We start from the raw sequence: 57,671 nt of genomic DNA, 5'->3' as shown, positions 1-57,671 counted from the left end.
CTCATACCAGATCACCAGCATCAGCAGCAAGCCGTAGAGCATCATATCCGCCCCCAGAAGGCCCCCGGAGAATGAGCGGGCCAGCTCTTCGCTTGGCAACAGCAACAATGCGCCCAATACCGGACCCCACAGCGTACCCCGGCCGCCGATGATGCAAACCACCGCAATCACCACGCCCAGGTTCGCGCCGAACACCTTGTCCGGGCTGACGAACAGCACGAATTGGGCGTAGAATGTGCCGCCGATAGCGGTCATGGCTGCGCTGATCATCGCGGCATAAAGCTTATAGCGTGTGGTGGGCACGCCTAGCGCCAATGCCGCGTCCTGGTCGTTGCGCACGGCAGCCAGGTAGTAACCATAACGACTGCGCAGGATGCGCCAGTTGATAACTAAGGCCAGCACCACAAATACCAGCGCGATCACATAGTAGAACTCTTTGCTGGTCGATTGGAATTGCCACGGCGCATCGCGCAACAGTGTTACTTCCATTCCGCGTGGGCCGCCGAGCAGGTCATCGGCATTTTCCACCAGCGTTTTGATCACCATGGCCGAGGCAATGGTGGCAAGCGCAAAGTATGCGCCACGCAAATGCAAGCTCGACATTCCCACGATCACCGCCGCAACAATGGCCAATGCCGCACCAATCCACATGCCGATCCAGGGACTGATGCCCATATTGACGAAGAACCAGGTCGAGGCATACGCGCCAATGCCAAAGTACGCTGAATGTCCCAGTGAGAGCTGTCCGGCGATACCGCCCAGCACATTCCAGGACAACGCCAGATAGGCATACAGCAGTGTCATGACCGCGATCGACAGCACGTACTGGCTGCCGGTAAACAACGGCGCAATCGCCAGCACGGCAATGAGCGCGCCCCATAGCGATGAATGTTTTGAACCTTGCACTGTCATCATTCTTTCTCCACGCCAAACAATCCGCTCGGACGGAAATACATCACGCCCAGGAACAGCAGGAAAATCAGCGCTTCAGCATAGGTAACCGGAATTACCTGGCTGCCCACGGATTCAAGAATGCCCACGATAATCCCGCCCCAGAAAGCACCAGCGATCGAGCCGATCCCGCCCAGCACCACGATCACGAAGGCACGCATGCCAAAGATGTCGCCAACGAAGGGGTTGACCGGATACATGGGCAAAAGCAGCGCGCCTGCAATACCCAGTACGCCAAGGCCGATAGCAAAGGACAGCTGGTAGACACGCTTGCTGTCGATACCCAGCACGCTGGCTGCCTCGCGGTCCTGGCCCGTTGCTCGAATGGCGCGGCCCAGCGCCGTATAGCGCATAAAGGCAACCAGCCCGATGGTGACAAGCGCAGCAATCACAAAGCCGGCAATCTGCGGATACGTGAATATGAGGTCACCCATGATCACCACCTCGTTGGACCAGGGACTGTCAATCATCCGGCTGTCGGGTCCCAGCAGCGCGAGCGCGAAATAATCCAGAAAGATCCACAGACCGGTCGTGAAGATCAGCACGCCGATAGGCTCACGCGAAGATTCCTTGCGATAGATGCCATCGATGAAAAAGCGCTGACACGCCCATCCCACAAAAAACAGGACAACGGCCGCGATGGGCGCCGCCGCCAGCGGGTGCAGGCCGAAATTGGTACAGGTGTAGTAGGTCACGTACATCGCGACCATCAGGAACGAGCCGTGCGCGAAATTGATGATCTTCATCACGCCAAACTGCAGGCTCAGCCCAAGCGCGATCAGACCATATACTGCTCCGGTGGCAATGCCACCGAGCAATGCTTGAAGATAAATGCTCAAAGCGAATCCTCACGTATTTGAAAAAAGCGGACTGCCGGTGATGTCAAATCAGGCGGCAGCCGACAAAGCGATGACCAGAGTCCTGATCAGTAAGTGGCGGCAGGCCAGACCATTTTGTAGGTCTTGGACGCCAGATCTTCCGGCCAGATGGTGCGGTATTCTCCCTCGGGCGTGATCTGCTGCACCACGAATTTTTTGAGCGGGTTCTGACCCTTCTCATCAATCACAATGTCGTAGCCAAGCAGCTTGTTCAGATCGGTCCCCTTGATGCTGGTTGTGGCAAGCGCATCACGGATGGCTTGCGGCTCGGCCTTGCCGGCGCGCTCCAGCGCATCTTTGATCACCCACACCGCACCATAGGCGCTCACAGACAATTCATTGGGTTCGGCTTTGTACGTCCCGGTAAATTCATCCCAGAACTTCTTGGCAAAAGGCGTGGTAACGGCAGACTCGTATCCTGCCCAGCCGTTGGTCGTGAACACGCCCTTGGCAGGACCCTTGCCCACTTGCGGTAGAAAGCCGCTGTCGATCTGGCCGCCTGCGCTGCCGATGTATCCCATGGCCGACACGCGCATTTGCGCCAGCAGCTTGTGCAGTTGCACGGCGTCGGCAGCGTATGAAGTGACCGTGACAACGTCAGGCTTGCGACCCTTGATTTTCAGGACCAGCGGACGCAGGTCGGGGCTGTTGGGCGGATAGCCTTCGTCCAGTACGATTTCCACGCCTTGTTCCTTGAACTTCTTGCGCAGTGTATTGGCCATGTCCTGGCCCCAATCGGTGTTTTCATAGACCATGGCCACAGTTTTTGCCGGCTTGCCGGTCGCCTTGCTGGCGTAGGCAACAAAATCAGCCATACCTTCTGCATTGGCAGCGGCCGGCACCTGAGTGGCACGGAAAACGTATTTGAAGCCGCGTTCGGTAATTTCGCCCTTGCCTGCCAGGTCTACCACCCAAGGCACACTATACTTTTCAGCCACGGCTGTGGCCGGAAAGGTGGTACCGCTCTGGAACGCACCAAGCAAAACAGGCACTTTTTCACGCGTGATCAGTCTTTCGGTTTCAGTCAGCGCCACTTTCGGATCGCCCCTGGTGTCGGACTCCAGCAGCTTTAACTGGGCGCCGCCCAGCGATTTGATGCCGCCACTTTCATTGATATGCTTTACTGCCAGATGCGTCGCACGCGACATATCACGGCCGATCGACGCAGCAGCGCTGCCCGACAGCGGAATCAGATAGCCGATTTTGACCGGATCTGCCGCATGTGCAGCACTTACGCCAAGCATTGCAAGCGCGCCGGTAAGGCAGGCGCGAACGATAAAATTTTTACGAGTGGTCATGAACCATGTCTCCTGCTGATTTTTAAAAAAGAATGTCTACAAATTTATGACCGGGCCAATACGCCATACAAGGCTTGCGTCAGCCGATCGGCGCGCGCGTTAAGCAGCACGCCCGCTCCCATGTGATTCATTGTGTAGCCAAAGCCGATGCGATGTTGCTCACTGGCAAAACCCAGTGACCCACCCGCCCCGACGTGGCCAAAAGCATCACGTCCGAAACTGGCGCTGTCCAGCCCGCGTGCACGGTTATCCATACTGCGCATAAAGCCGGCTGCAAAGCGTGTCGGCACCAGCAGACACAAGTCTTCGTTGGTTGCCGATGAAACCTCGGCAGCACGTTCAAGCGTTGCATGCCCGATCACGCGCACGCCGTTGCGCTCGCCGCCCAGTGACAGCGCACTGTACATGCGGGCCAAAGAACGTGCGTTGGTGATGCCGCCGGCCGCACCAATTTCGGCGGCATGGCCCTGGCGCGAATTGAAACCGCTGGGCCGCCAGCCACCCGTATTGCGAAAATACAGATTGCTGATGCTCTCGGGCGCGGTCGCAATGGCCTGCTCAAACGCATTGCGCGGCTGCTCCGCTGGCCTGGCCGGCATAATTTTGGCCACTCTTGGCTCTTCGCTTTCGGGCAGGCCTATCCAGAAATCCAAGCCCAATGGCCTCGCAACACGCTCCTGGAAGAAGTGCCCTAGCGACTGTCCGGCAACGCGTCGCACCACTTCACCCACCAGCCAGCCAAACGTCAGGCCATGGTAGCCCACGCTGGTTCCCGGCTTCCAGTACGGCGCCTCGTTGGCAAGGCGCGTGCTCATCTCGGTCCAGTCAAATACCGCGCCGTCAGGCAGCATCTGCCGAAGCGCAGGCACGCCTGCCGAATGGTCCAACAACATGCGCACGGTAACGTCACCCTTGCCTTGTGCGGCAAATTCGGGCCAGTAGTGTGCAACGCGCTGGTCAATATCCAGTGCACCACCATCGGCCAGGATGTGCGCACACAAGGCCGTTGCCGCCTTCGTATTGGAGAACACCACGCCAACCGTATCCTGCTGCCACGGGCGTTGTGTCGGCAAGTCCGCAAAACCGCCCCAGACATCGATCACGGTCTGTCCGCCCTGTTCGACGGCCAGAGATGCGCCATGCTCGATGTCACCGTCAAAATTTTCGACGAATGCGTCCAGCACAGGCAAAAATTGCGGCGCGCAATAGCCATGGACTTGCCCGCCCGCGAGGTCGGGGCGTTTCAGATCAATACTGACGTTGTATTTCTGCATGAGTAGGCAATCAACGAATTTTCGGAGCACAAGCACCAAAACCCAGCAGGTACTTGGCACGCTCTGACAGCGTAGGAATCACTTCTGGCGGCAGCGTGGACGTAAAGTCCGCGAAAAAGCGCAACCAGGACACGTTGTAGTTGCACAGGATGGCGCGACGCTTGGCATCGGTATGATTCGAGCCTGAACGGTGCCAGGTGTTCGATAGCCATATTGCGACGGAACCGGCTGGCGCGGTCAGCGTGACTTCGCCTTCCAGCGGATCGCTGCCCCACGGCGGCGACTTGCGCAACTTGTGACTGCCTGGCATCACGCGTGTCGCGCCATTATCGGCAGTAAAGTCATCCAGCATCCAGACGTTTTGCAGCGTCAGCGGAAACTCTGGCAGCGGCTCGGCAATCTGGCCCAGCGGCGCATCCACGTGCCATGCACCACCACCGGTTTGCGGGCCGATGCTGGTGGACTGGAAATCGTGCAGGTTACAGTCTTCACCCATCATATGCTGCACCATCGGCAACACAACCGGGTGCTCGATCAGGGGAATGAGTTCCGGCTCTTTAGTAAGCAGGTTCCAGACGCGCTGCGAATTGTCGTTATCGAACAACGTAGGCAGGTGCAGGAAATTTTTAGAAACCTTGCTGATCGGCATGGGCCAGCGCGCGCCGGCGTTGTCGCGACGGTACTGGTGAATACGCGCCACCATGCGCTCGGCTTCGGCGTCACTGACGGTATAGTGTTTTTTATAGTAAGCGCGAATTTCTTCGTCGTCTTCATGCTTCTCATCATCGAGTGGCAGCGGATTGGCCAGCTCATGCGCCATGCGCTTGGCGACAACTTCGCGAATGCGCTCCAACTGGTCCTGGTCAAGCACGTTTTCAACCACCGCATAGCCGTCTTCGGCGAGCTGGTGCTTGAGCTTGTCCATATCGATATTCTTCAGCATCTGTCTTCCTTTGTTATGTTGCAAAACGCGGCGCGATCATGGCGCGCCAACGGGTTTAAGTTCCTTGCGCGCAAGCTTGCCCACAGCCGTACGCGGAAGCGCGTCGGTAATGGCAATGCGTCTGGGTGTTTTGTAATGCGCAAGTTGCGACGCGCAATATGCGCGCAGCGCCTGTTCATTGGGCGCGCAACCTGGGGCAGGCGTAACCCAGGCGTGAACTACCTGACCAAGGCGCTCATCAGGTACGCCGAACGCTGCGCAGTCGCCCACGCTCGCGCACGCGCGCAGCGTCTGCTCAACTTCCAGCGGATACACCTTGAATCCGCCAACATTGATCGTTTCCTGGCAACGGCCTTGGATGAACACATAGCCGTCCTCATCCTGGCTTGCCAGATCACCGGTATAGAGCCACCCATCCCGCAATACCTGCTGTGTCAGATCGGGTCGATTGCGATAGCCGGCCATCACCTGTGGCCCTCGTACGCAAATTTCGCCCACCGCACCTATGGGTACATTATTGCCCTGTTCATCAACAATGCGCAGCTCGCAGCCAGGCACAGGCAGGCCGACGGAACCAGGCTTGCGCACACCTTGCACCGGATTGTAGGTAAGACAGGGGCCAGCTTCGCTTTGTCCATAGCCCTCATAAATCGGGCAACCGGTCAGCCGTTCAAATTCCCTCAGCGTGCGTTCAGGCAATGCCGCCGCACCGCTAAAGCAGGCGCGCAGCGTGCCTGCTTTAACCTGCTCGATATCAGGCTGGCGCAGAAGATCATGAAAAATGGCGGGCGCCCCCGACATCAAGGTCACCCCCTCATGCACCAGTGCATGTACGGCGGCCCTGGCGTCAAAGCGCCGCTGGATAAGCAGTTCGGACGCGGCAAAGGCACTTAAATGCAGACACATCGCCACGGCCGATACATGAAACAGCGGCATGGGGCATAGCACCACCTCCTGGCCCGGCCGCGTCGACAGACGGGCCTCGCGCTGCAGCAAATTAGCTGCAAGATGACCATGCGAAATATCTACGCCCTTGGGCTGGCCGGTGGTGCCACCGGTGTATTGCAACGTTGCCAGATCGGCGTGGCCAGGCAAATCCTGCGGCAACGGTCTTTGTGAATCGAGCAAGCGCAAAAAACTGTAACCGCTGCTGCCCGTCTGCAGGATGCGTTCAACAGGCAAGCTGCAAACCGTTGGCAGATCCACACGCACGCTGTCATCGACGATGAGCAGACACACATCGGCATCGGCCAGCATCGCCTGCAATTCACGTTCACCGTAGCCCGGATTGAGCGCAACAACCTGCGCCCTCAGGGCATGGACAGCAAAGGTGACGATCGCCAGATCAAGCGAGTTTTGCAGCAACAGTCCTACCCGCTCGCCGGGCGCCACCGTGGAACGCAGCTCCTGCGCCAGTGCGCCAACGATACCTGCATAGTCAGCGTAGCAAAGGCGTTGCCCCTCGAAGCGCAAGGCCCAATGCCGGGGATAATCTTGCGCGGCATCGCGCAGCAGATGTACGACCGACGCAGGAATCCCCTGCAGTGCGTTTGGAGCCGTCATGATCAGCTTTGTGCTTGGCGTCGTTGCAACTTGCGATCCGTCGCTTCCCACACCGTGGGGCGGCCTTCCTGGCCCAGCAGTTCGATCGGATCATTGTTTTCGATATGACCGTATTGGCCCTTGTATATCCCGTAGCCACATAACTCCTGCAGGCGGCGCGGAAATTTTGCGGCCGTTTCGCGGGGAATACCCAATAGCAGGTTCTCCTGCTGACGCATCCAGCCCGCACAGTAATAGCACGAGAGCGCATAGCGACGCTCATCGGTCGTATTGGCGCCGCCTTTATGCCACAAGGCGCTGTCAAACAGCATCACGCTGCCGGCAGGCATGGTCGCTGCAACGGTTTGCACTTCAATCCCGTACGCGGGCGCATGATCCAGCTTATGGCTGCCTGGCACGATACGGGTCGCACCATTGGCTTCGGTAAAATCACTCAACGCCCACATTGCATTGACTGCAAGCGGCGGGCGCGGACGCGGCAGCGCCAGTTGCTGTGTATCCTCGTGCAGCGGTTGTGCGGTCTGACCCGGCCCCATAGTCAGCGAGCACAGGGAAGAGAGCAGCAGCTCGCGATCAAGCAGCGACTCGGCAAGCGCCAGTACCGATGGCTGCAGGGGAACGTCCCAGAAAGCCTCGTCATAAGCCAGCAAATTATTAATGCGAACAGTCTTGAGCCCTTCAAACGAAGTTTTTGCGTATCCAAAACCGTGGTGCGCTTCAACGGACAGCAAGGCCTCTTTCAGCCGCTCGACATGGGCCGGTGCGATCAGGCTTTCAAGCACCACATAGCCATCGCGGTCAAAGCGTTGCTTGCATTCAATCAGTTGTTCAGGGGTTGGGGTCATCTGTGACGGTACAAATAGTTAAAACGAACACAAGTGTTTTCTATATTGATTTCTTATTTTCTATTATGTTCGTTTTTGTCCTTGATGTATATCAATTTTCATAATGGTTATCCCTATGGTTTATTCTTTTTTTTTCCTTTAGGCTATACATATTTTCCTTTAGGCATTATTCATGAGTGCAAATCCTCGCCAGGATCAGTTGATCGATGAAGTCCGACGACAAGGGTCTATGTCTGTCGAAGCGCTGGCTGATCGATTCGGAGTCACACTGCAAACTGTTCGCCGGGACGTCAAACAGCTGGCCGAAACAGGCGTGCTGACCCGCTATCACGGCGGAGTACGCATACCGGAATCGACCACTGAGAATATTGCCTATCTGCAACGCCGGCTGTTCAATGAAGAGCCAAAGCGAGCCATTGCACGTGAAGTGGCAAAGGCCATTCCCGAAGGGTGTTCGCTTATTCTGAACATCGGCACAACCACCGAGGCCATCGCACGGGAACTGTTGCGTCATCGCGCCTTGAGGGTCATCACCAACAACCTGAACGTAGCGGCCATTCTGGCCGATAATCCCGATTGCGAAGTCATTGTCTCCGGCGGCGTGGTTCGTTCCCTGGACCACGGTATCGTCGGTGAAACCGCCGTAGACTTCATGCGGCAGTTCCGGGTAGACATCGGCGTCATTGGCATCTCGGGAATCGAGCAGGATGGCACCTTGCGTGACTTCGATTTGCGCGAAGTTAAGGTGGCCCAGGCCATTATTGCCCAATCGCGCGAAGTCTGGCTTGCTGCCGACCACAGCAAGTTCCATCGCCAGGCCATGGTGGAGCTGGCGCGCATGGATCAGGTACACCGGCTATTTACCAATATGCCGCCGCCCGAGCCATTTCCTGCACTACTGCAAGAGGCCGGCGTGCAATGCATCGTAGCCCAATAAGTAGCCACTCGCCCTGATCAGTCCACGCCTTGTTGGTGTAGCCCAAATTCATACTTCATACCCAAAAAAACCAGAACCAATGTCGGAAGCTGCTCGCGCTCTATTTCAACGATTCGTATCGCTTAGATATCGGAGTCGGACACTGACGAGCGCAGCTGCTTCTTTTTCGTAGAGATCACCCATGACCTATTTACTTGCCCTGGACCAGGGCACCTCCAGCTCGCGCAGCATTCTCTTTGACGCCAAAGGCCATTGTGTCGCCCAGGCGCAAATGGAACTGTCGCAGATTTACCCGCGCCCCGGCTGGGTCGAACACGACCCGCGGGAGATCTGGCGCACCCAACTGGCCACCGCACGCGAGACACTGGCCAAGGCCGGCGTCGCCGCAGCCGATGTGCGTGCTGTAGGCATAACCAACCAGCGCGAAACCACGGTGCTATGGAATCGCGCTACCGGCGAACCCGTGCACCATGCGATTGTCTGGCAGGATCGTCGTGCCGAGCCGGCTTGCGCGCAACTGCGCGAACAGGGTTATGCAGCAACAATTCAGGCCAAGACCGGCCTGCTGGTGGATGCTTATTTTTCCGGCACCAAGCTGCAGTGGCTGCTTGACAATGTGCCCGGCGCGCGCGCTGCGGCCGAGCGGGGTGAATTGGCCTTTGGCACCGTAGACAGCTGGCTTATTTGGCAACTGACCGCAGGCCGCCGACATGTAACCGATGTGAGCAATGCGAGCCGCACCATGCTGTTTAACGTGCACACCAACCAGTGGGACGAGCAATTGTTGGCGCTATTGAATATCCCCCGCTCGCTGCTGCCCGAAGTGCAAGCGTCCAGTAGCGACTTTGGTCGTACCGATGCCCAGGTGCTCGGCAGCGCCATCGCCATCGGCGGCGTGGCCGGCGACCAGCAAAGCGCACTGTTCGGCCAGGCCTGCTTTTCAGCGGGCATGGCCAAGAACACCTATGGCACCGGTTGCTTCATGCTGATGCATACGGGAGACGTGTTCCAGGCCTCGCACAACGGCCTGCTGACCACCAGTGCGGCCCAACCCCATACAACACCCGAATATGCGCTCGAAGGCAGCGTCTTTGTCGGCGGTGCTGTAGTGCAGTGGTTGCGCGACGGCCTGCGCGCCATTGAACACAGCGGCCAAGTGCAGCAACTTGCCGAAAGCGTACCCGACTCGGGCGGCGTGATGATGGTGCCTGCCTTTACCGGCCTGGGCGCCCCCTACTGGCAGCCGGATGCGCGCGGCACCATCACCGGCATCACCCGCGGCACGACGCTGGCCCATATCGCCCGCGCAGCGCTGGAATCTATCGCCTATCAGAGCGCTGCGCTGCTTACGGCGATGAGCCGCGACGCGACCGATGCCGGTGGCCAGCCCGTAAGCGAGTTACGGGTTGATGGTGGCGCTTGCGTCAACGATCTGCTCATGCAGTTCCAGGCAGACCTGCTGGGCATTCCCGTGGTGCGCCCCGCCTGCGTCGAAACCACCGCGCTGGGCGCGGCCTATCTAGCCGGGCTTTCCAGCGGCGTCTATGCCGACACCGAGGAGATCTCCCATCTGTGGCGCGCCGAGAGGCGCTTTCATCCCACCCAGGGCCGTGAGCGGGCCCAGGCGCTGATGCAGCAGTGGGAGCATGCGGTGCAGCAAGCTACGATGCTTGAAACACAGTCGTGATGGCGCCGCTGCCGGTTCTCAAGAACGTAATTGGCTTCTGCCGTTGCTAAAGTGACGTGCCCAGCCGAATCGGGCTCCCATCGGTAAAACGGGAAAACCGAAAGCGATGCAGGTTATGCCCGACGTCGTTGCCCTGGATCATATCTGAAATAATGCGGCCCATGCCAGGCCCGATGCCAAATCCATGACCACTCATCCCTGTCGCAACAACAAGACCAGGATGAGTAGGCACCCAGTCAACAATGGGAACGGTATCGGGCATGAGATCAATCATCCCGGCCCAGCTCTTTTGGAAACGAACATGCTCCATCTGAGGGAAAAGCCGCTTGAATCCTCGCTCGATTGAACGAAGGTCAGAGGCATCGGGAGCTGGATTGAGCACGCGCATGCTCTCAAAAGGGCTGGGCATGTCGGGCGCCCAGTCACGAGGGGTCGTCCAGCCGTCGGGATATCCGACCGGCGCCCAGAGCGCATAACGGGTTCCCAGCGGGTCGGCTTTCAAGGCCGGAAAATATTTCGCGGCATGCCGCAAACTATCCGGTCCAAGATAAAGCCGGTGGCTGCCTGCGGGCGCCAGCGTATAGCCACCATCCATCCTGCATCGAAAAGCGATGTGTTTTTCTACTGCCGCGCCGGCATGGAACTCGGGCATCGGTAGCGTTGCCGCGACAGTTGCCTTGACCGAAAGCTGGGGAATAGAAATGCCATGTTTTTTCAAAAAGAGCGACGACCACGCGCCCCCCGCCAGCAGGACGGATGACGTAGCGATATACCCCTGCTCGCTCCATACCCCGGCGATGCTGCCAGCCGCTGTCTCAAGCGTCCTGGCCGCGCAGTTCTCGACAATCGTTACTCCCTTGCTACGTGCAAGTCTGGCCAGGGCCGGAACAGCCAGCGAGGGTTCGGCCCGCATATCCGAAGGCGTGATCATCGCGCCCTTGAATGCACCGGACATGCCTTTGATCAGCTCTGAGACATCGTCTGCGCCGAGCATCCGGGTATCCATGTCGTGTGCAGCAGCGATCTTGATGAACGCGTCGAACTCGGCCATTTCCTTGTCAGAGCTGGCCAGATAGGTCACGCCGGTTTGCCGAAGTCCGATATCTTCTCCACACTCCTGCACCAGTTGCGGCCATAGCCGTGCCGCCTCGATCATGATGGGCAGTTCGTCCTCATCCCTGCCCTGCTTTCGAATCCAGCCCCAGTTTCGCGACGACTGCTCGGCCGCGATGCGGCCCTTTTCCAGCACGGTTACCGCCACATTATGCTGGGCAAGGAAAATGGCAGTTGTAATGCCAATAATGCCGCCGCCGATGATCACGACATCCGACGCTTTCGGCGGCGGGCCTGCGTAGACAATGGGATCTGTTTCTGAGAAAGGGAAGGCGTTCATGTGTCGAGTTTCATATTAATGGAAAATGGCTGGCTAGATGCTGGCGGATTGCCGATCAATCGGCAAGTCCGGAGCAGTAGCAGTTACCCTGATTTTAGTCAGTCGCTGTTAACCAGACAAAACCATTGTACCTATCCTCCAGACACTTATCGTGCGAAGGCAGCGATCTCCCGTTTCGAGAGCATGGCTCAATAAATGGTTCCTGAGAAACCATCAGAAAACATCTGGGTCAACACTATACGTAAGGCGGCAGCGTGATGGGCACCTCGCGCTATAGATCAGTTTATATCGGGGCTCTCCCGCTAGGAATGCCGTCTCAAAATGAACTCAACGGCCAATCGCTCTTCTTTTTTTACTGATTTTTAAGTACTAGCCATTTCCAATTTACATGCGCACTGACTCATGGCCGAACTGCCGAGACGGTGCTTTCAACAGTACGTTATCATGATTTGCAATTTGAATGATGAAACAGGAAATGTCACAGATGCAGTGATATCCCCTGCCTTCATTGGCTATCTGGTAAATTCAGCACCACCCTTGGGCCGGATATATTTAGGAATAGGAATCCCCTGTTTTCGTGCAGTTTCGAGAATAGATTCCTCTATTGCCCCGGCGTCGCGAATGCCAATAAACTCGCCATCTATAAAATTGATGTTAGCCCCGTAAACGACCATGAAACCTTCGGCGGCTTCCTTCGCGTCCTTGGGCACACAGAAAGTATGGACCGAACCGCCCGGTTCATAAAGATAGCTTCCTGCCTTTTGAGGATCATCGGGATACTCCAGATAATGCCATTCACCCTTGGTTGTGTAAAAGTGAACCACGCCGGTATGAAAATGGGTAGGTAGTTGGGTGCCTGGGTTGAATTTTCCATACAATACCCACACTCCATTTTCACGATCAAGGAACAACGGAATAATGGTCGATCCCGGAGCAGACCCAGGCAGCTCCACGCCCTCATTGATGTTGAGCGTAAGTAAACGCTCCTGCTTTGTGACAACTTCTGGTAAAGACATGTGTATCTCCTCGTGTGTGGATATTTTCCAAGGGCTTGCAGTAGCACTCTCATACCCGAATTGGAACTTCATACAGAACTCGCGGCGTGTTGCACACCTATCGGCAAGTTCACTGCATTTAAATATTCAGTCAAATCAAGCCAAGCGAGCGCAGTTTTGCATCCTGTGATGTATAAGGTCGCTCGCAAACAATCTTGTCTGAGCCAGTTGCAAATTCAAATGTCGCGGCCATGCGAACATGCATTTTTCTACCTGTGGGTTCGTAGTTGCGACCATCGATTGTCAATACACCCAGATGGGTGCCCTTGAGGTAAAACTCCACAAGGACAGTATCGTCAGCTGCGGCTATCGTAATGATTTCATTGGTCAGATCCGGGAACGGAATCCGGGAAGATTCAAAATAGCCGCGTACGTCCTTCTCGCCGTCGTAGACCATGCCACTGCCATGCATTTCATAGCGTGGATGTTCAAAAGTAGCGATCACCGCATCCCAGTCATGTACACACTCCATCGCCATGTGATCTATTACGGTCTTGATACGGGTTTGCTGCAAGGCGTCTGATACTGAAGCGTCCAAAACTGATGCGTCCGACATGATGTACTTCTCCATTTTCTAAAAAGGGTGTTCAGCGGCCAGTGGATTGAAGCCGAACCGGTAGTTGTCACATTAAAAGTTGCGACATAAATTGCGATAGAGTAATAACGTTTCCACAAAATTATAAGATCGATATTTCGGGAATTTATATAAAGGTAATTACTATATTGAAATATATAATCAAACTTGTTATATTGAAATAAAAGAAACGTTTCTATTTTATTTGAAAACAATCAGGAGTGCAAGGAATGGCCAAGGTAATGGGTGATGTAAGGCAAATCGGTCTGGTAGTACGGGATATTGAGACAGCAATGGCGCATTGGAGCAAGATACTCGGTGTAGGTCCCTGGTTCTACAAAAAAAAGGTAAACACAACTGAATTTTCTTATTACGGTAAGCCATCTGCCCTTCCAGAATTGTCTATCGCCCTGGCAAATTCGGGCGGCATTCAATTGGAGTTGATCCAGCAACGCAACAATGCTCCTTCGTTGTATTTGGATTTCCTTGGCACCGGAGCCGAGGGTATCCAGCACGTGGCGTACTGGACCTTTGATCACTTTGATCAACACAGAAATAAATTACTTGCCCAGGGATACGAAGAAGGGCACGCCGGAAGGATGGGGGAAGGACGGGGAAGATTTGCGTATCTACTGCATCCGGACATGCCGGGTAACATTATTGAGTTGTCCGAAATGACCGGCGGCAAGGGTGAATACTTTGCGAAGATCGCCGAAGCGCATACAAATTGGGATGGCGAAGAATCCGTTATCCGAATCGACTAACCCTTCAGACTATATAAGTAAGATAATTGTGAAAACGACGAAAGATAAGGTGGTATTAATTACCGGGGGCAGCAACGGCATTGGCGCCGCGGCGTGCAAAAAATTTGTATCTGAAGGAGCAACAGTTATTATCGCGGACATGCAAGAACCAGCGAGCTATACGCCGTCAGATCAGGTACATTTCCATTGTCTGGACGTAACATCGGAATCACAATGGATTTCTCTGTTTCAGAAAATAGAGTCATCTTTTACATCTCTGGATGTGCTGGTCAACGCCGCCGGAATTGTGGGCGATGTGTTAAACGGTTCGCTCGAGAGCACTACGCTTGACGAGTGGCATCGTGTGCTTGCAGTCAATCTGGACGGGACTTTCCTCGGTTGCCGCGAAGCCGTTAAGCTGATGCGAAAACAAGGCAGTGGAGCAATTGTAAACTTGTCCTCAGTGGGCGCGTACTATCCAACAACGCAAAGCGTCGCCTATGGCGCCAGTAAAGGAGCCGTCACGCAACTGACCAAGTCTGTAGCGTTGTTTGCCAGCATGGGCAACAATACCGTTAGATGCAATTCGGTACACCCGGGACGCATCGAAACGAAAATGCTGGACGATATCCTGACGCAAAAATCAGCGCGAGCCAGGCAAAACAATACACAGAACATACCCACCACAGCCGACCGTACGCCCATGGGAGCAAAAGGCACCCCCGAAGATGTGGCCAATCTTATTTACTATCTGGCCTCGGACGAGGCCCGGTATATAACAGGCGCCGAGTTTGTCGTTGACGGCGGCTGGAAGCTGCTGCGCTAGAGCGATAGAGCAAAGGTGGCATTGACATAGAAAACCGTTACGCCATTATTCAGAATATATTGTCCGGTCTCATCATCACATTGACGAGACCGGATTAATTTTTCTATTGCGCTTCAATACCGGCTTGCTTGGCGATATCTTCCCACACCTTCGCATCTGCAACCATAGCCTTGGTGTGATTTTCACCCGAGACATATTTGGCGGTGATGCCCAGGCCCAGCAATTTCTTCTGGATAGCTGGCTGTGCAAGTGTTTGTTCGAGTGTTTTAGACAATTTGTCCACAATTGGCGCAGGTGTACCGGCTGGCACATACATTGCCCAGTTCAATTCCCGGTCAAAGTCCACTCCCTGTTCCTTGTAACTGGCAACATCCGGCAGGCTGGGAGAGCGTTGAGTACAGACCGCGAGGGCTTTGACTTTGCCGCCTTGTACATAGGGCGTCGCTGTAACCATATCGACAAATCCAACGGAGATATGGCCGCCCAGGATATCGTTCGCCAGTTGCGCCGTGCCCTTATATGGCACATGCGCCAACTTGATTCCCATTTTTTGAGCCAGCACTTCACCGCAAAAATGGCCGGTGGAACCTCGCCCCCAACTAGCATACTGTAAGGGTTCCTTGCTGGAATCGTTAAGTGATTTCACACCCGCAAGATTGCTTGCCGGAAAATCACTATTCGCAATCATCACAATCGAAGACGAGCCGATCACACCCAGGGAGGTGAAATCTTTGACAGGATCATAGGCAATCTTGGTGTAAACATGCGGAGACAGCACATGCGTAGTCATTCCGCCAATCGTAATGGTATAGCCATCTGGCTTTGCTCTGGCAACATCCGCGATACCAATCGTCCCCCCAGCGCCGGGCTTGTTTTCCACCACCACCGGCTTTCCAAGTTGTGCTGCAAATTGCTCGGCAATAATACGGCCGAGTATGTCGCCGCCGCCTCCTGCCGAGAATGGCAAAAGCATGCGTATGGGGCGGTCCGGGTACGTGTCAGCCTGAGCCGATGAAGTAACCATTAAGGCCGCTAAGCAGAATGCATATGGAAAAAGTCTCACTTGTCTCTCCTGTTATCTCAACACTTAAAAATTATTGTGCAGCCGGTGTGGTCGTTCATATTATTGCTCCGCTTGATGGAATGCATTCCAGAAATGACAGGCTGAATAATTGGTGCTGGCTGTTTTGTGATTTCACTACGCCCCCACAAAATGGAAACGTTTACATTTTATATTCTTTTTCCATTAGACGCAATTGTGTTACGCGGATATACCTCTAGGACACCGATTATTATCAAATTTTCGAATAGGGTAACAGATGATGATCTATGATTTGAGCCGGGATTACCACTAGATAACTGGCAATTTTATAATATAATGGAATCGTTTCCTTTTTTTATAATCAAAAAAACCAGACTGCATGGCAATGGCATTATCCATAGCGTATTGTGTTTAAGATACTCATCTGTTCAATAATCATGTGAATCCGCAAGGCCCATTGGCGCAAACATCACCGTTGTGCACGAGTCAGAAATCCTGAAGCCTACACTCGGGCAATGCAGACACCACTCATCATCCCCGAATTGGCATCTGAACAGGACCGCAGGATTCTCGTGGCATAAGGCGTGTAGTGATAACGATCCGTTCAGGCTCGCTTTTGGTTTCCCGGTCAAGTTGCTTGAGCAATAACTGCGCTGCAACAGTACCGACAATATTCAGATCCCAGTTCAGTGCCGTAATGGATGGAGTAAACAATTGTGATAAATCGGTATCACCAATGCTGATCACACTTGTCTCATGAGGGACCTGGTGTCCGCAATGACGCAATGCCTGAAGTACTCCGGCGAGAATGCGCGTCCCTAAACAAAGAAATGCGGTCGGCCGGTCTTTACCCGAGAGTAGTGATAGCGCGTCACTGAATGCGAACTCCATGGATGATTTTGCTGACCGGATCAGTTGTGATGCCGGCTCAAGCCCTCGTTCTTTAAAAGCGTCAGAGAAACCGGCAATACGTTCCCGACCTGGCCTCAGATCGCTGCCCGGCGTCATCAAGGCAATATTTCTATGTCCCAAATCCAACAGGTAACGAGTCGCCTCGAGTGCGCCGTTATAGTGATCGACATGGACACCCGTGGCCGAGTCGCCAAAATCCCGGTCAAGCGCCACTACGGGCATGTCGGACATGAGCCTGTTAATGACATCCATGGATTCGGTCTGGCACGGTCCCAGTATCAGGCCGTCTACGCGACGCGCCCGAAACAAATCAATGAGCGCTTTTTCCCTTTTTGTTTCGTTATGCGTGCTTGCCACCAAAAGAGAATAGCCCGCTGCCTGAAAGGCTGTCTCGGCCGCAGTAATCATGGCTGCATATAGCGGATTGGCCAAGTCAGAAACCAAAATACCTACTACACGGGTAGAACGAGTACGCATGCTGCGAGCAACAGCATCGGGCTCATAGCCAAGTTTGCGTGCCGCTTTCTCTACCGCAATAATTGCCTTTTCGCTGACCCGCCCGCTTCGATTTATAGCTCTGGAGGCGGTACCCAGCGAAACGTCGGCTTCCTTGGCAACTTCGCGAATAGTGACGCGGGCTTTCATCAAAACAACCTTTATTGAAGTAAACGTGTAGTGGCAGGGATCTGAAACAGGACATCAATAATGACGCATTATCATTATTGCCAGATACGCAACTGATCGCTTATGTTGTGAAAGCCAACACTTACCGAGACGTTTCACATTAAGCGAAGATGGCAAGCATGATTTTAATGGCTTTTTACATCAATTGTGAAATTGCAGGATTCGAAGTTTAAAGTAGACGTTTATCTGGCCGCGATTTTCGATTTTGACGCGTTCAATCTCGTTTACGATAAGTGGATAGATCCTGCCTATCCGCCAGCCCGGGTTTGCTCGGAAGCACGACTGGCAGACTCACGAATAAAGGTGGAAATCGCAGCGATTGCATCGGCATAAACTGCGTGGCTGACGTCCCCAGAAAAAAAGCGAACGCATTGTGCTCAGGGCTCAGGACCCAGGCCAATGTCCGCCCAGCAACTGCGTAGCTTCCGAGGCAGCAATAAGAGCCTGTTTGGTCATTTTGCTAATTGCCTTGTTCGTGAAACGCTCTTTCGGGCCCGACAGCGATATGGCGCCGACAATCTGATTGCCCGGGCCAAACACAGCGACAGCGACTGCAGCACAATTTGAATCGCGTTCGCCCAAAGATACTGCAGTGACATTGGACAGCTTTGGTGCCAGGCCGGTACTGCGAAACCGCGTAATCAGCTTGCCGGCCGCGCCACGATCCAGCGGGAGCAAGTCGCCCGCATCAATACGATCCAGCGTCGAATGATGAGAGTCGATTCGCAAAAGACAAAGCCGGGCATTGCTGCTGTCATACACATGGAAAGACGCACTCTCTGTGTCTTGCGCGACCAGCTCGGCCAAAATAGGCCGGAGAACTTCGACCAAATGATGGGTAGCCTCGTATGCCCGGCCCAATTGATAAGCATAAGGGCCAAGCACATAACTGCCATCGGCACGCCTGGCAATAAGCGAGGCTTTTTCAAGTGATGCGATCAGGCGCAATAACGTGCTTTTGTATAAACCGGTACTGCGCGCAAGGTCTGCCAGAGCCATAGGCGTTGCTTGAGTAGTCATCGCCTGCAAGATAGCGATTGCGCGATCGACGGCAGCAACTCCGTTTTCTGATGATTGATTGGCATCCATAATCTGTCTAACCGTATACCCCAATGATGAGTACAGTATTATGCCATAACAGAACGACCCGACGCCATGCCGCGATCGGCGATGCTATCTGTCTCATTTCATTGGAAATAATCAGTTCTTTTCCAGCACAAGGCTGATGGCTGGCGCATATTTGTCGCCATGGCCCTGCGCGATCGCAGCATCGAAACTGGCAATCACATTCCTGGCGCCACTTGCGTCGACGTTCACTGAGTCTGCCAGGGCAACCGCATATTGCAGATCCTTGCGCGCGTATGTCACCGGGAAGGCGCGTTCAGGGAATACTTGTGGCACGATGGACTTCATGCCGTGATTGCGTAAAGCGAAGCTATCGGCAGAGCCTGTAGACATGGCCTTAAATAGCGTCTCGGGATCTACACCGGCGCGAGCACCGATAGCCCGGGCTTCGGCAAGTGCCTGCACCGTTTCATACAGCACCATGTTGTTCAGGATCTTGATGACCTGTCCCGCCCCAACGTCACCACCATAGGTAATATCGGTTGCAAACATGTCGAGTAACGGCCGGATACGCTCAAACAGTGCACTGTCGGCGCCGACGGGCACTGCCAGCGATCCTGCCTCGGCGGCAGCTCGTGTGCGCATCACAGGCGCATCGGCAAAGTGGATTTTTCGTTTTGCAAACTTGTCTGCCAACTCACGTGTCAGCGGTACTGGCGAAGTGCTCAGATCAACCACCACTTGGTCAGGGCGGCACAAACTGAGCAATCCGCTACCGGCCTGGCCTTCGACCACGTCGCGAACGATCTCACCTGACGGCAATGACATGAAAATAATATCCGCAGAAGCAGCAATATCTGCTACCGATGCTTTGCGCACGCCAAATTGGGCAAGCCGTTCCAATGGTGCTTCATCACGGTCGTTCGCCAGCACGGGACGGCCCGACTTTTGCGCCAGATGGCGGCAAATCGGCTCTCCCATCACGCCGACTCCAATGAAGCCAATAGTTTTGAATGTAGACATGGTGTTCCTTCTTTATTGCAATTGTCAATGTTTTTGGATGGCGTTCAGGGCAAATTGCGCGGATCCATGCTCCAATAGATTCCCTTGCTTTGCTGATAGATACGTACGCCGTTTATACCTTTTTCGCGGCCGATACCGCTATTTTTGAATCCGCCGAAAGGCGTTGAAATCGAGAGCTGCTTGTAAGTATTGATCCACACCAGCCCGGTTTCCAATGCACGAGCCACCTGCCAGGCACGTTGGTAGTTGGACGTCCATATACCGGATGCCAGGCCATACATGCTGTCATTCGCTTGCCTGATCAAGTCCTTTTCATCTTCAAACGGCAGAACACACAGCACAGGCCCGAAGATTTCTTCACGCACACATGTGTTCTGATTGTTCAGTCCGGTAATGATCGTAGGCAGATAGAAAGCCCCTTGCGTTAGCTCAGGCTGCTCGGGGCGCTTGCCACCCAGAACTATATGACCTCCTTCTTGTCGCGCACTATCTACCATTTGTTCGATGCGCTCCCGGTGAGCAAAGGTGGCCAACGGACCCATTTCAACGCTTTCGTCTTCTGGAAAACCAACCTTGATGCGTTTAGTCCGTTCAATGAGTATTTCCAGCAGCTTGTCATATACCCCACGCTGAACGAACAGGCGCGAGCCTGCTACGCAGGATTGCCCGCTCCCTTCAAAAATACCGCCGACAACACCCTCGACCGCAGCCTCCAGATTCGCGTCATCAAATACGATATGCGGCGACTTACCGCCTAATTCCAGGGCAACAGGGATAATCCGATCAGCAGCGACCATGCCGATGGCACGCCCGCTGGCGGTACCCCCGGTAAACGACACCATACGTACACCGGGATGTTCGACCAGCGCCTTGCCCGTGATTGCCCCATGCCCGGTCAGTACGTTCAGAATGCCAGGCGGCAGGCCGGCAGCCAGACCCAGCTCACCCAACAGTAAAGCGGCAGAAGGCGTCACTTCGGATGGTTTCAGAATAACTGCGTTACCTGCTGCCAGAGCAGGCGCCACTTTTTGCGCCTCCATCGTCAGCGGCGAATTCCAGGGCGTAATTGCAGCCACGACACCATAAGGTTCGTAAGTGACCATGGAGAGATAGTTGCCACGCGAGGGCGTCACTTCGGCGCCGAGCGTTTCGCATACCCCGGCATAATAACGAAACGTGGCCGCTGCACTTGTGGCCTGGTTCTTGCATTCGGTCCAGACTTTGCCGTTCTCCAGCATCTGCAAGCGCGCAAAATCCTCAGCACGTTCAGTAATCAGAGCGGCCAGTCGATTAAGAATTTGCGCTCTTACGTGCGGCAGCATATCGCACCAGGAAGGCTGCTGGACGGCAACTTTGGCAGTATGCACAGCCAGGTCAACGTCCGCTTTATTTGCCGTTGACAGCCGGTAGTTCACCTGGCCTGTAGCAGGATTGATAGATTCAAAAGAATCCTGTTCATGGGAAACCCATTGACCATTTATCAGAAAGGCTTTGAGGATTAAATCCGTCTGCTGTGCCATCAACTCACTCCATTGTTTTAAAAACGTTCCGTTTAACAGAACGATCATTCTATTTTATTATCTTATCAGAGATACGTGCTTGTCAAGGATCAGCGATCAACTTCATCCTTTATTCATTACTTGCAAATAGTTTATCTACTCATCATAATGATAAAACAGAACACTAGTTCTATTTTATCATTATGATGTTTGCACATTTAAAACGCAACCGTAATTAACCAGGTTCGTGTTGACATAAACATAGGAGAGACAGGATGAACTTTAATACCTTACTAATTGCCACCAGCCTATCGATTTTGGCCATATCCCCTGCTTCATATGCGAGCGACTATCCCAATAAACCAATTGAAATGGTTATTCCCTATGCCGCAGGTGGAGCGACAGATGTTATTGCTCGCATGGTCATAAGTAAATTGCCCGAAGATCTTGGACAACCGGTGGTTGCGGTGAACCGACCTGGCGCAGGAACAACCCTGGCGGCCAGCAGTGTTGCCCGCGCTCCTGCGGATGGCTACACCCTTTATACAACTACTGCAGCTCACACCATTAGCGCAAGCTTATATAGCAAGCTGAGCTATGATCCTATAAAGGATTTCGCGCCTATCCATTTGATTGCCAGGATTCCTATCGTGCTTGTAACGAGCCCCAATTACAAAGTACAGTCTCTGGACGAGTACATCAGTAACGCAAAAAATAGCAAGAACGGGATTACGGTAGGTTCGCCTGGCAATGGTTCGCCGCAGCATCTGGCGCAAGCGATGTTTCAGAACAAGACCGGGGCCAACTTCGTACACGTGCCTTATCGCGGCGATGCTCCCCTTATTACCGATATGCTCGCAGGGCAAGTACAATCGGCTTTCATCACCTTATCTGCCGCACTGCCGCAAATTCAGTCCGGTAAACTACATGCAATCGCCATTGCCAACCCGACACGGATTGACGCCATCAAGGATGTGCCCACGATGGCTGAAGCCGGGTTAAAGGATTTCAATGCTGCAACCTGGTTCGGTATATTCGGTCCAGCCGGCATGGATGCCGATATCCAGAAGAAACTGCATGCCGCATCTGCCAAGGTTGCCTCCGATGCCACCTTCGCGAAGCGCATAGAAGACATGGGAGGCCAGATGATGGACTTAAGCGCCGAGCAATTCGGAGACTATGTAGTGTCGGAAGCCGACCAATGGGCCCAGGCCGTGAAGATCTCTGGCGCCCGCGTCGATTGAAGCCTGCTTGTTTTATTGACCAGCAAACAATGCGCCATGCCAGTTGAAATAGTGACAATAGCAAATGAAATTTTTGTGACTTTGGCTACTGGCTGGCTGCTTCATTTGACGTATGTCGATATATAGCCCGAACCGGGACCATGAGGACAATTCCTGACGTTTATGTCAGCGAAATTGTGCCATGCAAGGATGACACAAATCGACGTCTGGCTCTATACCGATCGTTTCTCTACGAATTGTCTTCTAAATCTTGAATAACGGCCAGCGTGCGGGGCATGATAGTGTCCCCGTGCGCTTTGATTCAACAGTTCGCAATGCGATCCATAGCGCTTACAGCGTAACAACATCTTTGGCCAATTGCAGCGGCGCCGCTGTTAAAGACTGCAAGTTCTCAAAAGTTAACCCTTGAACCATTGCAGACACCAGCAATCCATCGTTGGTGATATCTATAATGGCCAAATCTGTATATATCCTGTCTACAACCGACTTACCTGTTAACGGGTAATTGCAGTCGTGCACTATCTTCGGTTCGCCTTCTCGCGTTACATGCTCCATGGTTACATACACTTTCTTTGCACCCACTACTAAATCCATGGCTCCGCCAACTGCAGGAATAGCATCGGCGCGTCCTGTGTCCCAGTTGGCAAGGTCTCCAAGGGCAGAAACCTGAAAGGCGCCTAATACCGTCAAGTCGATATGGCCTCCACGCATCATCGCGAAGGAGGTTGCGTGGTCTGTGATCGACGAGCCCGGAATAATCGTAACGGGCTCCTTGCTGGCGTTGATCAAATCCAAATCCAGCGGCGCATCACTATCTCCCGGCCCCATCCCTACGATGCCGTTTTCCGTGTGCAGAATGACCTCTCTGTCATCTGGCAGATATTGGGCTATCAGGGTAGGAATACCGATGCCCAGGTTAACGTAACAGCCGTCGGGTATATCAGCGGCAACCAATCTGGCGATGTCAGCGCGCGATAATTTCTTATACATGATGATCTCTCTTGACTTCGATAATCCGCTTAACGAATATTCCCGGCGTTACTATTTGTTCTGGCGGAAGTTCTCCCAAGGGAAGAATACTGTCTACCTGTGCAATAGTAGTTGTTGCCGCCATGGCCATGATGGGGCCGAAATTGCGACCGGCATAGCGATAGGTCAAGTTCCCCCAACGATCGCCATATTGGGCCTTAATGAACGCAAAATCGCCTTTCAGCGGGTGTTCCAGCACATAACCTACACCATCTTCCACCCGGACTTCCTTGCCCTCTGCCAGGGCGGTGCCATACGACGTCGGTGTATAAAAAGGCCCCAATCCGGATCCTGCTGCGCGCATTCGCTCGGCCATCGTGCCTTGAGGGACACATTCAAGCGCGATACGCTTTGCACGATAGGCATCCGCGAATGCGCTGGCATTAGGCTGCAGTTTGTTGGACGAGCGTGCGAATGAACATATCATTTTACTCACTCGTCCAGCCTCGATTAACTGACTTAGACCTATTGGACCATTGCCCGCATTATTGTTCACGATAGTCAGGTCCCGTGCACCTTGATCCAGGAGAGCGCAAATAAGCTCCGTCGGAACACCCGAAGCGCCAAACCCGCCAATAAGTATGGTCGCGCCATCATGCACATCTGCCACTGCTGTTTCCAGGTCGGCGAAGGTTTTGTTAAGCATTTTTGTCCCTGATTGATGGGGTGTCGTATCGACCTGTATGGTGGTCAAGGCCGCACGCTCCCCAGGATAGCCGTCGATTGACTTGACAATGTTCCTCCATTGCCGTGAACAAGTGCAATGCTGGCCGATGGAATCTGACGCTCCCCGCCTTCGCCGCGAAGCTGACGCACCGCTTCGATAAGCGTAAAGATGCCATACATACCGGGATGAACACAAGAAAGCCCACCGCCATTGGTATTAACCGGAGTATGACCGCCCGGCGCTATGCCGCCATTCTCAACAAAATTGCCCCCTTCTCCTTTGGCACAAAAGCCCAGGTCTTCCAGAAACAGAAGCACATTGATCGTAAAGGCGTCATAAAGCTGGATCAAATCTATGTCTTTGTGATCAACACCCGCCATTTGCATTGCGCGAGGCCCTGATTCCGAAGCAGCCGTTACCGCAAGATCATGCATGGAAGAAACCTGTCGATTCCATACCGCGGTAGCGCTACCGAGCACATACACTGGTTTAACAGGAAGATCGCGAGCCCGGTCTGCCGCCATTAGCACGTAGGCCCCGGCGCCATCAGTGACCAGACAACAATCCCTGACGGACAATGGGTCAGAGATCATGCGTGCCGCCAGGACCTCGTCAATGCCCATTGGGTCGCGCATAAACGCTTCTGGATTGAGCTGAGCCCATTTTCTGGCGGCAACAGCCACTTCCGCCAACTGACGCCTGGTTGTTCCGTATTGGTACATATGTCGCTGAGCAGCAAGCGCGTATGAGGTAATGGGAGACAGTGGTTTGTACGGCTGCTCGTAAGGCTGAGGATCCAGCAGTGCCCGTGCTTTTACCCCTTCTTTGCGACCGAAGGTTGCTGTGCGCTGTGTGCTTCCATAACATACCAGTACTACGTTACATTGTCCGGAGGCAATGGCCTGCATCGCAGGCAGAAGATGTGCCAGGAAGCTGGATCCGCCTAACATGGTGCTTTCGATGAACTTCGGACGCAGCCCCAGATATTCAATAGTAGGCATTACCCACATGGTTGCAGAGGAACTGCAAGTTGCAATTCCATCTATGTCGGACATAGTGAGGCCGGCATTGGCGACCGCTTTGGTTGCTGCCTGAGCCAACAACTCCATTTCGGTGTAACCATGTGCCTCGCCCAGACCGGCTACGCCTACCCCTGCAATAGCTACCTTGCCACGTATCGAATCAAGCATGGGTGGCCTCCACAGCATCAAACACAACGACACCGGCACCATCGCGATGCACTATCCGGGCCTGCACTTTCTGTCCTATATGAATATCTGTTGCAACACGGTTGTCAATCGAACTCATAAGCCTTACCCCCTCTTCCAGATCAATCAGGACAACGTTGTAATCGCCGCCTGCTTCAGGCTTACGCCGCACGATGCTGTATGAATATACGGTCCCTGTACCTGAGGGCTTGTTCCAGATTAATTCGCTTCCACCACAATGGACACACAGGATTCTCGGATAGAATTGGTGTTTGCCGCAGCCGGCGCATTGCTGTATTTCAAATATTCCCTGTTCAAGCCGTTCGAAGTAGTAGGCTTCAGGGCCTTTGTTCTCAAACGCCATAGTTGCTCCTTATTGAATCTGCTCGTTATCTGCCATACTTCCGGTATGTGACTTACAGATCTGAAAATTTTCCACCGTTTTGTGCCAGCTGCGTCAGCAATGGCGCGGGCGACCAGTAATCGCCGAATCGTTCGTGAAACTCTTTAATGGTCTCAAGCACTGTCGGCAAGCCGATAGTATCCGCATAGAACATGGGCCCACCGCGAAAAATCGGGAAGCCATATCCAGCGACATAGACCACATCGATGTCAGAAGGCCGCTGCGCTATCTGGTCCTGCACAATTTTCGCGCCTTCATTGACCAGGGCGTAGATGGTGCGTGCGATAATCTCCTGATCTGAAATATCGCGCCGAATAATACCCGCTTCCTGTGCGCAGAGTGCAATCAACAAATCAATTTCGGGATCAGGCAAGGGCTTGCGACTACCCGGTTCGTAACGATAGAATCCTGAACCTGTTTTCTGGCCAAATCGTCCCATCTCGCAGATCCGGTCCGCAACGCAGGAGTAACGAAGATCAGGGGAACGGGTTCCAGCCTGACGTTTCCTTGCCGCCCAGCTGATGTCCAGCCCCGCCATGTCCTGCATCTGCAGAGGTCCCATCGCCATACCGAAACTGCGTAATGCACCGTCAATTTGAGCAGGGCTGGCTCCTTCCTCCAAAAGAAAATAGGCTTCACGCGTGTAATGGCTGATCATGCGATTGCCGACGAAGCCGTCGCAAACCCCCACAAGCACGGGCGTTTTGTCTATCTTTCCCGCCAATTCGAATACGGCATCGATGACCTGGTTGGAAGTATGAGCACCTTTGACAACCTCCAGCAATCTCATGACATTTGCAGGACTGAAAAAGTGCATGCCCAGGATTTTGTCTCTACGAGAAGTCACCGCGGCAATTTCGTCAATATCCAGTCTGGAGGTATTCGATGCCAGAATCGCGTCCGACTGGCATACCGAATCCAAACGAGTGAAAATTTCCTTTTTCACCGCCATATCCTCGAACGCCGCTTCGATAATCAGGTCTGAGTCTGACAGATCTTCATACCTTGTTGTCCGCCCAATCAACTGTAGCCGTTGCTGCACCTGACTCTCGGTGAAACGACCTCGTTTGACATTGCCTGCAAAATTGTGCTGGATCGTCTCCCAACCTTTCTTGATGGCAGCATCAGACTGCTCGAGCAACATAACCGGAATGCCGGCATTGGCCAGACTCATTGCGATGCCGCCACCCATGGTGCCAGCACCCACAACACCGACCTTGCGAATGGTAAGGGAAGGCCCGCCCATGGCAACTCGCTTGACCGCTTTCCTTTCAGCAAAAAAGATATGCCGCAACGCTTTGGATTGCTCACCATTGACGAGCCGGGCGAACTGCTCTGCCTCATAGGCCAGCCCCGATGAAAGATCCGCGGAAAGGCACTTTGCGACGCATTCTATACATGCCAAGGGCGCCGTGCACCCGCGATACTTTCGCTGTGCCTTTTGCCTGGCGTTATCAAAGATCGCTTCATCCACAGGCTCGTCAAGCGGCGCTGGGTCAATACGCGATCGAGCGCGCGTTCCCTGTACAATCGAGACAGCATAGGCGCACGCATCATCCTGTAGATTGCCCGTCGCTACCTGGTCGACCAGGCCACAGGCCTGCGCCTGATCGGCTGTCAATGGCTCCCCGCCCACAATGATATCCAAAGCCGCGGACACACCGACCAGCCGCGGCAGTCTCTGTGTCCCGCCCGCGCCGGGCAGCACCCCCAGTTTGACCTCCGGTAGGCCCAATTTCGCCTCTTTCGAAACAACGCGTCCATGACACCCCAGGGTCAGCTCCAAGCCGCCGCCCAAAGCGATGCCATTGATGGCTGCTACAACAGGCTTGGCTGCATTTTCGATGATTGAAATAATCTCTCTGAGTACAGGCCGCACTCCCGTCTTTGGCGTATTGAATTCGCGGATATCAGCACCACCAGAAAAAAATCGTCCTGTGCCGGTTAATACAATTGCCTGGACCAATGGATCAGCTATCGTTGACGTCAGTGCTTCACCTAGTTGCACTCTTAACTGACTGCCCAGGCTATTGACCGGCGGATTGTCAATGCTTATGACGGCAACAGCGGTGTCCTCGAAATGTCGTATTTCAGTTGTAATCATAGTCATTCTTCGATTTCTGCCAAAGCCTGTGCTTCGTCAACCTCGTCTCCCGTAGCTGCCAACACTCTGATCACCGTGCCGGAATGCTCCGCTTCGACAGGAAGTTCCATCTTCATCGATTCAATGATTGCTATTTCGTCTCCCTCCGTTACGCTTTGTCCGACTTGCAGTTGAATGCTGATTATTCGACCTGCTACTGACGATTCCAGATATTTCATATTAGTTTCCTCGACATTAGTGATTGCTGATAGGCCTTGCCAACTGCCCTATCTAGCTTGTAATTGTGGTTTGTTGAATTTGCCTCAGCATATCCGTAGATACCTGACCTCGCCTGAAGCCGTGATGTGAGAGGACATTTTGTATAAATGGGATATTATGTTTTACGCCTTCTATTCTGAAGTCTTCCAGCGCGGCAATTAAGTTGTCTATTGCAGCATCTCGATCATTGCCCCATGCAATGACCTTGGCCAACATGGGATCGTAGTGACTGGATACCCGAGTTCCGCTGCGGTATCCAGTTTCGACCCGTACCTGCGTATGCACGGGCGGCTCAAAGACTGTCAGAAGACCAGGCGACGGAAAAAATCGTATCGGATCCTCGGCATACACGCGAGCTTCAATGGCGTGCCCTTTCAGAACAGCTTGTTCAGGCAGTACATCTTTTAGCCTGGCCCCCGCTGCGAGCCGTATTTGTGCATGGACCAAATCGATCCCTGTAACCGCCTCAGTTACCGCATGTTCGACCTGTAGACGCGTATTTACCTCCAGGAATACAAAGCCCGACTGCGGTGTGTACAGCATTTCAACCGTACCGATCACATCATATTGGAGCGTGGAAAGTATCGTCTCCAGTCTGCTCGCCATCGCGTCGATGGTGCTTCGCGCCAGTGCTGGCGCCGGTGCTTCCTCTATTACTTTCTGATGGCGTCTTTGCGTTGAGCAGTCTCTTTCAAATATGCAACGGGCATTTCCGTAGCGATCGGCCAGGAATTGGAACTCGATGTGCCGCGGCGTTTCAATGAGCTGCTCCACAAACAGATCAGCCTGAGAAAAGAATCGCTGTGCCAGGGTGCTCGCTTGCTGCCACGATTTTTCAACGTCTTGCTCACGACGGATTGGGATCATACCGATTCCGCCACCCCCGCCCGCTGGCTTGAGCAATACGGGATAGCCAATATCCTTAATGGCAACAAGAGCCGCCTCCAGTGACGGCAAGACGCCGGAACTGCGAGCCATGGGCATGCCATGCCGGCTCATCAGCGCTCTGGCCTGAGACTTGTGGCCAAGCTCTCGAATAAATTTCGGACTTGGCCCGATGAATATCATGCCTTCTGCTTGTACTTGCTCCGCAAAATCGGCGTTTTCTGACAAGAAGCCGTAACCAGGGTGAATAGCATCCGCACCACTGCGTTTGGCGACATCCAAAATTGCCTTTGTATTCAGGTAACTTTCCTGTGCAGCAGCCGGTCCGATCAAGTGTGCCTCGTCTGCGTCTTTCCAGTAAGGCAGGTCGCGGTCTGCCTCTGAATAGACCGCCACCGATTTTATGCCCAGTTCACGCAGGGCACGTATGACTCGTTGCGCCACGGCTGCTCTGTTGGCCACTAGTACCTTGCGCAAATGCTGTTCGCTCATCTGTGCTTACCTCAAGGACGATAGCCAAACGATCTGGGACCGGGCTTCAATATTGGTGCCACGACATCCACAAACTCTTCCAGCAATGCGCGGGTGTTAATCGGATCGACCACGTTTTCAATAACAAATGCCTCTGCACTTCGGAATGGCGAAGTCAGTGCTCGTACACGCTCTTCTATTTCAATCAATTTCTCTTCGGGCTTATCGGCGGCTTCCAGTTCGCTTTTGTAAGCGACCTCTAATCCGCCCTCGACAGGCAGCGAACCCCATTGCGCTGATGGCCAGGCATACCTGAAATTGAAACGTCCGTCGCTCTGATGGCCGCCGGCTGCAACGCCAAACGCTTTGCGCACGATAAAGGTACACCAAGGTACGGTCGATTGTGCAACCGCCGTTAAAGCGCGTACTCCGTAGCGCATGGCGCCTTCTTTCTCGGCAGCCAACCCAATCTGAAAACCGGGCACATCAACAAAGTTAACGACGGGCAAATGAAATAATTCAGCCAAGTCAAGCATGCGCACGAATTTCTCGGAAGCTTGTTTGTCCCAGGCGCCGCCATAGTAATATGGGTCGCTGGCGATTATCACAATAGGCAACCCTTTAATCCGCGCTAGACCGGTAATTAATGGGCGTCCCCAGCGTGCTCCGATTTCCATGAACGACGCTTCGTCTACCAAAGCATTTACAATGGGCCGCATTTTGTACACGGAACGATTATCTTGAGGAACAACCGAACGGAGCCACTCGAAGTCCTCTGAGGCGGGAGGTATTTCTTCGGTGCGTGGTGGCAGTTCAAATACGGAACGCGGCATATAGGAAAGAAAACGGCGTGTTTTTTCAAACGCCTCTTCTTCGCTGTTCACTTCATCATCACAGACGCCATTACGGGTGTGAATGGCACTGCCGCCCAGTTCGTTTTTTTCCAGTTTCTGGCCGATTCTGGCGACCACGGGCGGCCCGGCAATGAACATTTGTGAGGTATTTTTCACCATAATCGAATAATGGCTTGTTGTTACCCTTGCGGCGCCTAAGCCGGCTACCGAACCCAGAGCCATTGAAACGACAGGAACTGTTGCCAGGTTCTGCGCCATCGCGGGCCACATACGTAGCTTTGGCAGTAATGCATGACCCTTATCTTCAATATTCTTTACCGAACCGCCGCCTCCAGTGCCGTCTACCAGGCGAATCAGAGGCAGTTGAAGATCTCGCGCCATAGTCTCTGACGCCATAAGCTTGTCACCTACAGATCCATCGTTTGCACCACCGCGCACGGTGAAATCATCTGCGGCCAACACCACGGGTCGGGAATCTATACGCGCTCTACCCGTTAAAAAATTTGACGGTACAAACCCAATGAGACGGCCATGTGAGTCGTATCGTCCTGTACCGGCCAAGTGCCCTACCTCCTGGAACGAGCCAGCATCAACCAGTTTTTTAATCCGCTCTCTGACAGGCAATCTACCGTTGGCTCTATGCCTGGCGACTTTATCTTCGCCCCCCATTTGCTCTGACAGCCTTGTTCTGAGCGCCAGTTCATCCAGCTCTTTATCCCAAACCATATACAACTCCACTCGCCCGTATGGGGCTATTATTTTTCAACTTTAATATTTGCTCGTTTAATCAAGTCGCTGTTTGTTCCGAGCTCCGCCTTGATTTTGCTGATGAACGCCTCAGAAGACTGGGTCAGGATATTCCCTTGAGGCATAAGGCGCTTTTTGATTTCAGGGTCCTGAACAACAGCGGCAATCTCGCGATTTAAGCGTTCGATGATTTCCGGCGGCGTTCCTGCCGGCGCAAATGTGCCAACCCAGAAGGAAATATCAAAGTCGGGAAAGCCTGCTTCGGCCACCGCCGGGACATCCGGCAAATCGCGCCAACGCTCCTTGGTGGATACGGCAAGAGGCTTGAGTTTTCCCGATTTCATAAGATGAACACCGCTTAATGTATCGAACCCAAAATCAATCTCCTGGCTAAGCAGCGCGGTTTCCATAGGCGCAGCACCGCGATAGGGAATATGCACCATTTGCGTGGAAGACATGGTTGCCAGCTGGGCCCCTGCCAGATGCATCAGGTTTCCGTTTCCAGCAGAACCATAGGTAACCTGGTCCGGCTCGGCCTTGGCCTTGCTCACGAGATCTTTCACACTATTGATATCCTTGGTGCGAGGATTCTCAGGATTGATTGCAAGCACAAATGGCACGGACAGAACCGTACTGATAGGCGCTAAATCTTCTAATGGCTGATAGCCAAGATTTTTGTACAGTAATGGATTGACAGTGATGGAACTGGAGTTGCTCACGAGCAAAGTGTATCCATCCGGCTTCGCCTGGGCCACTGCCGTCGCTGCAAGTATGCCATTTGCACCGGTCTTGTTTTCTACGACGAAGTTTGTCTTTAGCTTACGGGACAAACCTTCGGCAATGATTCTCGAAACGGTATCTATGGTACTACCGGGACTAAATCCTACGACCAAGCGTACTGGCTGGCTCGGATAATCTGCGGCGCGAGCCAAGGGTACTGCTGTCAAAGTAGAAATTGCAGTTATAGCTGCAATAACAAGCTTGCAATGCATACGTGTCTCCTTTTTTATTTATCAGTCGGGCTGAAAATTCCCGCTGTCATGCAGTTTCATACTGTTATGCCTGACGAAACATGCGTTCTATTCTATAGCCGAGCAAAATGAATTGTCAAGCTCGAACGATGAATAGAAGACCCGGCATGAAGCCGCACTTGCAAATTTATTAAAGGTTGGTCGTCAGGCTATGCGGTCGAAGACATTGAGACTGATTGAAAAATGGGAAGGCAATAGTTACGCTGATTCTGGCATCCGTCGATGCATATGGCGTACTAATAAATGACACGGATGCCTGCAGGACTTATTGGCGTTATTCTGTTCTGCAAGACAAGTAGCGAGCGCGTTCGATACGACCCGAGACGGCGATGCCGAGTCTTGAACATTGAATATCCAGTGACAGGTGTCTGCGTTCAGGTCCGGGATTTCATGGATTGATCCTAAATTGCCACTGAGCTGGCAATCACATTTGCCACTATTGCGATTGTTATTTCGCCCCGTGAGGAACGGGTGCGAAATTTGCCGCCGGAGCACAGTTACCGGGAAATCGTGCTCATCTGTCTACGGGTGTGGGTCCGCTCTCTATACCGCTGCGAACGGCCCACTTTGACGAGCTATCAGCCCGCATTGCGCGAGCTTGCTGCTTCCCGCTGACGCTTGGCCTCTTCCAATAGATAAACCTGGTAATCATCCAAGTCACCATCAAAGTCTGTCATGCCGCCGCGCGACACCAGCCAGAACTCGTCGCAGACCGAACGCAGCAGCGCGCGGTCGTGGCTGACCAGCATCGCCGAACCTTCGAACTCGTTCAGCGCAACGCTCAGGGCCTCACGTGTCGCCAGATCCAGGTGGTTGGTCGGTTCATCGAGCAGCAGAAAATTGGGGCGCTGCCAGACAATCATGCACAACACCAGGCGCGCTTTTTCACCGCCGCTCATGCTGCCGACAGACTGCTTGACCATATCACCACTGAAATTAAAGGTGCCCAGGAAATTGCGCAGCCCCTGTTCACGACAATCCATGGCGCTGGGGCGCATGCTGGCCGGCGTGTCGCGCACCAGGCGGATCATGTGTTCCAGCGGGGTGTCGGCAGGCCGTAAGACATCCAGTTCCTGCTGCGAAAAGTAGCCGATATTCAGGCCTTTTCCAGGGATAATCTCGCCCGCGATCGCCTCCAAAGCGCCGGCAATGGTTTTTACGAATGTAGACTTGCCTTGTCCGTTGGCGCCAAGAATGCCGATGCGCTGCCCCGCCAGGACAGAGCGGTTGATGTTCTGCACGATGACGGTCGGCTTGGCATCGTTCGGTGCATCTTCGGGCGGCGGATAGCCAAAGCTGGCATCGGTCATGGACAGCATGGGGTTGGGCATGCTGAGCGGCTCCTTGAATTCGAACTGAAACTCGGCATCGGCCAGCATGGGCGCGATCTTTTCCATGCGCTCGAGTGCCTTGACGCGGCTTTGCGCCTGCTTGGCCTTGCTGGCTTTCGCCTTGAAACGGTCAATGAATTTTTGCAGATGCGCAACCTTTTCCTGTTGCTTGGCGTGCGCCGCCTGTTGCAGCAACATTTGTTCGGCACGCATGTCTTCAAACTTGCTGTAATTGCCGCCGTAGCGCACCAGCGTGCCATTGTCGATATGCAGCGTCACGTTGGTGATCGCATCCAGGAACTCACGGTCATGGCTGATCACAACCATCGTGCCGGCATAGTTTTTGAGCCAGGCCTCCAGCCACACCAGGGCGTCCAGATCCAGGTGATTGGTAGGTTCATCAAGCAACAGCAGGTCCGATGGACACATGAGCGCCCGCGCCAATTGCAGGCGCATGCGCCAGCCGCCCGAAAAACTGTTTACCGGCCGGTCAAGTTCGGCCACGCTAAAGCCCAAACCCAGAATAAGCGCCTGCGCACGGGCAGCAGCATCGTGGGCGCCGGCGTCGTGCAAGGCCATATAGGCGTGCGCCATACGCATACCATCATCACTAGCCTCGGATGCAGCAACTTCGTTTTGCGCGGCCAGCAGGATGGTGTCACCCTCCACCACAAAGTCTGTTGCGCTCTGCTCGGTTTCCGGCATGTCCTGCGCCACTTGCGACATACGCCACTGCGATGGAATGGAAAACTCGCCGCCATCCTCATGTAGCGTGCCATTGAGCACCGCGAATAATGAAGACTTGCCCGCGCCATTGCGGCCGACCAGCCCCACCTTTTCACCAGGATTGAGCGTGACGGAAGTTTTGTCGAGCAATACTTTGCTGCCGCGACGCAAGGTCACGTTTTTGAGAATAATCATTGAGGGTAGATCTTCATTTTCGGAAACAAAAAACCCAGCCGAGACTGACCGGGAGTTGATCAAGGATGACGGGTCGAGGAGCCGGACGGGCAGCTCGCCTGATGGCAAGATGGCGGAAACGGCGGAAAGGAAGGGACAATTGTAGCAGCAGAGGCCCGCCATCAACGGGGTGAACGCGCTCCGGCATATGATTTCGGTCAAAATAGAAGGGATGCGGACCATATCGGAGTTAGCAAGATATCGAGCCTATACCGACTGGACAGCAGTTTTGGAAATCGTTAACACTCGCAAGAATGCCCCTGAGCCTCAAAAGCAAGCGTGCCTGATTGCCTGTATACCTCAGTTAAATGCAACTTCCTGTACGTTCACTCGTTACGGCTTCCCAGTTGCCTTCCAGGACCGGTCGTGTAAGTGTCAGTTTTTACCCTGTACTGATGTGATTTTCACCTGGTCTATCATGGGTATCGGTCTCGGATGTGCGTAAGAACAGGTCAACCCTGTTATCTTGACGGGTACTGGACTATATGCAAGACTACGACGCATACCAAAGCAGGCCAATCAAAGTAATTTGGTGAACGGGATACTATAAACAAAACCTGGCATCGCGGTTCATGAGCAATGCGTTTTGGCATCCAGGTTCCGCGAGCATTTGCGCGGCAGGCCGGCAAGATCATATGCCGCTCAGGCAGTGGAATGCTAAAACGAAAAATCATTTGATTTAAGGTTACAGATGAAATCAACCGAAGGCAGAAAAATGACACCCAATCATCCCATTTTCACGCGCTGGCCCGCGCAGCACCCCGATCGACTGCAGCTTTTTTCCGCCCCAACGCCCAATGGCGTGAAGGCCGGCATCATGCTTGAAGAAACAGGCCTTGCCTACGAGCCGCACCGGATCGATATTACGGCGAACGAAAGCCACGATCCTGCCTTTCTCGCACTAAACCCCAATGGCAAGATTCCCGCCATCTACGATCCCGACGGACCTGGCGGCAAACCGCTGGCGCTTTTCGAGTCGGGTGCAATCTTGCTCTATCTTGCCGACAAGACAGGACAGTTTATTTCCGCTGATCCGAGCGCCCGTTACGAAACCATCCAGTGGTTGATGTGGCAAATGGGCGGCGTGGGACCGATGTTCGGCCAACTCGGCTTTTTCCACAAATTTGCCGGCAAGGCCTATGAGGACAAACGCCCGCTTGAACGCTATGCCACCGAATCGGCGCGACTGCTGGGTGTTCTTGACAAGCAACTCTCGGGACGAGACTGGGTGATGGGTGCAGAGTACAGCATCGCCGACATATCTCTGCTCGGATGGGTGCGCAATCTTATCGGCTTTTACGAGGCGCGCGAGATTGTTGGCTTCGACCGTTTTACTCATGTCCAGGCCTGGCTTGACCGTGGCCTTGCTCGTCCGGCGGTGCAACGGGGTCTGGAAGTGACGGCAGCCTGAACGGTTTCTCTGAGGTGACATTGTGGTGACAAGCGATGATCCGCAGCACGCTGCGGATTATGCCAGCACTGCCGTGGTGTGCAATGCGTCTGCCGTCACTCGTAATCACTTTACATTTTTGTCCAGGAATGCGCGGACGACCGGAATAATTTCTTTGCCGTGGGTTTCCAGTGCGAAGTGACCGGTATCGTAAAAGCGAACGTCTGCTTCAGGGATGTCACGCTTCCATGCCTGGGCGCCCGCCGGCAGGAAAAACGGGTCGTTTTTGCCCCAGACTGCGAGCAACGGCGGCTGATATTGGCGAAAGTAGGCCTGGAACTCGGGATATTTCTCGACGTTGGATGCATAGTTCAACAGCAAGTCCAGCTGTATGTCTGCCATGCCTGGCCGACTGATGAACGCGCCTTCGAGCGTATAGCTGTCCGGCGCCACGACACTCACATCACTCACCCCTTCAACATATTGCCACTTGATTGACTCCGGGGTCGGAAAGTCGGCCAGGGCCTTCCGGTTTTCCTGGGTAGGCGCTTGCCAATACTTCCGGATCGGTTCCCAGCCCTTGGCAAGACCCTCTTCATAGGCATTTCCATTTTGCGAGATGATCGCCGTAATACGGGCAGGATGAGCCAGAGCCAGACGCCAGCCCACGGGTGCGCCATAGTCGTGCACCGCGAGGGCGTAGCGGTCAAGCTTTAGCTGCGTGGTGAACTGCTCAATCGTTTTCGTGATATTGGCAAACGAATACTCATACTTGCCACGTTCAGGAGATTCTGTGAATCCAAAGGCGGGCAAATCAGGCGCGATGACGTGATACCTGTCTGCGAGGGCCGCAATTAGGTCGCGCCACATATACGAAGACGCTGCGAAACCATGCAGCAGCAAGATGGCCGGCGCACCGGGATCGCCCGCTTCACGATAGAAAACCTTCACGTCGCCAACCTGCTCGTAACGGTAATGGACCTGTTGGTTTGCAGAAAGGGGGGCGTCTGCGGCCTGCGCTTGTCCTGTGAGCAAAGCCGCAGCGACACTGGCTGAGGCTGCAATCGATTTGGTGGATTTCATGACTGGCTCCTTAGTAACCTGTAAAAGTATAGATTGAAGGTTATCAGCGATTATAGTATCCTGTCAACATATAAATTACCGGTTACTCGAATCATGCCCTCTGTCATCAGCGGAACACCATTATTTATTGCAAACAATCCTGCGCTCGACTTCATTAACACCGAGTATGGTGTGGGACCACGGCATTGCGACTGCTTTGATAGCGACCACAGTGTGATCGAATGGCTCAGACTCGCCCAGTTGCTGCCGGATGACTGCAGCAGCGCGCCAACCGGCCTGCTTGAGCTCGCACGTGCGCTCAGGGACAATGCCAAAGCGGTGGTCCTGGCCGCCAGAACAGGCAGCTCGGCCGATGCCGCCGTCATTAATCAGGTATTGGAAGCGGGCCGCCCCAGGAAGGAACTTGCGTGGGACGCCGCCAGCAGAACATTCAAGATCGTCAGACACCGGCACAACATGAACGCAGCCAGTCTGCTTGAACCTGTTGCACAAGCGCTCGTACACTTGCTTTCGAATGAAGATCTGCAACTTGTACGAGAATGTGAGGCGCACGACTGCACATTATTCTTTCACGATTTGACCAAGTCGCATCGGCGACGCTGGTGCAGTATGGCCTCTTGCGGCAACAGAATGAAAGCGGCCGCCCACCGTGCCCGCAAGAACGGCCAATAGGCCAATGACAATTTTCCAGTAAATACCGGCCATCATTGGCAGAACCTGCCGGCTTGACACTGCCAGCCCGGCCGACATCCATTGTTTACAGCGCATCGGTCATGGTACGCGCCGCCCCTGCAACTCAGCCTTTAGTCTTGGGCACCGGCGTGTTGAGCAATTGCTGCTCCCACAACAACGCAATACCGCTACCACCCACATGCTGAATCAGCACCTCGCTCAGCTCGGCGGCGTGCTCGGTGCGGGCCCAATCGCGCTGCCATTCGGAGGCCACTGCCAGCCAGGTCATCATGTTCACGCCGCCGGCGATCATGCGCTGGATCGCGACCTCATGCGCTTCAACTGAAGTGCCGCCAGAAGCGTCAGTCACGGCCGTGACATCCCAGCCTTCGCCTGCGGCCTGGATCGCCGGCATCGCCACGCAGATTTCGGTCCACAGACCCGCGATAATCAGTTGCTTGCGGCCCGTATCCTTGACGGCGTCGACTACCTTTTTATCTTCCCAGGTGTTGATGAACGTGCGGTCAATCACCTCCTGACCGGGGAATACATTTGTGATTTGTGGGAAGATGAGGCCGCCACGATCAGCGATCACGCTGGTCAGGATGGTGGGAACGCCAAATGCTTTGGCGGTCTTTGCCAGCGCTGTCGCATTGTTGACCACCATCTGTGGTTCGTGGCTGTTCAGGTTCGCAAGCTGGTAAGGCTGATGGTCGATCAGAACGAGTACCGAGTCTTCGGGACGAAGCAAAGAGGCAAGGCCATTACGAAATGTCATGAATATATCCTTGTGTATGAGGGCAGTTTCAGGAGAAGGCTTGCGCCGATTGCGACGCTACCAGGATGGATTCTTGCATTCGCGATGCGGATTCGGTAGTCATCCCTTGTGCTACACTGTGTCGCGAGAAGAGGAACGCCAAATTGGACATCGAAGACCTGCGCACATTCATCGAAGTTGCTGATGCCGGGGGCGTTTCGCCCGCTGCGCGCCGGCTCGGTGTGTCCAAGTCAATCGTCAGCCGGCGGCTCTTGCGGCTTGAGGCAGACCTGAGCGTGCAGCTTCTTGCACGAACCACCCGCGGCGCGGCGCTTACGGAAGCCGGCGCCACCTTCCGAGACTATGCCGCCAGAGCGTGTGCCGAGATCGACGTAGCCAGGGAAACGATCCTGCCCACCGGTGAGCTTTGCGGCCGCTTGCGAGTTGCCGTGCCGGTTTCTTTCGGCCCGAATCACCTGGCCCCCGTTCTTGCGCGCATGGCGCAACTGCATCCGCAGCTTCACATCCATGCCTCCTACAGTGATCGCTTCGTTGATATGGTGGCTGAAGGCTTTGATTGTGCAATCCGGATTGGCTACCTTAAGGACTCTGACCTGATCGCAAGACGCATCGGTCCGATCTATGGAAAGATGGTTGCGAGTCCGGACTATATCAAAGCGCACGGTTCCCCCGAAACGCCGGATGAACTCATCGGCCACCAGGCCCTTATGCAGGGCACCGAAGCCTGGCAACTTATGGACGGCGACAAGATCATCACAGTTCGCCCGCAAGGGCGCTTCAAGGCCGACAACGCCACGGCGTTAGCCGCCGCCGCATTGGCAGGGCTGGGCATCGCCTGGATCCCCGATGCCGTCACCCAAGAACATGTGGCCAGCGGCGCGCTTGTGCCGGTGATGACAGGCTATCCACCCCCACCGGCGGCGGCATATGTCATCCGCCCGCCAGGCAGACATCCTGCAAGAAAGGTACGGGTGCTGACCGAGTTGCTGATTGAGTGCTTCGAACAGGCACCTGAGCCTGTGGGCGTCGGCTAGCAAAGCCGAATGGCATGAGGCATGCCAGCCATATGCGTTTGCACAATTTGGTAGGGCCGCGAATATTCCTGAAAATATGTCACTTGAATTAATTTAAGTGGGCCGGCCGATGAACGGATGACTGCCGTTCATAAGTATAGACTTGCTTATCAGCAAGCACATCATCGGATGATGGATCGCGCGCTGTGCGTGTAGCACGAGTATGAAAGTGCGTGGTTATTGAGGCAGCAGACAGTTTTTCATTAACTTTGCACCGATAGACAACAGCGCGCCCCGTCGATAGGCCAGTTCATAAGGCTCACTGCGTAACGTGAATTCAAACGGCAGTACCCTGACCAGATTATTGCGCACAAAAAACGAGGCAACGTCCGTCGAAGCCAGGGCGACAAAAGATGGATTTCTGTTCAATAACGCCAGGGTTGCAAATGGAGAGGTTGTTTCAAGCAAATTGGCAGGGAAACGAATCCCGGCATTATAAAATTCGCGCTCGAGCAACAGCCGCATGGGCATATTGGCACGGTACACGATCCATTTACATTGAGCCAGATCTTCAAGCGTCAGGCGATCACTACGCGCAAACGGATTATCACAGTTGGCAATGACGCTCAGTTCTTCCGGTTGCAGATGCTCGCTCTCATAAATTTCCGGTGTTTTACTGACCGATGTGCGGCATATCGCCATATCAAGCCGACCAGAATCTATCAGGCTCAGAAGTTCCGCGCTGGTGTCTTCAACGATTTCCACCGACATGCCAGGATGGGTCTGCATGAGATCGGCAACGGCATCGGTCAGCAACGGTATTGCACCCATGATGCATCCGACAGCAACCCTGCCACCATCTCCTTTCTGGATCGCATCCAGTTCGTTTCGCAAATGACCAAGATCGGTATAGATCATTCTTGCGTACTTCAACACGCATAAGCCTAAATCGTTGGCCTCCAGGCCACGGTTGGTTCTATTGAAAAGCGCAGCCCCAAATGTGATTTCAATTTCCTGAAGCGCCTTGCTTGCGCCTGGTTGGCTGATAGCCACCTCATTTGCCGCCCCCAACAGGGAGCCATGCTCTGAAATGGCGATCAACAAACGAAGGTGCCTGACATGCAGCCTGGACGCAATAGAGGTTAAATTGGGTGTCATGGATTAACTACAGGTTATACCTGTATGAACAGTTTTCAGTACATCGCATATCAACATCACACATACAATGACTGGAAAATATACATAAAACAATGAACAAACGGGGACATGATCAGGCAGATACCCATGCCCATGTTGATTTCAATTATAACTTTTTATTAATTCAGATGGCACTCATCCAATATCTCACTCATATTCAGTTCGACTTCGGCGCTGTGCGTTTATTACAAGCGGAATGCGATCGCATCGGGATCAAACGCCCCATGGTCGTCACAGATCAGGGCATCCGGGCTGCAGGCCTGCTAGAAGCCGCTATAGTTCATCTGAATGATCCGGACAACGTACCCGTCTTCGATGAAACCCCGCCCAATCCAAATGAAAAAGCCGTGCGCAAGGCTGTTGCGACTTTTATCGAGAATGAATGCGACGGAATCATAGCGATAGGAGGCGGATCCTCAATCGACCTGGCCAAGGGTGTTGCAGTATGCGCAACGCATGAAGGGCCGCTCAAGACCTTTGCCATTATTGAAGGCGGACTCAGTAAAATCACCTCGGCCGCAGCCCCTGTGATCGCGATCCCAACCACGGCGGGCACAGGTAGCGAAGTGGGCAGAGGCGCGATCCTGATTCTGGACGATGGCAGAAAAGTGGGCATCATTTCCCCTTTCATTGTTCCGAAAACGGCAATCTGCGACCCGGAGCTGACAATGAAACTGCCTGCACAATTGACAGCAGCCACTGGCATGGACGCCATCGCGCATTGCCTTGAAACGTTTATGTCTCCGCTATTTAATCCTCCTGCTGACGGTATTGCATTGGACGGATTAAACAGAGCGTGGCGCCACATTGAACAGGCAACCAGCAACCCTGCAGATCGGGACGCGCGACTGAACATGATGAGCGCAAGCATGCAAGGTGCGCTGGCGTTTCAAAAGGGCCTGGGCTGTGTACACAGCCTTAGTCACTCTCTTGGCGGTATCAACCCGCGGCTTCACCACGGGACACTGAACGCTATTTTCCTGCCCTCGGTCATTGAGTTCAATGCGCCCGCGACCACAATGGTGCAGGAAAGAAAACTGGATCGCATCGCCGCCGCAATAGGGCTTGCAAACGCAAGCTCGCTGGCCAATGAAGTTTTGAATCTGACCAAGCGACTTGGCTTGCCCACGACTTTAGCCCAACTTGGCGTGACGCGAGAGCTCTTTCCCAAGATCATTGACGGCGCACTTGCAGACCACAGCCATAAAACCAATCCGCGGGAAGCGACCGTGGAAGATTACATGGCGATGCTGAATGAGTCAATGTAGAAGGACGCAGACATATGCATCGACGCAATGCGCGGCAGCGCCATAAATAATAAATAAGGAGTTGGAAACATGAGGGACAAACCGGACTCAAGTGACGTTCCCCATAATCGGGTCGCCATTGTCACCGGAGCAGGAAGCGGCATAGGCAGGGCCACAGCATGCGCATTATTGGCGGATGGATGGCGCGTAGCCCTCGCCGGGCGTCATCTGGAGACTCTCGAAGCGACAATCCGCGACTGCGATACGTTTTTCTCGGCTCACGACATCCGGACTATTGCCATACCGACGGACGTCACTCAGCCGTCTTCCGTCGACCAGCTATTCGCTTCTGCGCAGCGTACCTTTGGTCGGCTCGACATGCTATTTAACAATGCCGGGCTCGGCGTTGCGGGAAAGTCTGTCGAAGAACTGGCATACGAACACTGGAAACAGATGCTTGACGTGAATGTCACCGGCACGTTTCTTTGCACGCAGGCAGCATTTCGGCAAATGAGTACGCAAACGCCGCGAGGCGGCCGCATTATCAATAACGGCTCGTTGTCGGCGCATGTGCCTAGATTGCAGTCAGCCGACTATACCGCCAGCAAGCACGCAGTTAGCGGCTTAACGAAAGCCTGCGCGCTCGATGGCCGGAAATACGATATCGCGGTATGCCAAGTGGATTTCGGCAACGCAGCGACCGAAATGGTGTCTCGCATGGAGACGGGCGCGCTGCAGGCAAGCCGCGAGCCCATTCCGGAGCCGACCATGGATGTTGTTCACGCGGCCAATGCCATTGTCCATATGGCCAGTCTCCCGCTTGAGGCCAATGTTCAGTTTATGACAGTCATGGCCACCAAAATGCCATTTGTGGGACGGGGGTAATACAAAAAAGCAAACCCATTTCATGCAGGTCGCCACGCGTTACTGGCGACACAAATTATTAAAATCAGGAGACAAAGATGGCGAATACGAGGGTAGATGCACCGCTTGAGCCGCAGGAGCAAGAAAAGGCAGATCTGCTGCGCAAAGTTGCGTGGCGAATCATACCGCTGATCATTGCCTGTTTTATCATGGCATATCTGGATCGCGTCAATATCAGCTTTGCAAAATTGCAAATGCAATCGCAGTTGGGCCTGAGCGAAGCTGCTTACGGGCTTGGCGCCAGTATATTTTTCATCGGTTACCTCCTTTTCGAAATCCCAAGCAATATTATTCTGGCACGAGTAGGCGCGCGCCGATGGATCGCGCGGATCATGATTACCTGGGGCCTCGCCTCGGCTGCCATGATGTTCGTTCAGAGCGAGACCTCGTTCTATGCGCTGCGCTTTCTGCTTGGAGTGCTTGAGGCAGGCTTCGTTCCAGGCGTACTCTACTTCTTTACACAATGGTTTCCCGCCAGTTACCGCGGACGCATGAACAATATGTTTTTCGGCTCCATTGCGTTGTGCGGCATCATCGGTGGCCCGATTTCCGGTGCCATTCTAAAGCTGCTCGATGGCGTCAACGGCATGCCTGGCTGGCAATGGCTGTTCCTGATCGAAGGAATCCCTTCGTGTATTCTGGGCTTCGTAGTGTTGTTCGCCTTCAATGATCGCATCGAAGATGCCAAATGGCTGTCCCCCAAGGAAAAAGCCCTGCTGGCACGCGAGATTGGCAAGGATCCCAAAGTCGACAACACACATTCTTTCCGCGAGGCGTTGAAACGACCAGTCATTTATCTATTTTCGCTGATTTATCTCGGCCTTTGCATGGGAATCTACGGCATACTTTTCTGGATGCCGCAGCTTATCAAGACGGCAGGTACGGCGGACCCGCTGATTATCGGCCTGATTACGACGCTGCCCTACATCGCCGCGATTATCGGAACGGTCCTGATCGGTAAAAGTTCCGACCATACCGGCGACCGCCGCTGGCACCTGGCGGGCTGTGCGCTGGCCGGTGCCGTCGGCTATGTGTTGTGTGCGATCTATTGGGACAATACCGTGGTGTTGGTGCTGGGCCTTAGTATTGCCGCGACGGGCATCATTGCCTCTTTCGGCATATTCTGGGTATTTCCGGTCCGCATAATGAGCGGTGTCGCTGCAGCCGGTAGCCTGGCCCTGATCAATTCCATCGGCCAAATCGGCGGCATTATCGCGCCCTACATGGTCGGCAAGGTCAAGGATGTGACGGGTAGCGCGTCGATGGGCTTATATGTGATTGCGCTGGCTTGCGTCGTCACTGCAATATTGATTATTTGCGCCATACCGCACAATATCCGTTTCCGAGATACGGTGGTGCGCCGCATTGCCGAGGAACGCGCCTAGCGGCACTGGACCATACGCCAGATCGGGTGAATGTCGGCGGCGATACCCTAGGGCCGAGACCGCCCAAACCAAGGCCATCGCATCTGGCCGCACGTTTGCCATGCTGCACGAAAACGATATAAAAACCATGATAATGGCAGACCTTCGGCGCCAACGCTCTGAACGACTGTGCCAGGCGGTGCAGTTGGCCGCCAATGGCCAGACCAATCAACGCAACGCAATGTCCACCTTGGAAGCATTCAGTGCCGCCTCAAAAAGTGCTTTTCCCGGGCCTGACAGCCATTGCTCCAGCGTGAGCATTGGACCGAATTCGCGCTCTAGCGCGGGGATGTCTGCAACCCCCGAAACCACACCATTATCGACGAGCACTGTAAGCTCTCTCAGGAAGGCATTGGTTGCCAGCAATTCCTCCGGGAACCGCTGATAGCGGATTGGACGGCCCGCTGCATGGGAGAAGGCGCTCTCCAAATCGTCGCCGACAATGGCCTGTCCAGATAGCTCCAAGGACTGCCCTGCATAGCGATCGGGCTGACAGAGAATCTGAGCATTGATACGTCCAAGATCATCCAGCGCAATCATTTGCATCGCCTGACGTGGATACATGAAGAACGTGAAGCGCCCTTCATTCAACCCCATGCCGGGCAGCATCATCATTTCCATGAAGCTGGCCGGACGCGTGATCGTAGCCGCCAGGGGCACGCTGCGGATGTGATCCTCGATTTGGGATTTACTGTCGAAATGCCCCATCCCGGTATGGCCTTTGCCGGCCGCCCCGCCTGAGGAATAGACAAAGTGCTCTACACCAGCCGCGACAGCGCTGTCGGCAACTGCCACACCCTGAAGAACTTCCTGTTCATCCGATACCAATCCTGACGGCGAACTGGTTTGCACACTGAACACACCTTTTACACCAACCATTGCCCGGTCAATAGAGGCACGGTCGAACAGATCGCCAACGGCCAGCGTAATGCCTTCCTGGGCAAGCGCCTTTGCCTTGTTGCTTTGCGGATCACGGACAAAGCCGCGAACTGTGCAACCTTTGGCCCGAAGCGCCCGCGCAACGGCCCCGCCTTGCTGCCCTGTAACCCCAAAAACAAGAAATTCTGCAGAGCTTTTCATATTAGTTATCCATAGTAACTGTTGTTAGTTCCTATTCTAAACTATAATCAATTTGCCACAAGACGGCACATTTTTGATCCTGAGTTACATAGAGGTAACGAATGCAAAACAGTCCCAAAAAGGAAGTCATGCCACGTGAGGTCAATGGCCGGCCCGTCATTGAGACCCCAAACGGGCCGGTGCTAACACCCTGTGCACCTGGAAGCGTACTCGCCCGGCTTGGCGACAAATGGACGATTCTTGTGATCTCGCTGCTATCGCTTTCGCCCGACACGCCAATGCGATTCGGCGCCCTCAGACGCGGTATTCCTGATATCTCTCAACGGATGCTGACACTCACTTTGCGTAATCTGGAGCGAGACGGCCTCGTAGCACGGCACTACTACACCGAGTTGCCACCCCGCGTGGAATACGAGCTCACCCAACGGGGGCACTCGATGCTGAAACCACTGGCCGGGTTCACGGACTGGATACGCGATACGTGGCAGGACATTGAAGCATCGCGGCGCGAATATGACGCAGCAGAGCAGGAGCGTAGCTAACCGGCAAAAGGCATTGAGCCCAGCTATGTGCAACGGATATGGGCGGAGTGTACTGCTTTGATCCAGGGAGCCTCGATAGGGGCCGGGTGCTCAATTTGAGCACCTATTCGGAAGCTGTCAGACAAGCTTTGATTTACTCTGATCTAGTTTTAAGAATTCGAAGGCATACCCATCAGCGGCCTGTTGCCATTCTCACGCCCAGACCAACCAAGACAGCGCCCATCAAGGCATCAACGGGACGGCGGATGCTGGCATAGATGGATCGAACGCGGCCGATTGAGAATACTGATGCCAACAGGCAAAGCCAAAGGCTGGTTATTACGCCCACCATGGCAACAACAGCAATATAGACCAGGGGCGGCGCACCGACCGGCAGCAAGGTTACGAACAAGGTAGCAAAAAAAGTAGCCGTTTTCGGGTTGGTAATGCCAACGACAAATCCTATGCGCCATGACTGTCCCACGCCCACCGTAGACACCCCCGCGAGGTTCTGTTGGTCGTACTTCCCTTTGAAAACGCCCATCAGCATACGGCTGCCGAGATAGACCAGATAGATGGCCCCTGCCAGGCGGATGGCTTCGTACAACCAGTACAACTCCTTGATGAGCAGGCCAAATCCGAGGATGGCCAACGTTGCCCAAACAACCACAGCACTGGCGATGCCCAAGCCAACGAAGACGCCGGAGCGCCGGTTATTCAAGGCATGCGAAGTTACCGCGACAAAGTCAGGCCCAGGACTGGCGCATCCCAGAAGAATGATTCCTGCGAGCGCGAGTAATTGCGAAAAATAGTCCATAAGTGTGTAATCCAGATAGCCGCAATGAAGAACAGATGATAGCTTCATTTAACCACCGTCTGCGTACTACAACGCGCATACAATGTATAAAAAATGACTGACGCATAGACACTGCTTTCGCAGTATACATAATGCCGAAGCCATTGGAAGCATGCCTTTTTCTGCTTATAGAGATTCTAAGACGGAATTGGCGCAATTTCTACAATTGAAGCCAAGATATATATGTACCTCATTGTCGTAGATATTTATTTAGTCTGTGTCAACGACGGTACCATACGCAAGCTATACGCAAACTCTGCCGTTGTTCGTACTACAACGGATATCCATTCTCTGCACGAATAATCTGGCCGGCCATTAATCTTCCGGCCAGCTAGTCAACGCAACGCGATGCCGGCCTTGGATGCATTCAGCGCCGCCTCAAAAAGTGCTTTTCCCGGGCCCGACAGCCATTGCTCCAGCGTGAGCATTGGACCGAATTCGCGCTCTAGCGCAACCACTGGCCGGGTTCACGGACTGGATACGCGATACGTGGTAGGACATAGAAGCATCGCGGCGCGAATATGACGCAGCAGAGCAGGAGCGTAGCTAACTGGCAAGAGGCAATGAGCCCAGCCATGTGCAACGGACATGGGCGGAGTGTACTGCTTTGATCCGTGGCGCTTCGATAAGGGCCGGGTGCTCAGCAGGCTGACTGTATAGTCCGAAAGTATAGACATCCCGACGAGCCAAAGCCCGCCGGACGGCAGACAGCGATCAGACTGTGTCTCCCTTGATCCATTGCGGCGTGATTGATCGAAGTTCCGAGGGGGCAGCCAGCAACGCGGCGGTCTCTCGCTGGTAATCCGCAAACCAGGGCTGTTTGACAAAATCCTCCGAAGTAGCCTCGCCGTCAGATAACTGATAGGCAATGATCACGTCGGGATCGGTATCGTCGAAGCCATAGACATAATAAATTTGCCCTTTCATGCCTTCCACATAGGCGCGGGCATATTTCTCCCAAATTAGCTTTACTTCTTCGCGCTTGCCGGGCTTTGCATGGTGTCGAACATAAAATGCTTTCTTGCTCATGATATTCTCCTGAAACGTTGCGGCAACTCGCCGCCGATATTGGGAACATTTCCCATACCCTTATGACGTTTGAACAGAGGAATTTGTGACGCCTCCTGGATTTTTTGCTTGCTTTCGAGCAAGATAGCACCACCTTCGTTCAAAACAAAAAATCCCGGTGCAAGACATGTCTTTACCGGGGTAAATTTTCACCAGAATAGTACCGCCAAGCGGACATCGTTACTGCGCGCCTTTGTCTTCAATGCAGCTTAACTGCATCAAAGCCTGCCAGCTTGTCTGGATTGCGTACAATGAAAATATCCGTGATGCGATCGGCATTATCGAAAGCAAAAGAGACAATGGCAATAATGCTGCCCTTCTCTCTCAGGATAAGCCCCTTCGATCCGTTCAGTTCGGCCACTTCCCACTGATAGTCAGACCACCACCCTACCAGATAGCTCGTGAGGAACCGCAGGACAGCGTCGCCCTCCAGAATCTCCATCACAGCAGCCACCTTCCCTCCGCCATCGGCAGTCAAGCGGACGTCGCTCGCAAGCGTGGCGGCCAGAGAGCCGAGATCTCCGGTCCGGATCGCATTCTCGAAAGCAGAAAGAAGCGCTTCCTGTCGTGCCGCCGCAGGCCGATATCGCACCTGATTTTCGCCAATTCGCGATTTGGCCCGCGAAACAAGCTTGCGGCACGCCGGCTCGTTCATCTCAAGTGACGCAGCTACGTCGACGTAGGACATCTCGAAGATCTCGTAGAGCAGGTATGCCGCCCGCTCCGTCGGGGTTAACCGTTCAAGCATCAGTAAAAAGGCAGTCGATAACGATGACGAGAGCTCCATTTGCGTCTCTACGCTATTGTCCGTGAGCGTATGAACCGGTTCGGGCAGCCAGTTGCCCACATAATCGACACGGCTGCGATATGAGGCGCGCAGAAGATCGATAGCGCGCCGCGTACAGGCGGTTGTCAACCAGGCGCCCGGAGACTCGATGCCATCGATGTCCAACGCCTGCCAGCGCAGAAAGGTGTCCTGCACCGCGTCTTCTGCTTCCGCGCGGGATCCTAGAATCCGGTATGCAATGCCAAGCAGCCGCGGGCGCTCCTGCTCAAAGTAGCGCACATACATCGCCTCAGTCCCCGATTCCGGGCCTAATCCGGAGTGCACTCGCTCTGACCGATACCAGGAAATCATGTTCCGCCCTCCCTTCACAATGGTAGCAATACCCCTATTGACGGTTCAGCACTTACTATTGTGACAACATCTCCCAAAGAAATGTCACCGGCCTGGCAGCCGCGGCTCACATCAGTTCATTGGCACCTGAAGATGAGCGGCCATATTGCGCTATCGATTCAGAGTTGCAAAACAATGCTTGTATCTCGTTTGATAGTAAACTTAGCTGGATGCGTGAATCGCATTTCGCTGATACGAAAGGTCCATATACTACGCACCATGCAGTCTAATTCGGCCAGGGTTTACCTACTTCATGCATTCCCAATGGCATAGCAATGTCGTAACTTAAAGCTATTTGCTGCGCTAGAGTGGTGATCGCCCGCTTCCGTCCATCAATGGTTTGCACGTCATGCAAGCTTAAACATACGATACCATTGCGATTTGCCGAGTTTACAGTCGCAGTGATCGCCCCAATGTGATCCAGCACGTTCAACAAGAATCGTGAAATTTCTTGATCCTGAAACTCATGATGAGCTTTGGACTTCTGCTTTCTGTTCACTGTACCCTTTCCGATGAGCTCCGAAATCTCTTTGAGGCCCTTTGTCATATCGTCGAAATTACCTTCGCACGACACGTAGTGTCGAACCGCATTCCGCCCTACATAGCCCAGTACGATTTTGAGGCACTCAATATCGCTATATGGGTGAAGGGAAGAATAATCAACATGACGACGGATTGAATCAACAATTGTCTGTATAGCTTCTTCATCATCAAGGTCGACAAGTTTGTTGACAAAAAAGCCTGGCCCCACCACTTTGCAATAGCTGGGAACTTCCACAGTGTCAGAAATTTTGCAGAATCCAAATATATATAGGGACGCATATTCATGCAATAAGGACTGCCCGGCCGAGTCCGTCTTCTCGAATGTAGTGATCGTTTTCTTAATCTTTCTCGCGTCGGCGACCGAGGTCACTTGCACAGCAATCCCACCATCTTTCTCGTCGTCTGCCGAATCGATTGCGGGAAAGTTTACTCGAATCTGATTCTTGCTCTCGAGATTCGCAATGCCTAAAGCTCTGAAAAACTGAATCGCCATCGTTTCCAGTAGTCGTGCCATGTCATTGAAGCCCGCGTCTTTGTCCCTCTGAATACGGAGCTGAAGAAGCGCGATGTCCTGATTCAGATTCTTGATAAGCGATTCAAGCAATATATTTTCCTTTCGTTATTTTCAATTTCTTGTTGAGGATCCACACTAATTAATCATCTTAGTTAGCGGATTTGGCATCACGGCTCAGCCATCTGATCGACGGCATAGCTTCGAATGCATCAACAAATCTGAACACCCATAGTTAGTCAACATCAGTACACATCTATATCGCGCGAGCGCGTATTCACATCAGGCTATGCAATTCTAGATATATCTACAGCTTGCAAACCTTTACCTGTCCGTTCGATACGGAATCTCACTTTGACACCCTCTAACGCCCATTCTTCACCTTGCACATCACGAAAATGGAAGAACAGATCTTTCCCGGCTTGTCTTGTGATAAAGCCAAAACCTTTTAACGGGAAATAACATTTAATAGTTCCAACTGTCTCCTCAGATAATGTCATGATAGAACAACCTCTCTTTGTCAGATGTAGGCTTACAGGTTTGTAATGTTGTAGCCAATTTTTTTGCTAATCCACCGTCTGTCCGTCCTAAGATGTTAAGGCGATAGCGGACTTGATGAAATTTCGCATAGTAGGCGTATTTTCCTCGATCTTTTATAGAAGACTTTTGTAAGGAAGTTACTAACTGTATAGTACGGTGAATTTCATTTTTTTCATAAATTGGCAAAATTTCTCGTAACCGAGATCGATAAGACAAAGCTTCTTTATGCTCGAGATAGGTGAGTTTCGCGACTCGTCCTGATAATCTATTATAGAAATCATGATATTCAGGTGAGGATTTACTTAACCGCGACATACTCTCGCATTTATGTAATTCAGCACGAATTATTCTTCGCTCATTCCGATGTACACGTGCCCGCCCCCTGTTTAGCCAAAGTCCAGTTACTTCCATCAAATTTTCCGGGTTTTTGCGAGAAGTTATCTTGGTTTTTTTATTCTGTAACTTTAGCCCCTGTTCATTCAGCATAGTACGAACTTTTCCAATAAGAGTTTGAACTTGCTTTTCCTCCAATTGCGTTTTTGACGAGATCGAGATATCGTCAAGAAGCCTCGTATACGTTAATCCTTTATTGTTTAGATGTTGTACTAAATGATATTCTGTGTCATGCAATACTAGGTTTGCTAAATGAGAGCTTGTACACGCGCCTTGAGGGACTTGTCCTCTCAAACATGTTAAATCCGCTAAAAGTGATGCTACATCATGTGAAAACTTAAAAAAGAACTTGAAAATATTCAATGTCTTATCACGTGTAATTGATGGATAGAAACCACGAACATCCAAGGCAATTAAAAGCTCGGCAGAGGCATGTGCGTTGGCATTCTTGACATAATCACGCTCTTTAATTCCCCCGAATAAATATCCTGGATAACTAATATTTTCGAAGATATTCCTATTGATTCGCTTTTGTATTTTTTTTAAATGAATACTAGGAATATAAATACTTCGCAGCGACCCATCCTTCTTTGGAACTGAATGTGGATGATAATGCCGTTCTATGTTTGATGCGGCATTTCTTAGAACGTCAATATCGACTCCCAGAGCCACAGATAGTACATTCAGCGATGCAATAGGTTTTGCTAGGTACTGAGGACGCATAGACAATAAAAAATATAAAGTTTAATACCTACTTCAGGTAAAAAAATGATCGTTAAAATCATTCCATAAAGATTTAGAAATCTGGGCAATCCTAATCAAGACGCTCCAGGTTTCGAGCCTGCGAAAAACGCTGTTATTCATGTTATTTGACTCACGTTCGATAACATTAGATTTTCTAGTAGCTTTTACACTACGTCGCTTTGATTTGCTTTTTGGCTTTTGGGCCATACGTCCTCCCGAGTTTCGTACTGGACAATTCCAGTACTTGCTCAACGTCAAGAGAACTAGTAGAAAACAAACAATCTTTCGCAGACTCAGGTATTAACTTTTAAGCTCAACAACCGACTCTTATATATCGCATAGCCCCGCCTTGCCCTCTGCCATGTTTTCAGCCAGGAGTTCAGCGCGGCATGCCGGTTAAGTCCTATTCAAAGGACGTTTTTCTTAATTTATAAGAAAAACCCTGAGTTTTCTACACATATCAAAGCATTCGAAAATCAACAGCTCAGACGAAACATCTGATTACATTATAGTAGCACAAATATACTATTTATTTTCATATTTTTTGATTTCGTATTGCTCGAAGTTCACTCTATTAACTGCCAACAAGTTCTTGATTAGGCCTCTAAGGAGGATTTTTCGGTATTCCCCGATTCGGGCTGTTTGAAAAAAGCAGGGATTTTATTTCTATTTAATTGTAACAAATCAATGTGTTATGATAATAAATGTGTATATCTAGTCCAATCCAATCTTCCTATGTTTATGTCATCCAATAACCGGATTTCCTGTGCTTACTAAATTTGAAGTGACTTTAGTACTCGGTGCTTATATCGTGGCCGGACAAATTTGGGGTGGGAGAACTGCCACTATCGTTTTTGTTTTGGCAGGTGTTTGCTATTTTGTAGCAAACGAATTAAGAACACGTAACGCTGTAAACAAAAAACTGCGAGAGCAGCAGACTCGTAATCTTCAAATTCGCGACAGTGTAGTGAGACACAAACGTGTCTTGCTTCGAAAACGTCGCCAAGGTTGCTTTACCGATGAGTATGGAATGCTTAACGATAAGAAGTGGCAAAATGACCTGCGCCACTTCATCGATAATGTGCTGCCGATGGAAGTTGATTACATGGATGATGAGGAAGATTTTGACTTGCAGGAATTCGTCCAAGAAATTTTGGAAGATCTGCAAGAACCGATGGACGAAGCAGATGTTGAGGATCTGCCTTTGCCTGCGATGCAATCCACACATTCGCTCGGTATGCAGTTTGAGCACAAATGCGCGCAAGTTTTACGTAGCGTTGGTTGGAATGCAAGAGTGACAGTCGCTTCCGGTGATCAGGGTGTAGACATTGAAGCAGAACGACAAGATGGTTATCGAATTGTTGTTCAGTGCAAATATTATTCTTCACCGGTTGGTAATTCTGCCGTGCAGGAGATTGCTGCAGGCGTACAGCATTATCAAGCGAACCGTGGCGTGGTCGTTAGTCAAGCTTCTTTCACGCCAGCAGCTCGCCGACTCGCTAAAACGACTAATGTATTATTGGTAGATCTCGACGATCTGGAATATATTGACAGCCTTCTTGATGGGATCGAGATTGAGGAAATGGCAGAAATCGAGCAAAGTGAATCTGTTGGGAAAAGTAAAAATGCGGGTTTAGAGATTAATCCGCAGTTAGCTCAATATTCCTTGAATCCGTCGCCTCCAGCGGATTCCGATGTATCGCGCATAGGCAGTCGGTTTAAGCGGACTCAACAGCAGCGAGTTAAATCAGGCCTATACGGTGATGAAAGTTAAATATGCGTTTCATCGATTTTGGTGAAAATACCATTACCAAAAACCCTAACAGACAAGAACTATTTTTTCACCAGCGATATTAACTCGATGTACATACATTTTCGTGGGGAACGAATGAATAATCCATTTGAGCTATCAAAAAAAAATTTCATGCTGCTGGTGGACGCTTCCAATAGCCCTCTTTGGGAGTTCATTGACTACAAAAAACTATTGCTTTCAGATTTATTTGACCAAGCACTTAAATATGCTTCAGATAAAGCAGAACAACATAATGATTACACACTTTTGGAGCGGATAATCAATAACCAACCAACGGTAGATATCAAATTGTTCGTAAGTGGCTATTCATGCGAGAGATTTGCCTTACATGCTCGTAGTGAAGATAAAAAAAACATTAGGCTCAGAAAAAACAAGCAATGCAAGCCAAACAGTGCTCTCCTATTTTCTCAATCTGTTTCTGAATTTTGCGCCAATCGCATGAACATTTTAAAGTATAAAAATGGCGCTCACGCTTCGCTAAAGGGGCTAAACGATGCGAGCACAGAGAAAAAAAATCACTCGCCAAAAAGTACAGATCTTTTAGACAGTTGGTTAGTTCTACCAGGAAGTTTTGAGAGCGGGAAACGTCGGTAACCAGTAATTACCGGTTCTCAGTAAAACAGCGGCGATATACGCCTTGCGCCTTGAAACCTTCAGAAACAGCGCTCCTCGTAAGCACCCGCCCAAGGCCGTCTTGAAAGGGTTGGCTGTAAGTGGAGAATAGATCCCCATCAAGTTGATAGATGGGGATCTATGAGCAGCACCACATTAATTGCCAGCCAGAGCTGTCGCTACCTGCCTCGGCTGCATTTCTCCAATCAAGAGAAGCATCAACTTGTGCGGGAACTCTTGCATTTGGGCATCCCGTTGGCACGGTTTGCCGGAGAGCGACCTGCATTACAACCAATTGAACCGCGGGCATAAAGATTACCTAGCGGGCAAATTTGGCCCGGTCAGCACGCTTCGATCAGGGTTTACTCTATCAGCTCGTTGTCTTCTTCACTAACCGACAGGTGGTGTTATCCATTCGATATTGAGTAATACTGCCGTCAATGATTTTTTTCACTACTTCTCTTGCTGTATCCAGAGGGACAGAAAACCATTCCCTGGGGTTATAGGCTTTGCCATCCTTTCCTGTCAGCGTCATTTTCAAGCGCTGTGCATGCAGGAACCCGTGGATTAGACTCTCGAATCTGTTGGGGTTTAGGTTGTAACACTCGATGGAGGCCAGGATCTTTACGGGGGACTCGAGAAACGCAATGTCACGCACAGCGTTTTTGGTCCGCTCTTCTACAGTTTGCTCAGTGTAGCCGATCTTGATCAGATTCGGGATAGCCTTCAGAGTGGGGTTTTCGCTAAGTGTCGTTACGAAATAGATCTGCCCAGCTCTTTTATCCTTGTGAGATATGTTGTTGAAGGTATCCACAATAGATTCTGCATCACGCACGATGCGACGCCCGGTTTCGTCCGCGAACAGCCGTTTTGCCAACGATTGCAGCAGGTGATTCGATTCCGTTCCATTTTCAAAAACAACCCTCAGCCTGGGATCATATCTGCCTGTGCTATCCAGGCGATGTTCGCCTATCTTATCGATCAGGCATAAAACACCCTCCATGATGAATGCATCACCTTCTTGCACTTGTGAAGACTGTTGAAAACGTATGGTTTTGACGTTTCCAGTCTTCAGCCCTTGATGCAGATCACGGAAAAGGTGCTCAAACTCGTAGAAATCTTGGCAGACTTTTCGCTGCGCAATTTCATCAGGTAACTCCCTATCGGCCACCGCAGGCACATGCTTTATGTCGAAAATACTCTGGTCACCCTGATTAATCTCGCTAAACTCCGCACTCGCAAAAATATCGTCGAGTGAAGTGGCATTTTCGGAATCGGTCACAGTGCCAACAGGACCAGCTGTGTTCTCGTAGGCGGATGGACTTGGCACTGCTAGGACAAAGGTCGAGTCACTGGCCTCCTCTGGCACGCTTTCCGCTACTCGAATTAAGCCATGCCGGTCGTAGGGCACCAGGGTTACATGAAGGTTACGGTTTCCCTGGTAGCTCGTCAGCCTTCTGGCCAGCAATTTTTCCGACAAATCGCCGTCATAACAAGGCAGTCGCCCGTGCTGATCCACGAAAGTGCTGATCTCCTCGAAGCTTGTGACTTCAAGCGGCGCATTTCTCCCGGCGCGCTTGGCCTGAACATCAAGCAAACCGAACTCGTCCAGGCCGTTGAAGATGTCATCCAGCGAAGGCCGATCTGCGGCCTTTCCCCTATCGTGACGAATGGGTGGCATACGTTCTCCTTATGATTCCTGCAACTGCGCTTTGCGTTCTTGCGCCTTGCGCTTGATGTATGCCAACGCATCGGCCAGTCGCCGCTCATAGGCGTCACCTGAAGTCACGGACGGTTCACGGCCTTTGTCCCTTCGAAACTCATTGATCCGAGGCCATAGAACAACGGCCTCTTCGTCGGACATTCGAGAACGCATGCCGACCACCACATCCTGAATGGATTTCAGGACAGCAGGGGTGACTGCCTTTGAAAGGATCTCATACGCTCCCTGGAAGGGGTTTATCTGGCGAATCAAGTCCACGTTCAAATGCTCGATGTTGACGAACTTGTTACCAATCAGGACAAACTTACGATTGGGTTTCGGGTTCCCGCCCTCTCCCTTTGATGCATGCTTGGGGTCAGAAGCGTCTGCCTTTTCAACGCCTGGAGGGATCATGATTTCAGCTCCATCCGGCAGTTCCGATTCGTCAAACAAACCGCCGGTAGACTGAATACCCATTGATGCATGGACCGCTTCAGAGACGGTTAGCACCTCGCTGGGCTCCAGATCTGGGTACATCTTCTCAATGATCTTCGGGATTTCCACCATTTCCAGCACCTGAGGGTCTGGATCACCGGTCACGGCAGGGGCGATAACCTCAGGCTTTTGGAGGATAGCCGCCTTAATATTATCCATGTTTTCCAACGCTTTAATCACTGTTTCGGAAACTGGCGCGGTCGTATCCTCAATGATCACCGTGCCAGGCGCTACCGTTTCACCGGGCAGCAAGCGAGAACGAGGCTTGAAACTTACAGCGGGGGCCAACACCTGCTCCATCAGTAGAGACACCGTGATGGCCTTGAGCATGTTATTAACCGACACCTTCACATCGTCATCTTCGGCATCTGGCTGCGCAATCAAGTTGGTGAACTGAGCGTGCGGTTTCCCCTCGCAATCGCGGGTTGCTCGTCCGATGATCTGAACAATTTCCGTCAACGAAGAGCGGTATCCAATAGTCAGAACGTGCTCGCACCACGGCCAGTCAAAGCCCTCCTTGGCCATGCCTAGGGCGATGATGATATCTATGTCCTCGGCTTTCGATACATTTCGCAGATAGTTCTGAACCTCAATCCGAAGTGGGTTGTCATCAACGAGGTCGGCCACCTTCAATAAGCGACCACTCTTGTCCTTAACTGTGATGATACCGGTCTTCATGTCTTTGGCGAGGACTTCACCAATGACATCGAGAATATGGTCAATCTCGGAATACTTGTCCTTGGTGGATTCAACCGAATTCACGTTTGGAATATGAACGATGGTCTTTTTCGAGGTGTCCAGCACTTCATGCAGAGCATCAAGATACCGCCCGGTGTAGAAATGGTAGCCAATGCCCAACGATTTCAGGTACTGGTAACCAGTCAACTGTTCGTAGTAGGAATATGTAACTTGGGTGAATTTTTCTTCATCTTCGGGAAGAAGAATCGGGACTGCATCGCCACGGAAGTAGGAGCCTGTCATCGCGATGATGTGCGCATTGGACCCGGCCATGACGCCATCAATCAAGCTGCCAAGTCGATTCTCACCATCTGCTGAAGTGTGGTGAAACTCGTCAATCGCCAGCAGCGTCCCGTTGAAGTCGGTTGGACTTATTTTCTCGTATGCGAAGCGCAACGTTGCATGGGTGCAGACTAACGTGTTGGCATCAGGATCTGATAGGAAGCGAATGAAGGTGTTGACCTTTCCGGCCTCGCCGCCCGGTATGCAAAGATTGTATCTTGGCTGTACCGCCCAATCCGCAAAAAAACCGCTATTGGTGAGCTTAACATCCTGGAAAGAACCACCGATCGTCATTTCTGGAACAGCGACAATCACTTTCTTCAGACCTTGGTTGTGGAGCTTGTCCAGGCCAAGAAACATCAGAGCTCGAGACTTGCCGGAGGCCGGCGGCGCTTTCAGCAGCAGGTATTGGGCATTTCGCGACTTATAGGCACGAGCCTGCATCTCACGCATGCCCATGTCATCCAGGTTCGCGCTTTTGCCG

53 protein-coding genes (2 of these 53 only partly in view) are annotated in these 57,671 nt (G+C 52.7%); 15 read left to right on the top strand and 38 right to left on the bottom strand.

The genetic code is table 11. The features are described 5' to 3' along the window. From INT32_RS06990 to INT32_RS06960, 7 genes are all read right to left on the bottom strand, one after another. Positions 1-915 carry the 5' portion of a branched-chain amino acid ABC transporter permease gene (locus INT32_RS06990; RefSeq protein ID WP_193088003.1) on the bottom strand. The gene continues 69 nt to the left of window position 1, outside the view, so only the first 915 of its 984 coding nucleotides appear in the window; it begins with the start codon at positions 913-915; its stop codon lies beyond the left edge, outside the window. Then, positions 912-1,790, bottom strand: coding sequence for a branched-chain amino acid ABC transporter permease (locus tag INT32_RS06985; protein WP_130303058.1), 879 nt, complete (start codon positions 1,788-1,790; stop codon positions 912-914). Before INT32_RS06985 ends, INT32_RS06990 begins: the two co-directional genes overlap by 4 nt. Before the next feature lie 86 nt (positions 1,791-1,876). After that, positions 1,877-3,127, bottom strand: a complete 1,251-nt coding sequence (locus INT32_RS06980; protein ID WP_193088002.1) for an ABC transporter substrate-binding protein — start codon at positions 3,125-3,127, stop codon at positions 1,877-1,879. 44 nt (positions 3,128-3,171) lie between these two features. Beyond that, positions 3,172-4,401 (bottom strand): serine hydrolase domain-containing protein, encoded by a 1,230-nt coding sequence (locus INT32_RS06975; protein WP_193088001.1) that lies wholly within the window; start codon positions 4,399-4,401, stop codon positions 3,172-3,174. 10 nt (positions 4,402-4,411) lie between these two features. After that, entirely contained in the window at positions 4,412-5,344 is a 933-nt protein-coding gene (locus INT32_RS06970) for a phytanoyl-CoA dioxygenase family protein (RefSeq protein ID WP_193088000.1), read from the bottom strand. A gap of 36 nt (positions 5,345-5,380) precedes the next feature. Beyond that, positions 5,381-6,907 (bottom strand): class I adenylate-forming enzyme family protein, encoded by a 1,527-nt coding sequence (locus INT32_RS06965; protein ID WP_193087999.1) that lies wholly within the window; start codon positions 6,905-6,907, stop codon positions 5,381-5,383. A gap of 2 nt (positions 6,908-6,909) precedes the next feature. Beyond that, on the bottom strand, positions 6,910-7,752 hold the full coding sequence (locus INT32_RS06960) for a phytanoyl-CoA dioxygenase family protein (RefSeq protein WP_193087998.1): 843 nt from the start codon (positions 7,750-7,752) through the stop codon (positions 6,910-6,912). A gap of 172 nt (positions 7,753-7,924) precedes the next feature. On the opposite strand from INT32_RS06960, the gene INT32_RS06955 reads away from it, so the two are divergent. Both INT32_RS06955 and glpK read left to right on the top strand, forming a co-directional pair. Further along, complete coding sequence (locus INT32_RS06955; RefSeq protein ID WP_193087997.1) at positions 7,925-8,689, top strand: DeoR/GlpR family DNA-binding transcription regulator; 765 nt, start codon at positions 7,925-7,927, stop codon at positions 8,687-8,689. A 181-nt stretch (positions 8,690-8,870) separates the two neighbouring features. Continuing rightward, positions 8,871-10,376 (top strand): glycerol kinase GlpK, encoded by a 1,506-nt coding sequence (gene glpK, locus INT32_RS06950; RefSeq protein ID WP_193087996.1) that lies wholly within the window; start codon positions 8,871-8,873, stop codon positions 10,374-10,376. A gap of 46 nt (positions 10,377-10,422) precedes the next feature. Here the strand turns inward: glpK and INT32_RS06945 are convergent, their stop codons facing one another. The 3 genes from INT32_RS06945 to INT32_RS06935 form a co-directional block, all read right to left on the bottom strand. Further along, entirely contained in the window at positions 10,423-11,769 is a 1,347-nt protein-coding gene (locus tag INT32_RS06945; protein WP_193087995.1) for an FAD-binding oxidoreductase, read from the bottom strand. Positions 11,770-12,281: 512 nt separating this feature from the next. Beyond that, positions 12,282-12,785, bottom strand: coding sequence for a 2,4'-dihydroxyacetophenone dioxygenase family protein (locus tag INT32_RS06940; protein WP_100694372.1), 504 nt, complete (start codon positions 12,783-12,785; stop codon positions 12,282-12,284). Positions 12,786-12,915: 130 nt separating this feature from the next. Next, positions 12,916-13,380 carry an ester cyclase gene (locus INT32_RS06935; RefSeq protein WP_193087994.1) on the bottom strand — a complete coding sequence of 155 codons (465 nt, stop codon included), beginning with the start codon at positions 13,378-13,380 and terminating at the stop codon, positions 12,916-12,918. Between the two features lie 248 nt (positions 13,381-13,628). Between INT32_RS06935 and INT32_RS06930 the strand changes: the two genes are divergently transcribed. Then, positions 13,629-14,162, top strand: coding sequence for a VOC family protein (locus INT32_RS06930; RefSeq protein ID WP_193087993.1), 534 nt, complete (start codon positions 13,629-13,631; stop codon positions 14,160-14,162). Between the two features lie 28 nt (positions 14,163-14,190). Continuing rightward, positions 14,191-14,967 carry an SDR family oxidoreductase gene (locus INT32_RS06925; protein ID WP_193087992.1) on the top strand — a complete coding sequence of 259 codons (777 nt, stop codon included), beginning with the start codon at positions 14,191-14,193 and terminating at the stop codon, positions 14,965-14,967. Between the two features lie 103 nt (positions 14,968-15,070). On the opposite strand, the gene INT32_RS06920 is transcribed toward INT32_RS06925, so the two are convergent. Both INT32_RS06920 and INT32_RS06915 read right to left on the bottom strand, forming a co-directional pair. Further along, the gene (locus tag INT32_RS06920; protein WP_370540190.1) at positions 15,071-16,030 is read right to left on the bottom strand and encodes a Bug family tripartite tricarboxylate transporter substrate binding protein; all 960 of its coding nucleotides are present in this window, start codon (positions 16,028-16,030) and stop codon (positions 15,071-15,073) included. A 510-nt stretch (positions 16,031-16,540) separates the two neighbouring features. After that, a complete protein-coding gene (locus INT32_RS06915) occupies positions 16,541-17,566 on the bottom strand; it encodes a substrate-binding domain-containing protein (protein ID WP_193087991.1) in 1,026 nt (341 codons plus the stop codon). Positions 17,567-17,752: 186 nt separating this feature from the next. Here INT32_RS06915 and INT32_RS06910 point away from each other — a divergent pair, with 186 nt between their 5' ends. After that, positions 17,753-17,938, top strand: a complete 186-nt coding sequence (locus INT32_RS06910; protein WP_370540189.1) for a Rid family hydrolase — start codon at positions 17,753-17,755, stop codon at positions 17,936-17,938. Between the two features lie 51 nt (positions 17,939-17,989). Here INT32_RS06910 and INT32_RS06905 read toward each other — a convergent pair whose 3' ends face one another. From INT32_RS06905 to INT32_RS06895, 3 genes are all read right to left on the bottom strand, one after another. Further along, the gene (locus INT32_RS06905; RefSeq protein WP_193087990.1) at positions 17,990-18,694 is read right to left on the bottom strand and encodes an IclR family transcriptional regulator; all 705 of its coding nucleotides are present in this window, start codon (positions 18,692-18,694) and stop codon (positions 17,990-17,992) included. A 111-nt stretch (positions 18,695-18,805) separates the two neighbouring features. Continuing rightward, positions 18,806-19,693, bottom strand: coding sequence for an NAD(P)-dependent oxidoreductase (locus INT32_RS06900; protein WP_193087989.1), 888 nt, complete (start codon positions 19,691-19,693; stop codon positions 18,806-18,808). Positions 19,694-19,737: 44 nt separating this feature from the next. Further along, positions 19,738-21,213 carry an aldehyde dehydrogenase gene (locus tag INT32_RS06895; protein ID WP_193087988.1) on the bottom strand — a complete coding sequence of 492 codons (1,476 nt, stop codon included), beginning with the start codon at positions 21,211-21,213 and terminating at the stop codon, positions 19,738-19,740. A gap of 254 nt (positions 21,214-21,467) precedes the next feature. Between INT32_RS06895 and INT32_RS06890 the strand changes: the two genes are divergently transcribed. Continuing rightward, complete coding sequence (locus tag INT32_RS06890; protein ID WP_193087987.1) at positions 21,468-22,436, top strand: tripartite tricarboxylate transporter substrate binding protein; 969 nt, start codon at positions 21,468-21,470, stop codon at positions 22,434-22,436. A 330-nt stretch (positions 22,437-22,766) separates the two neighbouring features. On the opposite strand, the gene INT32_RS06885 is transcribed toward INT32_RS06890, so the two are convergent. The 10 genes from INT32_RS06885 to INT32_RS06840 all read right to left on the bottom strand — a co-directional run bounded on the left by INT32_RS06885 (position 22,767) and on the right by INT32_RS06840 (position 34,345). Next, positions 22,767-23,426 (bottom strand): 3-oxoacid CoA-transferase subunit B, encoded by a 660-nt coding sequence (locus INT32_RS06885; RefSeq protein WP_226816628.1) that lies wholly within the window; start codon positions 23,424-23,426, stop codon positions 22,767-22,769. After that, entirely contained in the window at positions 23,419-24,111 is a 693-nt protein-coding gene (locus INT32_RS06880; protein ID WP_193087986.1) for a 3-oxoacid CoA-transferase subunit A, read from the bottom strand. The genes INT32_RS06885 and INT32_RS06880 overlap by 8 nt, the downstream gene beginning before the upstream one ends. A gap of 44 nt (positions 24,112-24,155) precedes the next feature. Then, the gene (locus INT32_RS06875) at positions 24,156-25,322 is read right to left on the bottom strand and encodes a thiolase (protein ID WP_193087985.1); all 1,167 of its coding nucleotides are present in this window, start codon (positions 25,320-25,322) and stop codon (positions 24,156-24,158) included. Next, complete coding sequence (locus INT32_RS06870; RefSeq protein WP_193087984.1) at positions 25,315-25,704, bottom strand: Zn-ribbon domain-containing OB-fold protein; 390 nt, start codon at positions 25,702-25,704, stop codon at positions 25,315-25,317. The genes INT32_RS06875 and INT32_RS06870 overlap by 8 nt, the downstream gene beginning before the upstream one ends. 52 nt (positions 25,705-25,756) lie before the next feature. Then, positions 25,757-27,847, bottom strand: a complete 2,091-nt coding sequence (locus tag INT32_RS06865) for a 3-hydroxyacyl-CoA dehydrogenase NAD-binding domain-containing protein (RefSeq protein WP_193087983.1) — start codon at positions 27,845-27,847, stop codon at positions 25,757-25,759. 2 nt (positions 27,848-27,849) lie between these two features. Continuing rightward, positions 27,850-28,065, bottom strand: a complete 216-nt coding sequence (locus INT32_RS06860; protein WP_193087982.1) for an acetyl-CoA carboxylase biotin carboxyl carrier protein subunit — start codon at positions 28,063-28,065, stop codon at positions 27,850-27,852. A 52-nt stretch (positions 28,066-28,117) separates the two neighbouring features. After that, complete coding sequence (locus INT32_RS06855) at positions 28,118-29,482, bottom strand: acetyl/propionyl/methylcrotonyl-CoA carboxylase subunit alpha (protein ID WP_193087981.1); 1,365 nt, start codon at positions 29,480-29,482, stop codon at positions 28,118-28,120. Positions 29,483-29,493: 11 nt separating this feature from the next. Next, positions 29,494-31,041, bottom strand: coding sequence for an acyl-CoA carboxylase subunit beta (locus INT32_RS06850; RefSeq protein ID WP_193087980.1), 1,548 nt, complete (start codon positions 31,039-31,041; stop codon positions 29,494-29,496). A 29-nt stretch (positions 31,042-31,070) separates the two neighbouring features. Then, a complete protein-coding gene (locus INT32_RS06845; protein WP_193087979.1) occupies positions 31,071-32,054 on the bottom strand; it encodes a tripartite tricarboxylate transporter substrate binding protein in 984 nt (327 codons plus the stop codon). 617 nt (positions 32,055-32,671) lie between these two features. Continuing rightward, positions 32,672-34,345, bottom strand: coding sequence for an ABC-F family ATP-binding cassette domain-containing protein (locus INT32_RS06840; protein ID WP_193087978.1), 1,674 nt, complete (start codon positions 34,343-34,345; stop codon positions 32,672-32,674). Positions 34,346-35,099: 754 nt separating this feature from the next. Here INT32_RS06840 and INT32_RS06835 point away from each other — a divergent pair. Continuing rightward, positions 35,100-35,795, top strand: a complete 696-nt coding sequence (locus tag INT32_RS06835; RefSeq protein WP_193088056.1) for a glutathione S-transferase N-terminal domain-containing protein — start codon at positions 35,100-35,102, stop codon at positions 35,793-35,795. 105 nt (positions 35,796-35,900) lie between these two features. Here the strand turns inward: INT32_RS06835 and INT32_RS06830 are convergent, their stop codons facing one another. Next, positions 35,901-36,857 (bottom strand): alpha/beta fold hydrolase, encoded by a 957-nt coding sequence (locus tag INT32_RS06830; protein ID WP_193087977.1) that lies wholly within the window; start codon positions 36,855-36,857, stop codon positions 35,901-35,903. Between the two features lie 93 nt (positions 36,858-36,950). Between INT32_RS06830 and INT32_RS06825 the strand changes: the two genes are divergently transcribed. Then, the gene (locus INT32_RS06825) at positions 36,951-37,529 is read left to right on the top strand and encodes an ABATE domain-containing protein (RefSeq protein ID WP_193087976.1); all 579 of its coding nucleotides are present in this window, start codon (positions 36,951-36,953) and stop codon (positions 37,527-37,529) included. 124 nt (positions 37,530-37,653) lie between these two features. On the opposite strand, the gene INT32_RS06820 is transcribed toward INT32_RS06825, so the two are convergent. After that, entirely contained in the window at positions 37,654-38,307 is a 654-nt protein-coding gene (locus INT32_RS06820; protein WP_193087975.1) for a hydrolase, read from the bottom strand. Between the two features lie 143 nt (positions 38,308-38,450). Between INT32_RS06820 and INT32_RS06815 the strand changes: the two genes are divergently transcribed. After that, a complete protein-coding gene (locus INT32_RS06815; protein WP_193087974.1) occupies positions 38,451-39,341 on the top strand; it encodes a LysR family transcriptional regulator in 891 nt (296 codons plus the stop codon). Positions 39,342-39,557: 216 nt separating this feature from the next. Here the strand turns inward: INT32_RS06815 and INT32_RS06810 are convergent, their stop codons facing one another. Next, a complete protein-coding gene (locus INT32_RS06810; RefSeq protein WP_193087973.1) occupies positions 39,558-40,478 on the bottom strand; it encodes a LysR family transcriptional regulator in 921 nt (306 codons plus the stop codon). A 167-nt stretch (positions 40,479-40,645) separates the two neighbouring features. On the opposite strand from INT32_RS06810, the gene INT32_RS06805 reads away from it, so the two are divergent. The 3 genes from INT32_RS06805 to INT32_RS06795 all read left to right on the top strand — a co-directional run bounded on the left by INT32_RS06805 (position 40,646) and on the right by INT32_RS06795 (position 44,073). Next, positions 40,646-41,785: an iron-containing alcohol dehydrogenase gene (locus INT32_RS06805; RefSeq protein ID WP_193087972.1), complete on the top strand. Its 1,140-nt coding sequence runs from the start codon at positions 40,646-40,648 to the stop codon at positions 41,783-41,785. Between the two features lie 69 nt (positions 41,786-41,854). After that, positions 41,855-42,649 (top strand): SDR family oxidoreductase, encoded by a 795-nt coding sequence (locus INT32_RS06800; RefSeq protein ID WP_193087971.1) that lies wholly within the window; start codon positions 41,855-41,857, stop codon positions 42,647-42,649. A 77-nt stretch (positions 42,650-42,726) separates the two neighbouring features. Beyond that, positions 42,727-44,073 carry an MFS transporter gene (locus INT32_RS06795; protein WP_193087970.1) on the top strand — a complete coding sequence of 449 codons (1,347 nt, stop codon included), beginning with the start codon at positions 42,727-42,729 and terminating at the stop codon, positions 44,071-44,073. Between the two features lie 207 nt (positions 44,074-44,280). Here the strand turns inward: INT32_RS06795 and INT32_RS06790 are convergent, their stop codons facing one another. Then, on the bottom strand, positions 44,281-45,192 hold the full coding sequence (locus INT32_RS06790; protein WP_193087969.1) for an NmrA/HSCARG family protein: 912 nt from the start codon (positions 45,190-45,192) through the stop codon (positions 44,281-44,283). Between the two features lie 101 nt (positions 45,193-45,293). Between INT32_RS06790 and INT32_RS06785 the strand changes: the two genes are divergently transcribed. Further along, a complete protein-coding gene (locus INT32_RS06785) occupies positions 45,294-45,734 on the top strand; it encodes a helix-turn-helix domain-containing protein (protein WP_226816625.1) in 441 nt (146 codons plus the stop codon). 172 nt (positions 45,735-45,906) lie between these two features. Here INT32_RS06785 and INT32_RS06780 read toward each other — a convergent pair whose 3' ends face one another. From INT32_RS06780 to INT32_RS06755, 7 genes are all read right to left on the bottom strand, one after another. Further along, on the bottom strand, positions 45,907-46,530 hold the full coding sequence (locus INT32_RS06780; RefSeq protein WP_193087968.1) for a LysE family translocator: 624 nt from the start codon (positions 46,528-46,530) through the stop codon (positions 45,907-45,909). Positions 46,531-46,904: 374 nt separating this feature from the next. Then, positions 46,905-47,027, bottom strand: a complete 123-nt coding sequence (locus tag INT32_RS22275) for a hypothetical protein (protein WP_255509669.1) — start codon at positions 47,025-47,027, stop codon at positions 46,905-46,907. A 256-nt stretch (positions 47,028-47,283) separates the two neighbouring features. After that, the gene (locus tag INT32_RS06775; protein ID WP_193087967.1) at positions 47,284-47,598 is read right to left on the bottom strand and encodes a putative quinol monooxygenase; all 315 of its coding nucleotides are present in this window, start codon (positions 47,596-47,598) and stop codon (positions 47,284-47,286) included. A gap of 238 nt (positions 47,599-47,836) precedes the next feature. Continuing rightward, a complete protein-coding gene (gene sigJ, locus INT32_RS06770; protein ID WP_370540188.1) occupies positions 47,837-48,748 on the bottom strand; it encodes an RNA polymerase sigma factor SigJ in 912 nt (303 codons plus the stop codon). Between the two features lie 292 nt (positions 48,749-49,040). Then, complete coding sequence (locus INT32_RS06765; RefSeq protein WP_193087966.1) at positions 49,041-49,961, bottom strand: SMEK domain-containing protein; 921 nt, start codon at positions 49,959-49,961, stop codon at positions 49,041-49,043. A gap of 194 nt (positions 49,962-50,155) precedes the next feature. Continuing rightward, positions 50,156-50,368 (bottom strand): cold shock domain-containing protein, encoded by a 213-nt coding sequence (locus tag INT32_RS06760; RefSeq protein ID WP_193087965.1) that lies wholly within the window; start codon positions 50,366-50,368, stop codon positions 50,156-50,158. Further along, positions 50,355-51,524, bottom strand: coding sequence for a reverse transcriptase family protein (locus tag INT32_RS06755; RefSeq protein ID WP_193087964.1), 1,170 nt, complete (start codon positions 51,522-51,524; stop codon positions 50,355-50,357). The genes INT32_RS06760 and INT32_RS06755 overlap by 14 nt, the downstream gene beginning before the upstream one ends. Before the next feature lie 787 nt (positions 51,525-52,311). Between INT32_RS06755 and INT32_RS22345 the strand changes: the two genes are divergently transcribed. Then, positions 52,312-53,319, top strand: coding sequence for a restriction endonuclease (locus tag INT32_RS22345; RefSeq protein WP_370540187.1), 1,008 nt, complete (start codon positions 52,312-52,314; stop codon positions 53,317-53,319). Between the two features lie 114 nt (positions 53,320-53,433). Continuing rightward, entirely contained in the window at positions 53,434-53,952 is a 519-nt protein-coding gene (locus INT32_RS06745) for a hypothetical protein (RefSeq protein WP_193087963.1), read from the top strand. Positions 53,953-54,340: 388 nt separating this feature from the next. Here INT32_RS06745 and INT32_RS06740 read toward each other — a convergent pair whose 3' ends face one another. Then, complete coding sequence (locus tag INT32_RS06740) at positions 54,341-55,651, bottom strand: GIY-YIG nuclease family protein (protein ID WP_193087962.1); 1,311 nt, start codon at positions 55,649-55,651, stop codon at positions 54,341-54,343. A 9-nt stretch (positions 55,652-55,660) separates the two neighbouring features. Continuing rightward, positions 55,661-57,671: the 3' portion of a DEAD/DEAH box helicase gene (locus tag INT32_RS06735; RefSeq protein ID WP_193087961.1), read on the bottom strand. It continues 35 nt past the right edge of the window; the window shows 2,011 of its 2,046 coding nt (coding positions 36-2,046); the start codon falls outside the window, past its right edge; the stop codon is at positions 55,661-55,663.

The sequence above is a fragment of the Advenella sp. FME57 genome, from assembly GCF_014897675.1.
Lineage (GTDB): Bacteria > Pseudomonadota > Gammaproteobacteria > Burkholderiales > Burkholderiaceae_B > Advenella.
The sequence above is the reverse complement of the archived record's forward strand: the minus strand, read 5'-3'. Positions and strand labels throughout refer to the sequence as shown.

Bases quoted from the DNA above. Each gene is read 5' to 3' on its own strand.
- INT32_RS06825 (WP_193087976.1), top strand. From the start codon at position 36,951: ATGCCCTCTGTCATCAGCGGAACACCATTATTTATTGCAAACAATCCT.
- INT32_RS06775 (WP_193087967.1), bottom strand. From the start codon at position 47,598: ATGAGCAAGAAAGCATTTTATGTTCGACACCATGCAAAGCCCGGCAAG.
- INT32_RS06915 (WP_193087991.1), bottom strand. From the start codon at position 17,566: ATGAAAGCCCGCGTCACTATTCGCGAAGTTGCCAAGGAAGCCGACGTT.
- INT32_RS06960 (WP_193087998.1), bottom strand. From the start codon at position 7,752: ATGACCCCAACCCCTGAACAACTGATTGAATGCAAGCAACGCTTTGAC.
- INT32_RS06895 (WP_193087988.1), bottom strand. From the start codon at position 21,213: ATGGCACAGCAGACGGATTTAATCCTCAAAGCCTTTCTGATAAATGGT.
- INT32_RS06795 (WP_193087970.1), top strand. From the start codon at position 42,727: ATGGCGAATACGAGGGTAGATGCACCGCTTGAGCCGCAGGAGCAAGAA.
- INT32_RS06955 (WP_193087997.1), top strand. From the start codon at position 7,925: ATGAGTGCAAATCCTCGCCAGGATCAGTTGATCGATGAAGTCCGACGA.
- INT32_RS06840 (WP_193087978.1), bottom strand. From the start codon at position 34,345: ATGATTATTCTCAAAAACGTGACCTTGCGTCGCGGCAGCAAAGTATTG.
- INT32_RS06885 (WP_226816628.1), bottom strand. From the start codon at position 23,426: ATGTATAAGAAATTATCGCGCGCTGACATCGCCAGATTGGTTGCCGCT.
- INT32_RS06900 (WP_193087989.1), bottom strand. From the start codon at position 19,693: ATGTCTACATTCAAAACTATTGGCTTCATTGGAGTCGGCGTGATGGGA.
- INT32_RS06875 (WP_193087985.1), bottom strand. From the start codon at position 25,322: ATGCTTGATTCGATACGTGGCAAGGTAGCTATTGCAGGGGTAGGCGTA.
- INT32_RS06835 (WP_193088056.1), top strand. From the start codon at position 35,100: ATGACACCCAATCATCCCATTTTCACGCGCTGGCCCGCGCAGCACCCC.
- INT32_RS06980 (WP_193088002.1), bottom strand. From the start codon at position 3,127: ATGACCACTCGTAAAAATTTTATCGTTCGCGCCTGCCTTACCGGCGCG.
- INT32_RS06755 (WP_193087964.1), bottom strand. From the start codon at position 51,524: ATGCGTCCTCAGTACCTAGCAAAACCTATTGCATCGCTGAATGTACTA.
- INT32_RS06935 (WP_193087994.1), bottom strand. From the start codon at position 13,380: ATGTCGGACGCATCAGTTTTGGACGCTTCAGTATCAGACGCCTTGCAG.
- INT32_RS06965 (WP_193087999.1), bottom strand. From the start codon at position 6,907: ATGACGGCTCCAAACGCACTGCAGGGGATTCCTGCGTCGGTCGTACAT.
- INT32_RS06760 (WP_193087965.1), bottom strand. From the start codon at position 50,368: ATGACATTATCTGAGGAGACAGTTGGAACTATTAAATGTTATTTCCCG.
- INT32_RS06905 (WP_193087990.1), bottom strand. From the start codon at position 18,694: ATGGATGCCAATCAATCATCAGAAAACGGAGTTGCTGCCGTCGATCGC.
- glpK (WP_193087996.1), top strand. From the start codon at position 8,871: ATGACCTATTTACTTGCCCTGGACCAGGGCACCTCCAGCTCGCGCAGC.
- INT32_RS06740 (WP_193087962.1), bottom strand. From the start codon at position 55,651: ATGCCACCCATTCGTCACGATAGGGGAAAGGCCGCAGATCGGCCTTCG.
- INT32_RS06865 (WP_193087983.1), bottom strand. From the start codon at position 27,847: ATGATTACAACTGAAATACGACATTTCGAGGACACCGCTGTTGCCGTC.
- INT32_RS06830 (WP_193087977.1), bottom strand. From the start codon at position 36,857: ATGAAATCCACCAAATCGATTGCAGCCTCAGCCAGTGTCGCTGCGGCT.
- INT32_RS06805 (WP_193087972.1), top strand. From the start codon at position 40,646: ATGGCACTCATCCAATATCTCACTCATATTCAGTTCGACTTCGGCGCT.
- INT32_RS06970 (WP_193088000.1), bottom strand. From the start codon at position 5,344: ATGCTGAAGAATATCGATATGGACAAGCTCAAGCACCAGCTCGCCGAA.
- INT32_RS06820 (WP_193087975.1), bottom strand. From the start codon at position 38,307: ATGACATTTCGTAATGGCCTTGCCTCTTTGCTTCGTCCCGAAGACTCG.
- INT32_RS06880 (WP_193087986.1), bottom strand. From the start codon at position 24,111: ATGCTTAACAAAACCTTCGCCGACCTGGAAACAGCAGTGGCAGATGTG.
- INT32_RS06860 (WP_193087982.1), bottom strand. From the start codon at position 28,065: ATGAAATATCTGGAATCGTCAGTAGCAGGTCGAATAATCAGCATTCAA.
- INT32_RS06855 (WP_193087981.1), bottom strand. From the start codon at position 29,482: ATGAGCGAACAGCATTTGCGCAAGGTACTAGTGGCCAACAGAGCAGCC.
- INT32_RS06780 (WP_193087968.1), bottom strand. From the start codon at position 46,530: ATGGACTATTTTTCGCAATTACTCGCGCTCGCAGGAATCATTCTTCTG.
- INT32_RS06870 (WP_193087984.1), bottom strand. From the start codon at position 25,704: ATGGCGTTTGAGAACAAAGGCCCTGAAGCCTACTACTTCGAACGGCTT.
- INT32_RS06975 (WP_193088001.1), bottom strand. From the start codon at position 4,401: ATGCAGAAATACAACGTCAGTATTGATCTGAAACGCCCCGACCTCGCG.
- INT32_RS06785 (WP_226816625.1), top strand. From the start codon at position 45,294: ATGCAAAACAGTCCCAAAAAGGAAGTCATGCCACGTGAGGTCAATGGC.
- INT32_RS06945 (WP_193087995.1), bottom strand. From the start codon at position 11,769: ATGAACGCCTTCCCTTTCTCAGAAACAGATCCCATTGTCTACGCAGGC.
- INT32_RS06850 (WP_193087980.1), bottom strand. From the start codon at position 31,041: ATGGTTTGGGATAAAGAGCTGGATGAACTGGCGCTCAGAACAAGGCTG.
- INT32_RS06845 (WP_193087979.1), bottom strand. From the start codon at position 32,054: ATGCATTGCAAGCTTGTTATTGCAGCTATAACTGCAATTTCTACTTTG.
- INT32_RS06810 (WP_193087973.1), bottom strand. From the start codon at position 40,478: ATGACACCCAATTTAACCTCTATTGCGTCCAGGCTGCATGTCAGGCAC.
- INT32_RS06790 (WP_193087969.1), bottom strand. From the start codon at position 45,192: ATGAAAAGCTCTGCAGAATTTCTTGTTTTTGGGGTTACAGGGCAGCAA.
- INT32_RS06890 (WP_193087987.1), top strand. From the start codon at position 21,468: ATGAACTTTAATACCTTACTAATTGCCACCAGCCTATCGATTTTGGCC.
- INT32_RS06745 (WP_193087963.1), top strand. From the start codon at position 53,434: ATGAATAATCCATTTGAGCTATCAAAAAAAAATTTCATGCTGCTGGTG.
- INT32_RS06930 (WP_193087993.1), top strand. From the start codon at position 13,629: ATGGCCAAGGTAATGGGTGATGTAAGGCAAATCGGTCTGGTAGTACGG.
- INT32_RS06800 (WP_193087971.1), top strand. From the start codon at position 41,855: ATGAGGGACAAACCGGACTCAAGTGACGTTCCCCATAATCGGGTCGCC.
- INT32_RS06940 (WP_100694372.1), bottom strand. From the start codon at position 12,785: ATGTCTTTACCAGAAGTTGTCACAAAGCAGGAGCGTTTACTTACGCTC.